This window comes from Fictibacillus nanhaiensis, from assembly GCF_036213205.1.
In the GTDB taxonomy this organism is placed as follows: Bacteria; Bacillota; Bacilli; order Bacillales; family Fictibacillaceae; genus Fictibacillus; species Fictibacillus nanhaiensis_E.
Genome location: NZ_JARMFC010000003.1, coordinates 1 through 44,434, shown reverse-complemented (window position 1 = coordinate 44,434; position 44,434 = coordinate 1). Strand labels below are relative to the sequence as shown.

General features: G+C 39.0%; 48 protein-coding genes and 12 tRNA genes. 54 read left to right on the top strand and 6 right to left on the bottom strand.

What is annotated here, in order from left to right; translation table 11 throughout:
- Window positions 1-40: 40 nt before the first annotated feature.
- Complete coding sequence (locus P4V41_RS03970) at window positions 41-2,413, bottom strand: PBP1A family penicillin-binding protein (protein ID WP_328083518.1); 2,373 nt, start codon at window positions 2,411-2,413, stop codon at window positions 41-43.
- 110 nt (window positions 2,414-2,523) lie between these two features.
- Here P4V41_RS03970 and P4V41_RS03965 point away from each other — a divergent pair, with 110 nt between their 5' ends.
- The 12 genes from P4V41_RS03965 to P4V41_RS03910 all read left to right on the top strand — a co-directional run bounded on the left by P4V41_RS03965 (window position 2,524) and on the right by P4V41_RS03910 (window position 14,570).
- Window positions 2,524-2,823 carry a hypothetical protein gene (locus tag P4V41_RS03965; RefSeq protein WP_328083517.1) on the top strand — a complete coding sequence of 100 codons (300 nt, stop codon included), beginning with the start codon at window positions 2,524-2,526 and terminating at the stop codon, window positions 2,821-2,823.
- 181 nt (window positions 2,824-3,004) lie between these two features.
- Window positions 3,005-3,922, top strand: a complete 918-nt coding sequence (locus P4V41_RS03960; protein ID WP_328083516.1) for a GNAT family N-acetyltransferase — start codon at window positions 3,005-3,007, stop codon at window positions 3,920-3,922.
- Window positions 3,923-3,970: 48 nt separating this feature from the next.
- Window positions 3,971-4,582, top strand: a complete 612-nt coding sequence (locus P4V41_RS03955) for a TetR/AcrR family transcriptional regulator (RefSeq protein ID WP_328083515.1) — start codon at window positions 3,971-3,973, stop codon at window positions 4,580-4,582.
- 407 nt (window positions 4,583-4,989) lie between these two features.
- Window positions 4,990-5,535 (top strand): RNA polymerase sigma factor SigX, encoded by a 546-nt coding sequence (sigX, locus tag P4V41_RS03950; RefSeq protein WP_328083514.1) that lies wholly within the window; start codon window positions 4,990-4,992, stop codon window positions 5,533-5,535.
- On the top strand, window positions 5,522-6,685 hold the full coding sequence (locus tag P4V41_RS03945; protein ID WP_328083513.1) for a hypothetical protein: 1,164 nt from the start codon (window positions 5,522-5,524) through the stop codon (window positions 6,683-6,685). The genes sigX and P4V41_RS03945 overlap by 14 nt, the downstream gene beginning before the upstream one ends.
- A 304-nt stretch (window positions 6,686-6,989) precedes the next feature.
- Window positions 6,990-7,448, top strand: coding sequence for a C40 family peptidase (locus P4V41_RS03940; RefSeq protein ID WP_328083512.1), 459 nt, complete (start codon window positions 6,990-6,992; stop codon window positions 7,446-7,448).
- A 191-nt stretch (window positions 7,449-7,639) separates the two neighbouring features.
- Window positions 7,640-10,669: an efflux RND transporter permease subunit gene (locus P4V41_RS03935; RefSeq protein ID WP_328083511.1), complete on the top strand. Its 3,030-nt coding sequence runs from the start codon at window positions 7,640-7,642 to the stop codon at window positions 10,667-10,669.
- Window positions 10,670-10,802: 133 nt separating this feature from the next.
- A complete protein-coding gene (uvsE, locus tag P4V41_RS03930; RefSeq protein WP_328083510.1) occupies window positions 10,803-11,768 on the top strand; it encodes a UV DNA damage repair endonuclease UvsE in 966 nt (321 codons plus the stop codon).
- Window positions 11,769-11,937: 169 nt separating this feature from the next.
- Window positions 11,938-12,663 (top strand): SDR family oxidoreductase, encoded by a 726-nt coding sequence (locus tag P4V41_RS03925; RefSeq protein WP_328083509.1) that lies wholly within the window; start codon window positions 11,938-11,940, stop codon window positions 12,661-12,663.
- Window positions 12,663-13,688 carry an S-adenosylmethionine:tRNA ribosyltransferase-isomerase gene (locus P4V41_RS03920; RefSeq protein ID WP_328083508.1) on the top strand — a complete coding sequence of 342 codons (1,026 nt, stop codon included), beginning with the start codon at window positions 12,663-12,665 and terminating at the stop codon, window positions 13,686-13,688. Before P4V41_RS03925 ends, P4V41_RS03920 begins: the two co-directional genes overlap by 1 nt.
- A gap of 14 nt (window positions 13,689-13,702) precedes the next feature.
- Window positions 13,703-14,077, top strand: coding sequence for a VOC family protein (locus P4V41_RS03915; RefSeq protein ID WP_328083507.1), 375 nt, complete (start codon window positions 13,703-13,705; stop codon window positions 14,075-14,077).
- A 37-nt stretch (window positions 14,078-14,114) separates the two neighbouring features.
- On the top strand, window positions 14,115-14,570 hold the full coding sequence (locus P4V41_RS03910; protein ID WP_197134328.1) for a VOC family protein: 456 nt from the start codon (window positions 14,115-14,117) through the stop codon (window positions 14,568-14,570).
- Window positions 14,571-14,628: 58 nt separating this feature from the next.
- Here P4V41_RS03910 and P4V41_RS03905 read toward each other — a convergent pair whose 3' ends face one another.
- Window positions 14,629-15,375, bottom strand: coding sequence for a metallophosphoesterase family protein (locus P4V41_RS03905; protein WP_328083506.1), 747 nt, complete (start codon window positions 15,373-15,375; stop codon window positions 14,629-14,631).
- Between the two features lie 783 nt (window positions 15,376-16,158).
- The gene (locus tag P4V41_RS03900; protein WP_328083505.1) at window positions 16,159-17,994 is read right to left on the bottom strand and encodes an LTA synthase family protein; all 1,836 of its coding nucleotides are present in this window, start codon (window positions 17,992-17,994) and stop codon (window positions 16,159-16,161) included.
- Window positions 17,995-18,104: 110 nt separating this feature from the next.
- On the opposite strand from P4V41_RS03900, the gene P4V41_RS03895 reads away from it, so the two are divergent.
- Genes P4V41_RS03895 through P4V41_RS03880 form a run of 4 tightly spaced genes read left to right on the top strand, consistent with a single transcriptional unit; the run spans window position 18,105 to window position 20,007 of the window.
- Window positions 18,105-18,506 (top strand): VOC family protein, encoded by a 402-nt coding sequence (locus P4V41_RS03895; protein ID WP_328083504.1) that lies wholly within the window; start codon window positions 18,105-18,107, stop codon window positions 18,504-18,506.
- 8 nt (window positions 18,507-18,514) lie between these two features.
- Window positions 18,515-19,072, top strand: a complete 558-nt coding sequence (gene lepB / locus P4V41_RS03890) for a signal peptidase I (protein ID WP_197134340.1) — start codon at window positions 18,515-18,517, stop codon at window positions 19,070-19,072.
- 54 nt (window positions 19,073-19,126) lie between these two features.
- A complete protein-coding gene (locus tag P4V41_RS03885; protein WP_328083503.1) occupies window positions 19,127-19,624 on the top strand; it encodes a DNA-3-methyladenine glycosylase I in 498 nt (165 codons plus the stop codon).
- Between the two features lie 44 nt (window positions 19,625-19,668).
- Window positions 19,669-20,007 (top strand): L,D-transpeptidase, encoded by a 339-nt coding sequence (locus P4V41_RS03880; protein ID WP_419181282.1) that lies wholly within the window; start codon window positions 19,669-19,671, stop codon window positions 20,005-20,007.
- 158 nt (window positions 20,008-20,165) lie between these two features.
- Here P4V41_RS03880 and P4V41_RS03875 read toward each other — a convergent pair whose 3' ends face one another.
- Window positions 20,166-21,437, bottom strand: a complete 1,272-nt coding sequence (locus tag P4V41_RS03875) for a helix-turn-helix transcriptional regulator (RefSeq protein ID WP_328083501.1) — start codon at window positions 21,435-21,437, stop codon at window positions 20,166-20,168.
- Between the two features lie 224 nt (window positions 21,438-21,661).
- On the opposite strand from P4V41_RS03875, the gene P4V41_RS03870 reads away from it, so the two are divergent.
- The 11 genes from P4V41_RS03870 to P4V41_RS03820 all read left to right on the top strand — a co-directional run bounded on the left by P4V41_RS03870 (window position 21,662) and on the right by P4V41_RS03820 (window position 29,949).
- The gene (locus tag P4V41_RS03870) at window positions 21,662-22,564 is read left to right on the top strand and encodes a hypothetical protein (protein WP_328083500.1); all 903 of its coding nucleotides are present in this window, start codon (window positions 21,662-21,664) and stop codon (window positions 22,562-22,564) included.
- Window positions 22,565-22,660: 96 nt separating this feature from the next.
- The gene (locus P4V41_RS03865; protein WP_419181281.1) at window positions 22,661-23,065 is read left to right on the top strand and encodes an NUDIX hydrolase; all 405 of its coding nucleotides are present in this window, start codon (window positions 22,661-22,663) and stop codon (window positions 23,063-23,065) included.
- A 52-nt stretch (window positions 23,066-23,117) separates the two neighbouring features.
- The gene (locus P4V41_RS03860; protein WP_328083498.1) at window positions 23,118-23,420 is read left to right on the top strand and encodes a hypothetical protein; all 303 of its coding nucleotides are present in this window, start codon (window positions 23,118-23,120) and stop codon (window positions 23,418-23,420) included.
- 31 nt (window positions 23,421-23,451) lie between these two features.
- Entirely contained in the window at window positions 23,452-24,387 is a 936-nt protein-coding gene (locus tag P4V41_RS03855; RefSeq protein ID WP_328083497.1) for a magnesium transporter CorA family protein, read from the top strand.
- A gap of 186 nt (window positions 24,388-24,573) precedes the next feature.
- The gene (locus tag P4V41_RS03850) at window positions 24,574-25,776 is read left to right on the top strand and encodes a D-alanyl-D-alanine carboxypeptidase family protein (protein WP_328083496.1); all 1,203 of its coding nucleotides are present in this window, start codon (window positions 24,574-24,576) and stop codon (window positions 25,774-25,776) included.
- 145 nt (window positions 25,777-25,921) lie between these two features.
- A complete protein-coding gene (locus tag P4V41_RS03845) occupies window positions 25,922-27,025 on the top strand; it encodes an HD-GYP domain-containing protein (RefSeq protein ID WP_328083495.1) in 1,104 nt (367 codons plus the stop codon).
- 52 nt (window positions 27,026-27,077) lie between these two features.
- Entirely contained in the window at window positions 27,078-27,560 is a 483-nt protein-coding gene (locus tag P4V41_RS03840; protein WP_328083494.1) for a DinB family protein, read from the top strand.
- Between the two features lie 264 nt (window positions 27,561-27,824).
- Window positions 27,825-28,130 (top strand): antibiotic biosynthesis monooxygenase, encoded by a 306-nt coding sequence (locus P4V41_RS03835; protein ID WP_328083493.1) that lies wholly within the window; start codon window positions 27,825-27,827, stop codon window positions 28,128-28,130.
- Window positions 28,127-28,507, top strand: a complete 381-nt coding sequence (locus P4V41_RS03830; protein WP_328083492.1) for a hypothetical protein — start codon at window positions 28,127-28,129, stop codon at window positions 28,505-28,507. The genes P4V41_RS03835 and P4V41_RS03830 overlap by 4 nt, the downstream gene beginning before the upstream one ends.
- 21 nt (window positions 28,508-28,528) lie before the next feature.
- The gene (locus tag P4V41_RS03825; protein ID WP_328083491.1) at window positions 28,529-29,182 is read left to right on the top strand and encodes a cobalamin B12-binding domain-containing protein; all 654 of its coding nucleotides are present in this window, start codon (window positions 28,529-28,531) and stop codon (window positions 29,180-29,182) included.
- Window positions 29,179-29,949 carry a Stressosome protein rsbRB gene (locus tag P4V41_RS03820; RefSeq protein ID WP_328083490.1) on the top strand — a complete coding sequence of 257 codons (771 nt, stop codon included), beginning with the start codon at window positions 29,179-29,181 and terminating at the stop codon, window positions 29,947-29,949. The genes P4V41_RS03825 and P4V41_RS03820 overlap by 4 nt, the downstream gene beginning before the upstream one ends.
- Before the next feature lie 16 nt (window positions 29,950-29,965).
- Here P4V41_RS03820 and P4V41_RS03815 read toward each other — a convergent pair whose 3' ends face one another.
- Window positions 29,966-30,571 (bottom strand): rhomboid family intramembrane serine protease, encoded by a 606-nt coding sequence (locus P4V41_RS03815; RefSeq protein WP_328083489.1) that lies wholly within the window; start codon window positions 30,569-30,571, stop codon window positions 29,966-29,968.
- A 113-nt stretch (window positions 30,572-30,684) separates the two neighbouring features.
- Between P4V41_RS03815 and acpS the strand changes: the two genes are divergently transcribed.
- The 14 genes from acpS (at window position 30,685) to P4V41_RS03745 (ending at window position 42,255) form a co-directional block, all read left to right on the top strand.
- Window positions 30,685-31,044 carry a holo-ACP synthase gene (gene acpS / locus P4V41_RS03810; protein WP_328083488.1) on the top strand — a complete coding sequence of 120 codons (360 nt, stop codon included), beginning with the start codon at window positions 30,685-30,687 and terminating at the stop codon, window positions 31,042-31,044.
- Window positions 31,045-31,170: 126 nt separating this feature from the next.
- A complete protein-coding gene (locus P4V41_RS03805) occupies window positions 31,171-32,178 on the top strand; it encodes an outer membrane lipoprotein carrier protein LolA (RefSeq protein WP_328083487.1) in 1,008 nt (335 codons plus the stop codon).
- 288 nt (window positions 32,179-32,466) lie between these two features.
- Window positions 32,467-33,639, top strand: a complete 1,173-nt coding sequence (gene alr, locus P4V41_RS03800) for an alanine racemase (RefSeq protein WP_328083486.1) — start codon at window positions 32,467-32,469, stop codon at window positions 33,637-33,639.
- 141 nt (window positions 33,640-33,780) lie between these two features.
- Entirely contained in the window at window positions 33,781-34,062 is a 282-nt protein-coding gene (locus P4V41_RS03795) for a CopG family ribbon-helix-helix protein (protein ID WP_066390801.1), read from the top strand.
- 3 nt (window positions 34,063-34,065) lie between these two features.
- A complete protein-coding gene (locus P4V41_RS03790; RefSeq protein WP_066239453.1) occupies window positions 34,066-34,416 on the top strand; it encodes a type II toxin-antitoxin system PemK/MazF family toxin in 351 nt (116 codons plus the stop codon).
- Window positions 34,417-34,808: 392 nt separating this feature from the next.
- Window positions 34,809-35,627 (top strand): STAS domain-containing protein, encoded by an 819-nt coding sequence (locus P4V41_RS03785; protein WP_328083485.1) that lies wholly within the window; start codon window positions 34,809-34,811, stop codon window positions 35,625-35,627.
- 16 nt (window positions 35,628-35,643) lie between these two features.
- A complete protein-coding gene (locus P4V41_RS03780) occupies window positions 35,644-36,000 on the top strand; it encodes an STAS domain-containing protein (RefSeq protein ID WP_066239455.1) in 357 nt (118 codons plus the stop codon).
- 2 nt (window positions 36,001-36,002) lie between these two features.
- On the top strand, window positions 36,003-36,404 hold the full coding sequence (locus P4V41_RS03775) for an anti-sigma regulatory factor (protein WP_066285716.1): 402 nt from the start codon (window positions 36,003-36,005) through the stop codon (window positions 36,402-36,404).
- Window positions 36,405-36,415: 11 nt separating this feature from the next.
- A complete protein-coding gene (locus P4V41_RS03770; RefSeq protein WP_328083484.1) occupies window positions 36,416-37,423 on the top strand; it encodes a PP2C family protein-serine/threonine phosphatase in 1,008 nt (335 codons plus the stop codon).
- A 63-nt stretch (window positions 37,424-37,486) separates the two neighbouring features.
- On the top strand, window positions 37,487-37,819 hold the full coding sequence (locus tag P4V41_RS03765; RefSeq protein ID WP_328083483.1) for an STAS domain-containing protein: 333 nt from the start codon (window positions 37,487-37,489) through the stop codon (window positions 37,817-37,819).
- The gene (gene rsbW, locus P4V41_RS03760; protein ID WP_328083482.1) at window positions 37,816-38,301 is read left to right on the top strand and encodes an anti-sigma B factor RsbW; all 486 of its coding nucleotides are present in this window, start codon (window positions 37,816-37,818) and stop codon (window positions 38,299-38,301) included. The genes P4V41_RS03765 and rsbW overlap by 4 nt, the downstream gene beginning before the upstream one ends.
- Window positions 38,267-39,058: an RNA polymerase sigma factor SigB gene (gene sigB / locus P4V41_RS03755; protein WP_328083481.1), complete on the top strand. Its 792-nt coding sequence runs from the start codon at window positions 38,267-38,269 to the stop codon at window positions 39,056-39,058. Before rsbW ends, sigB begins: the two co-directional genes overlap by 35 nt.
- On the top strand, window positions 39,055-39,666 hold the full coding sequence (locus P4V41_RS03750; RefSeq protein ID WP_328083480.1) for a SpoIIE family protein phosphatase: 612 nt from the start codon (window positions 39,055-39,057) through the stop codon (window positions 39,664-39,666). The genes sigB and P4V41_RS03750 overlap by 4 nt, the downstream gene beginning before the upstream one ends.
- Before the next feature lie 459 nt (window positions 39,667-40,125).
- Complete coding sequence (locus tag P4V41_RS03745) at window positions 40,126-42,255, top strand: Tex family protein (RefSeq protein ID WP_328083519.1); 2,130 nt, start codon at window positions 40,126-40,128, stop codon at window positions 42,253-42,255.
- 36 nt (window positions 42,256-42,291) lie between these two features.
- On the opposite strand, the gene cmpA is transcribed toward P4V41_RS03745, so the two are convergent.
- Window positions 42,292-42,414, bottom strand: a complete 123-nt coding sequence (gene cmpA / locus P4V41_RS03740; protein ID WP_137792088.1) for a cortex morphogenetic protein CmpA — start codon at window positions 42,412-42,414, stop codon at window positions 42,292-42,294.
- A gap of 96 nt (window positions 42,415-42,510) precedes the next feature.
- Here cmpA and P4V41_RS03735 point away from each other — a divergent pair, with 96 nt between their 5' ends.
- The 13 genes from P4V41_RS03735 (at window position 42,511) to P4V41_RS03675 (ending at window position 44,312) form a co-directional block, all read left to right on the top strand.
- A complete protein-coding gene (locus tag P4V41_RS03735; RefSeq protein WP_328083479.1) occupies window positions 42,511-42,969 on the top strand; it encodes a SprT family protein in 459 nt (152 codons plus the stop codon).
- 176 nt (window positions 42,970-43,145) lie between these two features.
- Window positions 43,146-43,220: transfer RNA gene (locus tag P4V41_RS03730), tRNA-Asn, on the top strand.
- Window positions 43,221-43,223: 3 nt separating this feature from the next.
- Window positions 43,224-43,314 (top strand) — tRNA-Ser (locus P4V41_RS03725).
- 3 nt (window positions 43,315-43,317) lie between these two features.
- Window positions 43,318-43,392, top strand: a tRNA-Glu gene (locus P4V41_RS03720).
- Between the two features lie 34 nt (window positions 43,393-43,426).
- A tRNA-Asp gene (locus P4V41_RS03715) sits at window positions 43,427-43,502 on the top strand.
- A 15-nt stretch (window positions 43,503-43,517) separates the two neighbouring features.
- Window positions 43,518-43,592: transfer RNA gene (locus P4V41_RS03710), tRNA-Gln, on the top strand.
- A gap of 43 nt (window positions 43,593-43,635) precedes the next feature.
- Window positions 43,636-43,711: transfer RNA gene (locus P4V41_RS03705), tRNA-Lys, on the top strand.
- Window positions 43,712-43,726: 15 nt separating this feature from the next.
- Window positions 43,727-43,810 (top strand) — tRNA-Leu (locus P4V41_RS03700).
- A gap of 51 nt (window positions 43,811-43,861) precedes the next feature.
- Window positions 43,862-43,947 (top strand) — tRNA-Leu (locus tag P4V41_RS03695).
- Window positions 43,948-43,982: 35 nt separating this feature from the next.
- Window positions 43,983-44,059: transfer RNA gene (locus tag P4V41_RS03690), tRNA-Arg, on the top strand.
- Window positions 44,060-44,066: 7 nt separating this feature from the next.
- Window positions 44,067-44,143, top strand: a tRNA-Pro gene (locus P4V41_RS03685).
- Between the two features lie 7 nt (window positions 44,144-44,150).
- Window positions 44,151-44,224, top strand: a tRNA-Gly gene (locus tag P4V41_RS03680).
- Between the two features lie 11 nt (window positions 44,225-44,235).
- A tRNA-Ile gene (locus tag P4V41_RS03675) sits at window positions 44,236-44,312 on the top strand.
- The last annotated feature ends 122 nt before the right edge of the window (window positions 44,313-44,434 follow it).

The window sequence follows — 44,434 nt, the reverse complement described above, 5'->3', positions numbered from 1 at the left end:
CTTTTAGGGGTCACTTCAATTCAGCGGGTTACTTTTTTTATTACTCAGTTGTTGTCCCATCGCCAGCTCCTGTTCCCGTACCTTCACCATCATCCGCTGGTGGTGGATCAGTTGGTGGCGGATCAGTTGTCGGAGGCGGCTCCGTTGGAGGTGGATCTGGCACTGTCGGTGGATCTTCAGGTTCAGGTTCTGTTCCAGGATCATCCGGGTTGTCATCCTGTGGTGGTGGCGGATCAGCCTCATCCTCTGGCTTTGTAGGAGGAGGCTCTGTTTGTTTCTCCTCTTCTTTCTTTTTCTCGTCTTCCTTAACCTTGTCTGAATCTTTCTTTTCGTTCTTATCTTCATCATTCTTATTACTCTTCGCTCGGTCTTTCTTATCTGCTTTTTTGGTTTTAACCGGCGCAGTCATATCTTTTAGTGATGTACCTTTTACGATGAGTTCTTTTGTGACGTTAGATCCATAACTACTTTTTGTTACATAGCCAGTATCTTTATTAATGTAGACTTCCTCAACTGATTTAGGCTTAGAAAATCCAGCGGTCTTTTTGTCCTTTGACACTTCTGAGACGATAGACTTGAAAATATATTTGGCGATCTTTTGGTCTTCAGGTGTTAGGTAGCTCTCAGCTGTTGTTTTGTCATAGCCCGTCCATACAGCGGCTGTGTAATTTGTTGTATAACCTGCGAACCAAGAGTCACTAGAGCCCTTTTTAATATGATCAAGCCCGTCCGGCATGTTAGTAGTTCCGGTTTTTCCTGCAACCTCTAAACCGGGGATAGCGGCTAGCGTCCCTGTTCCTCGTTTGACAACATCTTTAAGCATATCTGTAATCATATAAGCCGTGTAATCATGCATGACCGCAACAGGCTTAGATTCGTACTTTGTTTCATAACCATCCGGATATTTCACACTACGAAGAGTGGTCGGTTTATGATAGACACCTTGGTTTCCAAATGCCGTATAAGCGCCTGCTAGTTCTAAAGGTGAGGGACCTTTACCAAATCCGCCAATGGCATAGGCTGGATGAGCAGTTTTAATCGGAATACCTAGCTGTTTGGCAAAGCTTACCGCATCCTCTGAACCAACTTCCATAAAGGTTTTGATCGCTGGAATGTTGTATGAATGAACGAGTGCTTCTCTCATGGAAACATCTCCATGAAATTCATCATCCCAGTTTCCCGCTTCCCAACCGTCAATCTCTAGCTCCTCATCTTTAATCTGTTTATACGTAGACCACTTAAACTTTTCTATCGCTGGACCATAATCCAAGATTGGTTTAATGGTCGAGCCAGGCTGACGTGTAATATCGGTCGCATAGTTAAAGCCTTTTTCAATATTTTGGTCACCGCTCGTTCGATTACCACCTATAGCACGGATAACACCGGTCTTTGTATCGAGTAAAGCGACACCAGCCTTAAACTTGTCATTTGGATATTTTACATATTCTTCTGTAGATAACACTTTTTCGGTATGAGCTTGAGCTTTTGGATCAAGAGTTGTATAAATCTTTAATCCGCCCTCATAGATCGCTCGTTCAGAAACTCCTTTTTCTTTCAATTCTTTAATCACTTGTTGAATAAAAGCATCATATTTTAATCGTTTTGCTTTTTCTTTGGAGAGGGAGTCTGTTACAGATGTGTTGACGGCTTCTTCTTTTTGATCTTTTGTGATTGCACCATTTTTATACATGAGCTGCAGTACGGTGTTTCGTCTTTCTTCCGCCACTTTAGGGTGAAGAAAAGGATCATAGCTGCTCGGCCTTTGTGGGAGGCCAGCTAAGAGTGCTGCTTCGGCAGGTGATAGATCTTTCAGTGGCTTATTAAAATATGTCTTTGAAGCTGTCGCTACACCATAAGCACCACTTCCAAAATAGATCTTGTTGAGGTACATCTCTAAGATTTGATCCTTTGAGTACTTTTGTTCTAACTGAATAGCAAGGTACGCTTCTTGCACTTTTCGTTCCAGGGTTTTGTCAGATGATAGAACAGAGTTTTTAATAACTTGCTGTGTGATCGTGCTTGCCCCTTCAGCACCGAATCCGTCTTGTACATTTGCAACAGCTGCTCCGGCTATTCGCTTTATATCGATTCCCATGTGATCTTTAAAACGAACATCTTCAGTAGAAATAAAGGCTTGTTGTACGAGTTCAGGAATGTTATCGATCTTTACATATTCTCTTCGTTCAGAGCCTGTTACATACGTGATGAACTCGTCGTTCATATCATAGATCATTGATGATTGAGGATCTTTTAAGTCGTCCGCTGTAAGCTTTGGAGTGCCGTTCACGTATGCGTAGATCAATGCGCCTCCAAATGTCACGCTGGACAAGAAAAGAATTAACGTAATAATAGCTGTTCGCCGAATCCAGAGCGATCGTTTTCTTTTCTGACGAAGTACAGACCTTTTCGCCACAGCACTCTTCCTTTCTCTAAGTTACTACTCCTGATTTACCCAATACTTGTAAATATAAAACAGTTTATTAAGAGAATGGATGGGGGATGAGTAATATAGGGAGTGATTCTATGAAAACACAGACAAAAGAAAGAGCACAGATTATTTACTCCATGTTGGAAGATATTCATCAAAACAAAAGCTTAAGTGAAGAACAGCTCAATAAACTAACGGAAGTCGCTCAATTGTTAAAAGAAGATGTTGAGATCGGAGAGAAAACATCTGGTGTGTTAGATGATATGAGTGAATTTGGCGAGAAGGCTCTTCAGTTATCAACAGAACAACAACTAAACGATTATTTGAAGCAAGAAAATCAACAAGTAGAAGAATTTTTCGATCATTTTAAGATGCTATTCGAAGAAAAATCATAAAAAATAAAACAAGCTGATATCTTAAATGAACTTTGATATCAGCTTTTTTATTCATTTTACTAAGCTTGAAGAAAATCTACCGTTCTTGTCGAACGATTAAGTTGGCGATCGCTTCCTTTATTTTATAAAATTTAATAAAACGACCAGTCGTTTTTAAAAAGAAAATAGAGGAGTGATTGTGGTGTTAGTCATTAAACAATTTAGTGAGTTAAGCTTTAATGAAGCGGTTTCGTTATGGAACGAATCGTGGAAACATTATTTCTCTGATATGACCATGGACCTTAATCGATTCATACTAAAAATTGCAGGTGAAGGAATTTCTTTAGAAAAGTCGGTCGTGGCTGTTTACGATGGCAAGTTAGCAGGGTTTGTGCTGAACAGCTTTCGAACGATTAACGGCAAACGGTACGTATGGAATGGAGGAACCGCAATCGCTCCACCTTTTAGAGGAATGGGTGTCGGTAAGAAGCTTATTTCAAGCTGCCTAAACATATATGAAGAAGAGAAGGTTGAGATCGCAAGGCTAGAAGCCATCAAAGAAAACGATGCTGCTATAAAACTATATGAAAGTATGGGTTATGTGACGTTCGAAGAGCTGACATATCTTCAGCATGAAGGAGTCATTACGACTTGGAACGATGAAAGTTCAGAAATAAAGGTTAAAGAAGTACCGATGCACCATTTACAACGCCTGTCTTATTTTAAGACTACTACGGCATGGCAAACGCAATTTCAAAGTTTAAAAGATTTTATTTGTGTGATAGGGGAAAAAGACGATATCGCACTCGGATATGCCGTTTATAAAAAGGTCTATAAAGAAGCGGGAGAGCTATCGGCAATTCTACTCTATCAATGTGTAACCGACGAAAAGAATGACTTACAAGAAGACACAGTTAGAGAATTAGTAAAAACGGTATTCCTTCCCGCTGAGGGATCAGTAAAAAGGATGACGATTAATATTCCAAAAAAAGAGGATCACTTAAACCAACTTCTGTTGAAAACTGGATTTTCGACGTATGTGGAACAAGTACACATGGAACGGGAAATCATTCAAACAAACGAGTCTCGAACCGTGAAAACTTTTTCCGAAATAGACTGAAAACTCTGTTATACTTATGAAAGACGTGTCATAAATGGAGGAAGCATCATGCCTAAAGTTTCAGCTGAGTACAAAGAAGAGAAACGCAACCACATTCTTGAGAGCGCCTTAAAATGCTTCAGTGAAAAAGGATATCAAGCTACGATTATTGACGATATAGTAAAAGATTCAAATATTAGTAAAGGTGCCATCTATAATTATTTTGCGAGTAAAGAGGAGATCTATCTACAGCTGTTAAAAAAGAGAACAGATGAATTTTTTGAAGCTATGGAACAAGAGAACGCCTCTCTTAAAAGTGCTAGCAGAAAGCTTGAAAATCTATTCAAGCGTTGGAAAAAGCAAGAGTTAAAAGAAGATGATCAGCAGACAATGCGTGTATATATTGAATTCTGGCTCTATGGATCAAGACAAGATGATTTAAGGTCTATTCTTGCCGCGCGATACAATCGATTTATCGATTATATTGTGAAGATTATTAAAGAGGGTCAGGAATCGGGAGAAATTAAAAGAGAGCTAGATCCGCAAAACATTTCACGTATTTTTTGGGCTCTTCGTGATGGTAACGTGCTTCATTATTCTTTCCTAGGAGAAGAAGAGCAGTATCGAATCGCCTGGGATACAATTGAAGAAATGTTTTTAAGCTATGTGAAAATGAAATAAAGAGAAGGCACCATCTTTTTTGGTGTCTTTTTTTGTTTGAAGGGTGAGGGTATATGTATTTCCAAAAACGTCGAGATAAGTCGACTCACGGATGTGTAAGCCAAACTCGCGGAAATAGCTTCAAAACTTCAGGGATTATCATAAATATTTCACGAAAAAATAATAAAAATACCCGGCTACGTATTGATGCTCTTCCGCTTTATTAACTAAAACAACACCCATCCGGCTCTATACATATTTCTGGCTAGTTTTGTCAAAGGAGTTCCTCTTTTGTTGGGAATTATCGACCAAATGGTCCTATCGAGATGATATAAAAAAGAGTAGACTTAGAAGTAACATGTTTGTAATGTAACTTTTTATTAGAAAAGTCGACTATATAAATACATAGAGATAGGGGGCCATCCGAAGTGAAAGAAACGTTCGACCGATTGTACGATGAGTACCATCCGGCATTATTTCAGTTTATCTTCTATATGGTACGAAATCGGGAATCGGCAGAAGATCTTGTACAAGAAGTTTATATCCGGGTATTAAACGCTTACGAAACTTTCGAAGGTAAAAGTTCAGAGAAAACATGGTTGTATTCCATTGCCAGGCACGTGGCCATTGACTGGCTTAGAAAACAATCAAGACGCAACAAACGGTTCCTATTCTTTGATATAAAAGAAAGTGAGAGTTTATTGCGTGATCAGGACCCCCTTCCAGAAGAGTTAGTTGCAAAAAAAGAGTCTTACCGAGATTTATATACAATGATGAAACGTTGTTCACTCGATCAGCAGCAAGTGCTTGTACTTCGGTACATTCAGTCATTATCGATCTCAGAAACCGCGCAAATACTAAGTTGGACCGAAAGTAAAGTGAAGACCACCCAGCACCGGGCTATAAAAGAATTGCGCAAATGGCTGGATCAGCAACCGGGCCTGGAGGAGGAATTGAAAGATGGAACCAATTAAGTGGAACGAAGAAAAAATTGAACAGCATCTTAAGCATTTGCCCCCGATAAGAGATCGCAGATCAAAGCAGGAGCTCTTCTTAAAGGTTCAGGCAAATATTAAATATAAGGACAATAAGGGGAAGCGGCTTCCTTCATGGAGTCTACCGGCTTTAGCTACAGCTTGTGCACTCGTTATTTTTGGTGTATTTGCCCCAGATCTTATCAAGAACGGCGTACAGATGGAAAACTCCAAAGTTGCTGAAAAATCAGATAAGATGGAAGGGAAATCACTAGATGACTCAGCGGATAAGGATCAAAACTCAGTTGGAATCATGAAAACTGAACCTTCTGTTGCTTATCACGCACCATATTTGAATAAAAATATAAAAGCAATGAACAAAGACTGGGTGACAGTAGGCTATTTGGATGATCAAGCACAGCTTGTCATACCTGTAAGTTTTTTAACTGATCGAGACTATTACGTCAATAAAGTAAATAAAGAACTTAAAGCATTCAATCCGAGCGATGTTGGGCTAACGAATAGTCCGTTAAAAAAGGCTAAAATAACTGAAGAAGAAGAGACGGTCATCGTTGATTTCCCTGAGGATACGATTAACGAAGCAGAAGAACCATTGTTACAAGCACTTATTTCTATGACATTTGCTAACGAAGGACAGAAGGCGAAAGTGGAATTTCGGATGAACGGTGAAAATGGCTATGAATTTCCACGATTCGGTACAGTTTCAGAGTGGAATCTTCAGGTTCCAGGAGCTCCACATTTCCGTTATGATGCACCATCATCAGATTCGTTTATCGTAAGTCTGTTTTCAACAGGGGTAGACGCTGACTCGATGCCAAAGGAGTTTACAGATGCTCTTGAGATGATGGATGATGAGCAAAAGCGCGGGCTAAAGCCATTGTTACCAAAAGATACAGCATTAGGTGTGAAAATTATTAACAAGGATGATGTAGAGATTACATTTCCTGACTCTATAAAATTATCAGCAGATGATACGGAAGACCTAATGATGATTGATGCTATTCTATTAACAGCTGAGAGTTACGGTTTTGAGTCTGTGAAGTTTAATAATACGAAACTTGATTCGATCGGTCCTTATCAGCTTGATGAAGAGATTGAAGGAGTGACCGGTGCAAACTTCTATCAATGATATAAGGCCGTTATCGTATACATTGTCGCTTTACGAAAGTAGTTGATTTCCGCTCCAGGTGCTTCGCTTTCCGCGGGGCAGGCGGTGAGCCACATTCGTACGTTACTCGTATAAGTCTCACCTGCGTCATAGACATAAAAAGAAAGATTGAAAAGCAGCATTTTTTAACAAAGAGCCTAATATAAATATGTATGTCGAAAAAGGCTGCAATTTGCAGTCTTTTTCTTATGGAAAGAAAGTAACTTTAGCAGAGTGATCGTCGACTAATAGAGTGAAAGAGTTCATTATAGAGAGGATGTTAATCATGAAACGTTTACTCGTCGCAGTGGTTTCATTAGGACTCGCAGCTCTGTTGATCTTAAGCGGTGTATCTGCAGCAAAAGCATCTCCATCATACGATCAAGAAGTAACAGAAACAGCTAAACTCTTCAAAGGAACTCCATTTAAATGGGGCGGGACAACACCAAAAGGATTTGATGCATCCGGGTTTACCAAATATATATTCCAATCAACAGTAGTAAACAAAAGTTTGCCAAGAACGTCTGCTGACCAGTATAAAGGCGGCACCCCCGTTGTAAAAGGAAAAGAAAAATTAGGTGATCTCGTATTCTTTAAGACAAACGGCAATAGTGTTTCCTTTGTAGGCATTTATTTGGGAAATAAAGAGTTTATTGCTGCTACTTCCAAAGGTGTACGTATACAATCACTTAACGCTAACTATTGGAGTAATTCGTATGTTGGCGCGAAAAGATATTTACCTTAGAACAAATGAAACAAGAATTGTCCTCCGTAGCGAGGGCATTTTTTTGTAGGAAAACTTCTATTTTTGTTGTTTTGGTAAATTTTTATAAATATTACTTGTTTTCCCTTAATTAGCGTACTACAATAGCCAAGTATTGTAATTATGTGTAAGCCTTTGTTGTGCAAAAGACCTTGAGGGGTGGAGGAAGAGAAATGTTGAAGCTAACTTGGTTTTCTTTGAAAAATCGTTCTGCAATCGTCATCATGTGTTTGCTGATTTCCGCATTAGGGGTGTATGCGGGACAGCGTTTACCGATGGAGTTTTTACCGAGTATTGATAATCCGATGGTTACCGTGACAACGTTAGCCGATGGCATGGATTCTGAAACAATGACTGACACCATTACTGAACCAATGGAGCAAGATCTACGAAACATTAAAGGGGTAGACTCTGTTACTTCTGTTTCGGGACAGGGAATTTCAAAGATTGATCTGACTTTTGATATGGACTCAGATATGAAAGAAGCAGCTGCTGAAGTCGAGCGCAAAACAAACAACTTCCCGCTTCCTGAAGGGATAAACAAGCCATACGTTATTCAATTGAATACATCTATGATTCCTATCATGGACCTGACTTTAAATAAAAACGGAGCGTTTACTACTGAAGATTATAAAAAGATTGAGGAAGAAGTCATCCCGCAGCTTGAGAGTGTGGAAGGGATCTCTGATGTAGCGCTATACGGAAAAGCTACTAGAGAAATAACAATGCAACTTAACGATAAAAAGCTACTTGAGAAAAAAGTTGCTGCACCTCAGATTATGGCTGCGCTTCAAGGAAAAGACATATCACTTCCGGCGGGTGATGTTACGCTTGAGGATAAGACGAACACACTTCGAGTCGTAGGTGAGATGAAAGACTTGAACGAATGGAAAAACATCATGGTTGCTCCAAATGTTTTATTAAAAGATGTGGCAGACCTAAAGGATGAACAACGATTAGAATCTTTTACCCATGTAGATGGAAAAGATGCCATGTATATGTCTGTTACGAAAGAAGCGAGTGCCAACGCTGTACAAATTGGCGATGATGTTCGAGAAAAAATGAAAGAGATCAATAAACAGTATGGTGACATGTTCCAACTAAACGTGTTCTATGCAACTTCAGATTCTGTGTACGATTCTGTAATGAGCATGGCAAAAGAAGTAGCTCTAGGAGCATTGTTTGCATCCGTTGTTATCCTGCTTTTCCTTCGCCATTTCAAATCAACGATAATCGCGGTAATTAGTATTCCATTATCAATATGCTTAACGCTCTTTTTACTGCATCAATCAGGCATTACCTTGAACGTGCTTACACTCGGGGGTCTGGCGGTTGCCGTAGGAAGATTGGTAGATGATAGTATCGTAGTCATTGAAAATATTTTCCGTCGCCTACAAACGGGCGAACGTTCAAAAGAACTAATCGTAGATTCTGTTCGGGAAGTTGCCAAGGCGATAACCTCTTCAACGATTACAACAATTGCTGTTTTTTTACCAGTTGGTCTAGTTGAAGGTGCGCTAGGAGTATTCTTCTTACCGTTTGCTTTAACGATGGTGTATTCCTTATTAGCATCGTTACTTGTGGCTTTAACAGTTGTTCCGTTGATGAGTTACAAAATGCTAAAAAACGTTAAAGAACATACACCAAAACCACCAAGACGCTACCTAAACATCTTAAGCTGGTCCTTGAATCATAAATGGATCGTAAGCGGAATCTGTGTGCTCTTATTTGCAGGTTCTATTGCCTTGTATGTAGTCATGCCTGCAGGATCAATGGCATCTGCGGATGAGAGTATGGTAAACGTAAGTATTGAATATCCTGAAGACACATCGTTAGAAACAGTAAAAGCAGGCACGTATAAACTAGAAGAATATATTAATAATGACGATGATGTGGCGGCAAGCTACTCACAGGTTGGGGTCTCTAGTGAGATGGCACAATGGGGAGCAGCTCAAGGAAACAATGTTGCGACACTTGTTGCCAAGATGAAAAAAGGAACAGATACAGAGAAGTTTGTAGAAGAAATTAAAGAGCTAGAAAAAGAATATGCACCAGCTACCATCTCGGCCGGTATGGCAAGTATGATGGGTGGAAGCTCAGATGCGATCACTTTAAATATTACTTCGGAAAAACAAGCAGATCTCGCACCAATGGCAGAAAAACTTACAACAAAACTGCAGGATGTAAAGGGACTTGAAAACGTCCAATCCAACAATGAAGATTTGAAGAATGAGTGGATTTTACAGGTTGATCAGAGCAAGGCACAGGCCGCTGGACTAACGCCAGCTGAGGTTGCACAGCAAGTAAGAGGGTTGACGGGTAAGAGTCCAGTTGGACAGATTACAATAGACAATATCAAGCTGCCAGTGATGATGAGCTATGATTTAAGCAGTATAAAAGAACGCGACGATTTATTAGAGACGGCGATCTTGTCACCGGAAAAAGGAGCTGTTGCTTTAAAAGATGTAGCCGAATTAGAATTAAAGCCAGCCAAGTCACAGATTTTCCGCAAAGATGGAAAAGAATATCTACAAGTAAAAGGAATAATCACAGATAAGAACGTAAAAAAAGTAAATGCTAATGTGGCTGCTATTATTAAAGATATTGAAAAACCTGCTGGTGTGTCTGTTGCACTTGGTGGTGTAGGAGAAGAAATGAATGAGCAGTTTATGGACCTATTCTTAACAATGGGGGCTGCTATTCTAATTGTTTATTTAATCATGGTAATCACATTCGGTCAGGCACGCGCGCCGTTTGCTATCCTATTTTCGCTCCCATTCGCTGCAGTAGGGGCTGTATTAGCTTTAGTAATCACACGAATTCCAGTAGACATCTCCTCATTGATAGGTGCCCTCATGCTAATTGGAATCGTAGTAACCAATGCGATTGTGTTTATTGATCGAGTCCAACAGCAGCGTGAAAAGGGATTAGATGTTAGAGAATCCATACTTGAAGCAGGCGCTACTCGTCTTCGTCCTATACTAATGACAGCCGTTGCAACAATCTGTGCGATGCTTCCATTAATGTTCGGTGGTGAAAGCGGAAGCCTTGTTTCGAAGAGTTTAGCGATTGTTGTAATAGGCGGGCTCTCGGTCTCGACTTTACTTACATTAGTTGTTGTGCCAGTTATATATGAAATGCTCGCTAATATAGGAAACTTGTTCAAGCGTAAGAAGAAAAAACAGGCTGAGCAAGCCGCTTAACGATAAACTGCCCAAGTGCTGTTAATAAGCACTTGGGCAGTTTTTTGTTTGCATGAGTTTTAACCATTTTTGAAGCGATTAAAAGTGTAAACATCTGGGTCATACTGTTAACGATAAAAATGAGGTGGTACAGATGACCATTATTAAACTCGGATTTGTAGCGATGAGCATGGAACTGAAAAATGCTTCTCCATCCAAAACGATGACTTATAAACAATTTAGCCAGCTGCAGAATAGAGAAGCAGGATTGAGAAAGCTTGAGCGCATATCGCATGCCAATATAACCAATACGCTAAGGGTACTAAAGCATGCGGTGGCTAACGATGTAAGGTTTTATCGAATGACATCCAGAATCATTCCGCTAGCCAACCACAGTGAGCTCTTAGATTGGGATTATATCAGTCCTATAAGTGATGCGCTTCATGAAATGGGGCAATATGCTATACAGCATAATATGAGGATGGACTTTCATCCTGACCATTTTGTTCTGATTAATTCACCGAAAAAAGAGATTCTAAAAAACTCTCTTAAGACGCTACAGCTGCACTACAAATTATTAAAAAAAATGGGAATCGATACAGAGCATAGATGTGTGATGCATGTAGGTGGAAATTATAAAGAAACCGATGTTGCTCTTGAACGATTCGTGCAGAATTGGGGAAGCGTACCATTATCGATCCAAAAGATGATTATGCTTGAGAACGACGATACTTCTTTTACAATGGCGGATGCTCTTTATCTATGTGAAAAGCTACAGATTCCTCTCGTATTCGATTACCACCATCACCTCGCATATCATCATGACGAGAACTGGATTCAGCATTGGCCACGAGTAGTAGATTCTTGGAAAACATCGCCGTTGCCATTGAAGATGCATATCTCAAGTCCTAAGAGTGAGAAGCAATTTAGGAATCATGCTGACTTTGTAGATGTTAATATGTTTTTTGATTTTCTAAACGCAGTAAAAGGTAGTGTGGAGAAAATAGATTGTATGATCGAATCCAAGAAAAAAGATTTAGCCCTTTTTCAGCTTATGAGGGAAATAAAAGAAAGAAAAGATGTTGAAATCATTGATGGAGCCTCTTTTCGCCTAAAGTAAAATCTTTGCTATGGCAGAGATTTTTTTATTTTCTGGGAAATTTGTCGAAAAATTTGTATACTTATTCGTTGACGAATGAAAAGATGTATAACTATAATAAAAATACTTAGTAAACATATATGTATAAAAAGTATAAAAATAAAATTTGAATTCTTAGGAGGTACAAATAATGAAAAAAGTAATCATGATAACAGGAGCATCAAAAGGTTTAGGTAAAGCGCTTTCTCTATATTTTGCAGGGGAAGGTTACGACTTGGCGATATGTGCAAGAAACGGAGACGCGCTACAAAGTGTAAAAAAAGTAGCGATCCAGCTTGGAGCAGACGTTCTCGCTATAGAAGCAGACATGTCAAAATCAAAAGATGTAGAGCGATTCGTAGCGCTGACAGAAGAGCATTTTGGAGCAATAGATGTATTAATTAACAACGCATCTATCATCGGCCCTAGCCCTATTCCTTATTTGCTTGATTATCCAGAACAAGATTTTGAAGACGTCCTTCGCGTAAATACGATCGGACCCTTCTTAGTAACAAGAAGAGTGTTGCCGATCATGCTTCAAAAACAACAAGGAAGCATCATTAATATCACATCAGAGGCGGGTGCAACTGGGTATGCGGGCTGGGGAGCATATGGCATATCAAAATTTGCACTTGAAGGACTAACAGAAACGTGGGCAGACGAAGTAAGTGAATCTGGTGTGCGTGTGAACATGGTTGATCCTGGCGAGATGGATACAGAAATGCATGAACAAGCTGTACCAGATTGTGATTATGAGCTTGCCAAACCTGAGGATCTGACGGCAGTATTTGGATACTTGGCATCAGATGCATCCTCACTCATTACCGGAAAGCGATTTGAGGCACAGAAGTTCCAGCTTGAAGGGAGTGAGTTCTAATGGAAGCAGCGATGAAGTTCGAGGTTCCAGATGAACTAAATGCAAAAGAACCACCAGAACGCAGAGGGTTACGTCGGGATTATGTAAAAATGATGGTGCTCGACAAAAACACAGGGAACACCAATCATACACAATTCTACCAACTGGACCGTTATTTGAAGAAAGGTGATCTGCTCGTACTTAACGCGAGCAGGACTGTTCCAGCGGTATTAAAAAGTTGGAAAGAAGTTGATGGTACAGAGGTAGAGATTCGGCTTGCTCATAGAAAAACTGAATCAATTTGGGAGGCGCTTCCTGTTAGCGGTAACGTAAAAAAAGGCGATATCATTCGTTTTTCGCCGACATTAACGGCTGACATTATTGAACAGTCAGAAGATACACCTTTTGTCTCACTAGCTTTTAATCTGTGCTGCTCTTCACTTTTTAACCAGATCTATAATCTAGGAGAACCCGTCAGGTATGAATACATTCAGAATCCTTGGAATCTAGATTACTATCAAACGGTTTTTGCAACCATTCCGGGATCCGTAGAGATGCCTTCTGCGGGAAGAGCGTTCAGTTGGGAGCTTCTGTTTCGCCTTCAGAAAAAAGGTGTTAAGGTCGCTTACATTACGCTTCATACGGGACTTAGTTATTTGCTTGATGACAAGTGGCATAAAGGACCGGATAAGAACTTTGAAAATTATCAGGTACCACAAGAAACGGCAAACTTCATTTCAGAAACGAAAAATAAAGGAGGCCGTGTGATTGCAGTGGGTACTACGGTTGTAAGGACGTTGGAGACAGTCGCTCAGCAATATGGAGGGATTCAGGCAGCTGGTGGCTGGACGAATCTATATATTACGGAAAATACGAAACTTCAAGTATGTGATGGGTTAATTACAGGGATGCATGAACCGGAGGCGAGTCATCTTCAGCTGCTTTCTGCATTCGTAGATCGAGCTAAATTGTATAACGCTTATAACGATGCGATTCAAAAGCGCTACCTCTGGCACGAGTTTGGCGATATGAATCTAATTCTGTAAGTGAGGAGATCATCATGCTGCATCATATCGGTCTCTACGTAAGTGATATGAAAAGGTCTAGTGAATTCTATGAAAAGATTCTTCCTATTGAAAAGAAAGAAAGTTTCATGTGGAACGATACAGAGCTAGTTTTTTTAATAGGGAAAGGATTTCAGCTTGAATTGATGTCTAATTCTGGAGATTATGCTGCATGCAGTCATATCGCATTTAGTGTGACCTCGGTAACGGAAAAAATAAAAGAACTATCTCAGGAGGAAATCCTTTTAACAGAAGGACCATATGACCTCCCAAACGGTTGGAAAACAGTATTTTACGAAGGTCCAGACGGAGAAGAGATTGAATTTATACAAACTAACAACCCTCTAGTACTTCATCCCAAAGAAAATTAGAAAATAATATATAGAATAAGTTAATAGGAGTAATCAAATGATTAAAGGACTTTACGAAGCACATTTACCGGTAAGTAATCTTAAAACGTCAATAGACTTTTATAAGAAACTAGATTTAGAAATCGCGTATCAACAAGAAAATTTAGTTTTTTTCTGGATTGAGAAAGGAAGAAGTTGGTTAGGGTTATGGGAAACAGACAAGGTTAAAACACCCTATCACCCATCGTTAAGACATATCGCTTTTCAGATTGATAGAGATGATATGTTAAATATAAAGAGGTGGTTAGAAGAAAGGGCTATAGAAGTCTCTACTAATTTTGGATTTTCACCTGAAAAACAACCTTTAGTATTACCTAATAACCCACAAGCTCACGCAGCCATTTATTTTAAAGATCCAGATGGAAATAGCATCGAATTAATGGCTCCTTTAAGATTGGATGTCAAAGAAGAATTTAATATGATGACATTAGATGAATGGAATCTAACCAAATAAATGATTGCTACTACCAAGAAGCACAGTAATAAATGAGTCGCAAAAAAAGAGCTACCTCCTAACCATGAAAAGCTCTAATTAAAAACGGACCATCTGGAACTTCAAGTTCTCTGTAAGTCTTAAACAGATTTGTTTGGTCGTAGGCTACAGATTTAAATTCAATCTTAAGTTCCTTTTCATCTGCGATATAGATGATGGCATAGCGCGCTTCGGCAACCTTATTACATCCTAGTGCACCAGGATTCACTAAATGAGTTTGATTTACCTTAAAGTCGTGAAGGATATGATGATGACCAAATCCTATAAAATCATAGGTAAATAAGCCTTTAAAGAGCTCTTTCATAGCTAAAGAATCAGGTTTACTTATAATCGGCATAAAGGGGTCTTTAGATATTGGAGATTCCTTTTTTCCTTGTTTATAAGGATAGTGTGTGATGAGAAAACGAAAACCTTCTTCCTCAAATATTAGCTCTCGGGGAAGAGTGCTTAAAATATGAGCATAAGTATCCGTTAGCTGATCGGCAATCCATTGATGATGTTGCTTCGCATGCCAGTGACTCTTAGGGTGAGGCAGACCATATTTTAACGCCAAAATCGATTCATCATGATTTCCCGTAACCATCTTAATAGATGGCAAGTTACATAACCGTTCTAGCACCTCGTTTGTAAACGGACCGATTCCAATCATGTCACCGCCACTAATAAAACGACAGATTCCCATACGTGTAGCGTCATCAATAACAGCTTGAAGAGCATCTAAATTACCGTGAATATCTGTAAAATAAGCAAAAAGAGGTTTCAACATATTTCCACCTTCAACAAATTATCTTTTATAATGAAATAAGCTTATTCTTGCAAAAAGATCAGGAGGTTAAGGTATTGAGAAAGAAGTTAGGTTTTATTTTTGAATTACTCTTATTTCTTATTGCCCTATTAAGTATGTTGTACTTTATCTACATAGATGAGTGGAAGAGTATTTATTTCTTAACATTCCTAATCGTAGCTGTTGGTTCTGCTTTGAGGTTATTTAAAAATATTTAAGACGTAGATAGATAGGATTTGTATGAAAGAAAAAATATTGCCCTCACCAATTTTTTATACTAGTTTAAGCTGCTTCTTGCAAAAAGCACTTTATTAATTGTTTGTTGCTTTTAACTCCTTGTCACCTTTGCTATTGATTGGAGTGGAAGGTGCGAGACTCCTACGGGACAGGCGGACAGCTGAGACACTTAAGAGTGAAACGTACGAATGTGGCTTAGCGTCTGCCCCGTGGAAAGCGAGCAGCCTGGAACGGAAATCAACACTTCCAAAAGCAACAAAGTTTTCGAAAACAACCTTATAAAAAGACTTAGGAGGTTAAGAAAATGAGAGTGAAGTTTGCCTTTATTTTAGATTGTATTATTATTCTAGCTGCTTTGTTAAGTGTTTTTTACTTAATCTTCATAGGTGAGTGGAATAGCATATTTTTTATTTCCTGTTTAATCCTAGGCCTAAGCTCCATAATCAGAATATCAAAACAAGTAAAAGAAGGTTTTGAATGAATCATTATAGACACAAAAAAATATAGCCCCTCACAAGGGGGCTATATTTATTTTAAAAATCGCAGCAAGTCTCCATAAATAATGCGATCTGACTGATCAAGTTCCTCTTTTGCCTGCTCAATGTATGACTTACATTTTTCCTCTTCTACAGGTGCACCAAATGGTTTTACATAACATGTCTCATTGGTATAAATATAATCATCTGTTATGAACGAGCCGTTACGAAGTACCGTTAAATCATCATGATCTTTTGAAAAAAGGTCTGTCCCAAAATGAACGTCATCCTTCGACTCAATTCCAAGCAAGTGTAACAGTGTAGGTTTTAGGTCAATCTGTCCCCCAACTGTATCAAGCTGCTTGCCTTTTTTTCCTGGAACGTGAATAAACAAGGGTACTTGCTGCAACTCCACTTGATTGTAGGCAGTAAGCGTTGCTTTGTTCAACACATCTGACATCGCTTCTTGATGCCGTTCTGATATTCCATAATGGTCCCCATATACGACAACGACAGAATTCTCATATAATCCAGAACTCTTCAGCTCTTCAAAAAACTGACGCAGTGCTTCGTCCGCGTAGCGAACGGTTGTAAAATAGCGGCTAACCGTTCCATCATCTACAGGGTAGGGGTCGATCCATTGCTCTTTTTCGTTGATTAAATAAGGGTGATGGTTAGTGAGTGTAATAAATCGGGCGTAAAAAGGTTGAGGCAGCTTCTTTAAATACGGCATGGATTGTTTAAAGAAAGGTATATCTTTAAGTCCATAATTTATCGAGTTATCGTTTGTAACATTATAATATTCTTCACTATAAAATTTGTCATAGCCCATCGTTTTATAGATAACGTCTCGGTTCCAAAAGCTTTTATTATTGCCGTGAAAAACAGCTGAATAATAGCCACTTGATTTTAAAATCTCAGGCATCGCGTTGTATTCATTCAATGAATGTGTTTGGAAAACAGCACCTCTTGGCAGGGGATATAGGGAATTATCGATTAAAAACTCAGAATCAGATGTCTTTCCCTGCCCTGTTTGATGATAGAAGTTATTAAAGTAATAGCTAGATTGAGCTAGTTCATTTAAGAATGGTGTGACTTCTTCACCGTTTATTTTGTAATCCAGTACAAAATTTTGAGTGGATTCTAGAGATACCATGATCAAGTTTTTTCCTCTTGCAATTCCATAGAGCTCGGGGTTGTTAGAAGTCTCTTTTTTTACATCCTTCAGAATTTCCTCTGCATCCATATTGCTCGCTAGTGCTTTTTGCATAGAAGACTTTGATTGAAGCATGATGTCGTACAGATGGTAATTGAACGTACCTAAGCTTTTCACAAGGATTTCTCTGTCGAACGTACGAGTTAAAAGCTGAGGTCGGTTAAGCTCTGCAAGAATTAAATGGACAGATAAAATGGCAACACCGCAAACAAACAATTTTCTTCGGTCTACAGCTTTAAGTGTATAATCCGATTTCCATCTAGTCTGTTTTAATAGATAAGCCAATAGAAAAAGGTCAACAAAAAAGAATATGTCTGTTACATAAACAAGTTCATAGACACTGTTTCCGATATCTCCAACATTCTTTGTTTGAAACAATACCGGGATCGTAAGGAAATCTGTAAAGAATCGATAATAGACAACGTTCGCATACATTATAAAACTATAAATGATGGACAGCCATAGAATAATTGATCTTCTTTTAGCAGGGGGAGCAAGGTTGGCTAAACAAAAATAGAGTACAAGAAAACTGAGCGGATTTAAAAATAATAAAATTTCTTGCAGGAAATGATCGATAGGCAGCGTAAATGAAACTTTATAAACAATATAGGTTTTCAACCAAAGCAAAGAAATAGCCAGGAAGATTGCTGCGTGTTTTGTTTTAGAATTCATAGGTATAACCCTCCTGTAGCGAAACGGAAATCTTTACCATTGTAGGCTATTTCTCAAAAGATTAAAAGTGGTAGAGTACCTTTTTTTAAGTAGAAGGAGAAATAGAGATTATGACACCACAACAAGGCTTGCATCATATCGAAATAAACGTGAGGAATCTGGGGAAAACGAAAGAGTTTTATGAATGGCTGCTGCCAGAGTTAGGTTTTTTTCTATATCAGGAATGGGAAAAAGGCTTTAGCTACAAAATGGAATCATCTTATCTTGTTTTTGTGCAAACAGAAGAATTGTATAACGACATACCCTTTCACCGAAAGCGTTCAGGACTTAATCACCTGGCCTTTTGGGCTAAATCACGTGCGCAAATAGAGCACCTTCGTGTACAATTGAAGAAGAAAAATATTTCCTTTTTGTATGAGGACAAGTTTCCTTTTGCAGGTGGAGAACATCATTACGCTTTATTCTTTGAAGATCCAGATCGATTAAAAATTGAAATCGTTGCGCCGAGGTGAATGAAGATATGATAGAACAAGAAAAAGAAACAAAGCAAAAAAGTGAGTGGGTTAGCTGGTTAAAGGCGATTGGATTTGCGTTAGTCTTTGTTTTTATCACAAAAGCCTATTTCTTTGCTCCATATATGGTAGAAGGTGCATCTATGTCACCTACTCTTCACGATCAAGAAAAGCTTTATGTTAATAAGATTGTTTATGCGTTTTCTGAGCCACAAAAAGGCGATATCGTTATCATTAAAGGCGACGATAAGCGGTATGTAAAACGAGTGATAGGATTAGAAGGTGACGTTATTCAGATGAAGAGTGATAGCCTTTATGTAAACAATAAAAAAGTGAAAGAATCTTATCTCCAAGAAAACAAATCTGAAGCGAAAAGTTTAGGTGTATACCTAACGGAAGATTTCGGTCCATTGAAAGTCCCAAAAGGAAAAGTTTTCGTAATGGGCGACAACCGTCTAAATAGTATGGATTCACGAAACGGACTAGGTTTAATAGAAACAAAAGCAATTGAAGGTCGTTCAGAAGTCGTCATCTATCCATTTTCAGAGATGCGTGCAACTCAATAACTAAAGTGCAGCCATGCTGCGCTTTTTATTTTTTTGGTAAAAGGAGTATGTGAGATGAATCGATGCAAGTGGAGTGAAGAAAGTGAGATGCTGCAGCAGTATCATGATAACGAATGGGGTCAGTATGTAGCTGGAGACAATAGGTTATTCGAGTGCTTAACACTTGAGCTTTTTCAATCTGGATTAAGCTGGAAGACCATTCTTCACAAAAGAGAAAACTTCAGACATGCATTTGCTCAGTTTGAGGTAGGTAAGGTCATGCAGTTTGGTGAGGAAGAGGTTGAAGTCTTATTAAATAATGCTGGGATTGTCAGACATAGAAAAAAGATTGAAGCGACGATTGAAAATGCGAAGAGAGTTCATACGCTTATAAAAGAGTTTGGAAGCTTTGAAGAGTTTCTAAAACAACTGCCTCAAGAAACAGAGGAAAAACAAAAAGTGCTGAAACAGACCTTTAAGCATGTTGGTTTAACAACGGCAGAGAGCTTTCTAGAAGCTACTGGACGTATACAAGCCTCTCATAGTGAGCAATGCTTCATGGTAGCCAAATAGAGTCATTTCATATTTGTCCTGCATAAGCTAAAGCGGGAGGTATGATGATGCCTTATGAGATCTATATTTCAACAACACGAAAAAGACTAGCCCTCGTAAAAGATGGGAAAGTAATCAAACGCTACCCGATCGGAGTAGGGAAAATGCTAACACCTACACCGACCGGAACCTATACGATAATTAACAAAGCACCTAACCCAGGCGGACCATTCGGAGTCATGTGGATGGGGCTCTCACGTCCACACTACGGGATACACGGCACAGATACACCATCATCCATCGGCAAAAACGTATCCAAAGGATGTGTACGGATGCATAATAATCATGTTTTGGAATTATCCCAGCTTGTACCGATCGGGACGAAGGTGGTTATTAGGGCATGAAAAAAGAGCTCAAACTTGAGCTCTTTAATTATTTTGCGAAAGAAATACTCTTTACACTTGGAAGTTGATCATTAGCTTCAACTAATGAAGAGTTAGTAAAAGCAATAGCACCTATAAGAACAAGCCCTAAGATTAATTTTTTCAAACCGTTCACCTCCTTATAATATATGTTTTCTAGCATTATTAGAAATTCTATAATAATGGCTCGCCTTTTTGTATTGTCCCTGATCAAAATAAAGATCTGCTAATAACTCTGCATTAGCTGCTAAGTATTCAGTTGTATTTAATTTGTCAAAATACGGTATCGCTTCTTTTGATAAAAATTCTTCTAGTTCTTTAGATGTATTTTGGTTTGCATATTGAATTTGAAATTCTAAAATCTTCAAGTGGTAAAAGTATTCATTGTTTACAAAGTCATCATTTTTGATAATTTCGTATCCTTTATTTATCCATTCTAAAGACTTAGTGAAATCTCCAATATTAAAATATTCTTTTGCAGCTAAATATATCGTAGTAATTAACTGTATATTTATATCATTTAATTCTTGCTTTAATTTATAACTTTTTAAAATATATTCTATTGCTTTCTTTGATTCTTTTTTACATGAGGATACATAACCTAAGTTGTGAAAAATAATTGCGGTAGTAGATTTATCATTAAATGCCTTTGAATATTTTAATGCATGATTTAAATGATATTCTGCCTGTTCATAATTACGCACACGCCTATTATTAATAGCTAGCAGAATATGACAATCAGCACTCCTGCTATAATTATATTCTTTATCAAAAATAGAAATAGCTTTGTAAGCATAATAATTTACTAGAGTAATTCGGTATAATTGACCATAATAAAGAGCTATTTGGTAATAAAGTACTGCTTCTTCGCTTTCTTTAATATTTACTTTCCTAAACAAGGCTTCACATTTTTTTATACTATCAAGTGCTTCATTATATTTATTTAAGAAAAAGTTATACATTGCCGTAACTTGAAAAAAGTAAAATTCTAATTCAGCAGAAAATTGTTCTTGTATTTGGTTTAAAGAGTTCAATTTACCTTGTGCCTCTTTAAGTTGATCTGTTACTAAGTAGTATCGTGTTAGAAACAAGTCAAATCGAATAAGAATTTCTGGATTAGAAACGTTCTTCATTTTCTCATGAAGAGCAGGATAGTATTCTGTAGCTTCTTCAAACCTACGATTAACCATCATCATATTCCACTCGTTCAACATCTCAAGTATTTCGTTGTTATCGACTTCCTCCGGCGAAATACCTAGACGGTCACAAAGCAGATTAATGACTTCTTCGCTTGATTTGGCGTCCCCTTTCTCAATTTTACTCAAGTATGAGACAGAGCAAATTCCCTGTGCCAGCTCTTCCTGGGTTAGGCCTTTGGTTTTTCTATAGTATCTTATTCGTTGACCGACCATAAAATCCCCCTTTCAGAACTTGGGAAAATTGTCATGCAAGACCCCTAATAAACAAGTATCTATCCTACCATTTTTCCCAATACAGAATAAATGGAATGTCTGATAAGATAAATATAACAGAAAATACAAAGTTTTTGCTAGAAATTGATAATTTTGAAAAGAACGTTTTACATAAATCCTATGTCAGCACGGAGCCGGCGTCAAATTTGAAGGGAGAGAGCACTATGGCTAAAATGTATCAATTATCATCACGAACTGCAGAGAAGAATCAATCGCTGTATGTCTCACGTGATCCTGAAGTAGCCGGAAGTATAGTAAGAAATGAGGAAGGCGCTTTTGCCTACTCCGAAGTATTCATGGACAAACAGAAGAATTACTGGTTCTCCAAAAAGATAGATGATCAATCAAGGGACCACAAGCTCTTCATTTTTGACCATAAAAACGGCTGCTTGAAATCTCAAGTTATTAAGGGACAACCCAACTTTTATGAATTCGAATCAAGTGTTGTAGTCGCTTGTGAGGGTGATGGTTCAAAAGGCTCAGTCTTAATTTTTTCAAAGGATGGCCCAGAGTTAGTAAAAGAATGGAAAGTGAATGGTTTCCTTTGGGAAGTAGAGATGAACCAAGATGTCCTCTACATTTCTTCTTATATTGTTGAAGAAGATCAAGCAGTTCTCTACATCATTCGTAACGGGAAGAAAAAGCGTATAAATCTTGGAAGCAACATGGCACCTACTGATATTTTATGTCATGAAGATCTTGTATACGTTTCGGGTGCGCCCGTTCTAAACGGAGACCCAAAGAAGATTATGGTTTTGAATAACAAAGATAAAGTGGTTACAGAATATAAGCTATCCATCTCTCCCCGAGCACTTTACCAAGTAGATGATCAGCTGTTAGTCTATGAACTAGATCTTGCAACGGGAAAGAGCGAGCGAATCGTATATATTGATATGAAGACAGGTGAACAAAAAGAGCATGAAATTCCTCATTCTAAGATCGTAGAATGTACGGATGATTCTCTGTCACTATTAGAACAAAACAGTAAAACGCTATACACGTGGGATCATTGCAAATGTTGCATCGTGAACACTCAAAAAGTAGCCGAACAAACGAAAGTCATATAGCTGTATTTAAAGTCATATAATTGTAGAAAAGTCCTGGCATTCAAGCGCAGGACTTTTTTTTCATGTCCAGAAAATAGCTGTAAAGGGGGAATGGTTATGCAGTGGGAAGGCGCAAGTTGTATTTGTGTCAACGATGAGAAGTTATTGATGGTTTTACAAGGAACAGCTGATGAGGAGAAAAAGTGGAGTATTCCTTCTGGGGGTAGAGAAGGCGGCGAGAGTCTTGAGGATTGTGGTATTCGTGAAGTGTGGGAAGAAACGGGTTATGTCGTAAAAGTTGTTAAAAAACTACATATTAAAGTAGGGATTTCTCAAAACATACATTTTAGCGTTCACTATTTTTTAACAGAACTAGTGAGTGGTTTTTCGGTCATCCAAGATCCTGATGGTTTAATACACGATATAAGGTGGGTATCCTTGAAAGAGTTAGAAACACTTCCTTTATCCTTTCCGGAAGACCGTAAGCTTTTAGAAAGTTATCTGGCACCAACTGAAAAGTAATCTAGTGTTTGTTTACATTTTTATAAGGGAACTCTAATGGAGGAGGATGGCAGTGAAACCGGTATTCGCTGAAAAGGAAGACCTTAATCGTTTGTTGGAATGGTGTAGTGACTCTCCAGAATATCAGAAGAAACTTTCTCAATATTTAGAGGGTAGTGATGAGACAAGCGTTGTAATAATAGAAGATGAGCATGAAGTATTTGCAATTGCACTATTAAAAGTACAAGAAACCGAAAAGAAAGGTTATATCTGGTTTTATTCAAAGAATAAAGAACTTCAGAATCAACCTGATATTATGCAATTCTTATTAAAATGGTTAAGAAAACAAGGTGCAAAAGAATATGTCTTAATCTGAAACGATCATTATATAAAGGATGGATAATTCTATGGAAGAAACAAGTGTTTATAGTTGGAAGTGGCATCGTCATGAGTGTCACGAAGAAACGATTCATGGCTTGATCGCAGATACGAAAGGCTGCAAGAATTGGCTGAGTAATATTAAAGAAGATAAAGTCAACTATCTAAGGATTGAAAGAGATAGTGACGGTGATCAAATTGTCCGAGGCTCCCTCACGTATAAACAAGATCCAGAGAACCAATCCGACTTTAAAGTGTTTCACTTTTATATACGACCAAAATCTTTAATTACAGTCGGTTTAGACCTGACGAGTATTCAAGGGGATTACCGTGATGCTTGTGACCATATCATTCTGGAAGAAAAGACGCCTGTAGAAGGTTTTTTAATACTTCTTGGTGAATTGATTAATCATTTCTTGGACGGTATTGATGCTTTAGAAGTAAAGTTGAAAGAACTCCAACGTGATGTGCAAAGAAATAATCATACCAACCTATTGAATAGCATCTATGACAGGCGAATTGAGCTGATCAACTGGAGTGATTTAACACTCCCTGTTCATGAAACGCAGATGGCTATTAAGGAAGCTTTTCTCGATGAAATTACGGAAACACGAGCCTATAAACGAATTGAAACAAGAATTGATCGAACGACTGCGCTTCTTTCTCATTACAGACAAGACATTGATACATTGCTGAACCTGGAAGAAGTTCTTTCTTCTCACCGTGGGAATGAAATTATGAAGACGTTAACTGTGTTTACCGTCATTTTTACTCCTGCCATGGGCCTTGGAGCGATCTGGGGTATGAACTTTAAGAACATGCCAGAGCTTGATTGGAAGTTAGGCTATCTGTATGCCATGATTTTAATTATTGCCTCAACGCTAGGAGTATATCTATGGCTAAGAATGAAAGGTTGGACAGGAGATCTATTAAGAGGAAAGAAAAGTAGAAAACATTTTGACTAAAAGAATTGAAAATATGAACGATATATAAAAGGAAACAGGCGGATTTTGTCGAACGGTATCAATTGATAAAACGCTTGTTTTTTTATGGCGAATATTACTAGATTTCATTTGTATTTCAACCATAAAAGAAACGCAACTAACAACGAAGAGATATGAAGATTAAATGACTAACGGGAGCGGAAATAAATGAAAAAACTTAGCCTAATTCTTGTTTTTTCACTAGTTATGCTTGTAAATACGCAGTTTGTACAAGCTACGGGGGAAAATACACCAGAACTTAAAAGCGAAAGCGCCGTAATGATTGATGCGAAAACGGGGGATATTTTATACCAAAAAAATAGCTCAGAACAAATGTATCCAGCAAGTATTACGAAGATCATTACAGGAATTCTGGCTATAGAATCAGGCAAGTTGAATGATTCTGTTGTTGTCAGCAGTGACGCTGTGAGAGCTGAGGGGACACGTGTCTATTTGATGGAAGGTGAGCAAGTACCGTTGAAAAAGCTTGTTCAAGGCCTTTTAATCAACTCCGGTAACGATGCAGCTGTTGCGATTGCAGAATATTTGGCAGGGGATGTTGATTCGTTCGCTGACCAAATGAACGCGTTCGCGAAAAAGGTGGGGGCAGAGAACACTCATTTTGTGAATCCGAACGGACTTTTTGATGAAGAACATTATACAACTGCCGAAGATATGGCTAAAATTACTCAATATGCGATGAAGAATGAAGAATTCCGTGAGATTGTATCAACAAAAGAATTGCCGTGGGTAGGAGAAGGCTGGGAGACAACGTTAAGAAATCACCATCAGCTTTTGTGGGATTATCCGGGAACGATTGGTGTAAAGAACGGATATGTTGATGAATCCAAACACACTTTAGTTACAGCTGTTTCACGTGATAACCTGGATGTGATCATCGTTACACTTAAAGCACCTACGAGTCGAGCGGCCTATTGGGATACGATGGCGCTTGGTGATTACGGATTTGCAAACTTCGAACGAAAAACACTGACTGCTGGTACAGAGATCGAAGCGTTAAACGGAAAGTCTTATCCGCTAAAAGAAGACCTGGCTGTTACCTTACCAAAAGGAGAGGAACCGGTTCAGGATGTAAGTTCAGATGGAGAGCTACAACTAAAAGACGCGAGTGGGAATGTTCTACTCACTCACACCCTTTTTAAAGAGAAGGAAAAAGAAGCTACGGCGACGATCGATAACAAATCAGTAGAACAAGTAGATTCTACGTTTATGCAATCTGTTGTGAAAACGGGAATATTTTTATACAGTGGTTTATTGTTATTGCTCGCATTTTTAGTGATTTTAAGAATGCGAAATCAAAAACACAAACATAAAAAAATGAGACAAGTTGCTCGCAGTTACGTGAAATAAAACCGTCATTTTGGCGGTTTTTTTGTTTGCAAAAAATAGAATGAAAATGCAAACATGTTTTAAATACTAACAAACTATAGGATAAAAAAGTTTTATAGTATATAATTACATTAAATTACAAAATTCGACAATTGGAGTTTCTTTCATGATACGTAATATTAAGCTAGCTCAGCTATTTATTGTAGGGAGTGCCTTCATTCAGGCTCTCCATCATTTTTTTATAGAACCAATGGAAAGCTTCTTCCCGTTTCTTTTCTTATTTCTGATCGGATTTCTCCCAGCATGGGGAGTCAATTCTTTACAAGAAAACTATACAAAATTAGCCTTTGTTTTGTGCAGTATATACATCGTTTCGATTTCCTACTTTTTTGTTACATACCCAATCGTGCAGGCTGCATACTTCTTTCTGCCTGTATCTGCTCTTCTTTTAAATGATAAGAGGCTATATTATGTTTCAAGTATAGGTGGCTTGGCATCCTATCTGTTGTTATCGAACGAACCACTTAAAGACTATCTAGCGTTCTTCTCGATCTATGTGATTTTTTGTTCACTTTTGTTCATGGCTCAACGAATCGTTTATCAGTCCGTTGCAGAAAAAGAAGCGATCCAGCAAGGTGTAAAGGCATTCTCGTTAGCTGTTGAAGCCAAAGACGTTTATACACAAGGGCATTCAAAGAGAGTAGCGCTTTATGCCATGATTCTTGCCAAACATGGTCAATTCAAAAATGTAGAATGTGAAGAGCTTGAATTGACAGCTCTCATTCATGATATCGGAAAGATTTCTACACCTGATGCAGTGCTGTTAAAGAACGGAAAATTAACTCAAGAAGAGTACGAAATTATGAAAAAGCATCCTGTTGACGGGATGATTCTAGCAAAGTCTTTCGGCTATTCGGACCGTGTCTTAACAGGGATTCTTCATCACCATGAAAGATACGATGGTCTAGGCTATCCGCAACGTTTAAAAGGAAAGGATATACCGATCTATTCTCGTATCTTAGCCGTTGCCGATTCTTTTGACGCGATGACGAGTAACCGTGCTTATCGCCAAGGTATGACACCATGGGAAGCAAAGAAAGAGATCGAGAATCAATCAAGTAAAATGTATGATCCATTTATCGTGGAAGTGTTTATGCGTGCTTATTACGATATGCTTTTAATCTGTGAGAACCACTCTGAGAATATTTTGATGAGTAACTCCGTGCAAAATGAGATTGCCTCTGGATTATACGGAGGAAAAGACGCTTGAGACGAAGAAAATAATACAAGTGATTATTATACATAGCAGGAGGAAAAAAGATATGAATGCAACGGCTTCCTTAACAGAGACGTTACTTGAAGAATTGTATGTTGTGGTTCGAACAACCAGTCAATTATTAAAAAAAGCAGATCCTTCTGTTTACGATTTTCGTCCCGTTGAAAACATGCGTACTTTTTTAGAACTAGCTAATCATTTGGTTCAGATTCCTCATATCGATCTAGCGATTTTACAAGAAAAATCAGAGCAAGAAATTCGTCAGCTGGAAAAAAAGTTATCGGCAGAAAATGTTACAGAACTAACTCATGTATTAGAAGAAGGCTATCACTTAACGAAGTCTTATTTCCTATCTCTGTCCGAAGAAGATTTCCTAAAGAAAGAAACGAAGGCATTTTATGCTGAGAAGGGTGCTACTCAGGCAAAATGGCTAGTAGAAATTGTTACGCATAGCTACCATCACCGTGGGCAGTTGTTTACTTATTTAAAACAGACCAATCACGATGTGAATATGTTTGATCTTTACTAAAAAAAAAATTAAAGGATAGAACAAACTCAAAATCGAGGGGGTTCTATCCTTTTTTCTATGTGTAAAAGTTCCTTGATTAATTTTTTTCTCTTGCTGTATTTTCACTTAAATTCGACTTCTATGTTTGTTTCCTGTAATATGAGTGGTTCAATTTAAAAGATGCTGTTAGCGGATTTAGCTAGCAGGAAAAATATAGTCTTTATTGAATCTTTTAATAAGATAAACATTTTGTGTCGTTTAAATACATCCAAGAGGTGATGTTTCATGTATACCGTCTTTTCCACGTTTGATGTTCCAAACGAAAAAGCAGAGGAAGTTATAAATATTTATAAGAATCGTTCTAGATCAGTAGATAACGCCGATGGGTTTGTTGACTTTCTGTTGCTTCAGAACGACAAGCGCGCAGGTGAACTGACCGTTCAACTTATATTTACTTCTAAAGAAGCTTATTTAAATTGGGTAAGAAGTGACGAGTTTAAAAAGATACATGATTTAGAAAAGAAGTATCCTGACCAAGAATTAGCAGCTGTCATACCAACTGTGAAGCAATATAAGGTGGTTGCCAAATGACGGAATTTAACATAGATGTTATGGTAGAAAGAGTAACAGAAAAAATTTACCAAAAAGATCCCACTCTTGTCGAACGATATGGTGACAAGGGTAGAGCAAAATGCATAGAAGATAACCAACATCATTTTAAACACTTAGAGACGGCATATGAACTCAATAATGGTGCGTTCTTTATCGACTATGCGATCTGGTTGGACGGTATACTACAAAAGTTTGGGATGAGTACCGAACTACTGATGGATAATTTTGATTTTATTATAGAAGTTCTGTTAGAAGAGCAGAAAAAAGAAGAGAGAGAAAATACACGCGTTAGTGTTTATGTAGAATATTTACAACAAGCAATTGCTGTTTTACAGACTAAAGTTGCATCACACTAGAACAAAGGAGAGGTCCCATCCATGGCTATTTCAGCAGCTGAAAAACTGGCGCGTTTGTTTTTAGAAGGTAATCATGCTGAGGCATTACGTTTTATAAAACAGCAGCCAGATCAAAATCGAATGGTTTTGTTTAGAGACCTGTTTACTCCTGCAATGTATATGATTGGAGACCTCTGGGAAAATAATGAAATTTCAGTCGCTGATGAACATCTAGCAACGGGAGTTTGTGACTTTGTACTCTCCAGGCTGTTTCAAGTATCATCAGATGAAACAACACGTAATAAAAAGAAAGCCATGTTTTTGTGTTTGCAGGGTGAACAGCATTACCTAGGAATTAAGATGATCAATAGCATATTTGAAGAAAAAGGCTGGGAAACAAAATATTATGGAGCAAGTCTACCATTAGAATATGCACTGAAATCTGCACTGCAATGGAAGCCTGAGGTTATCGGCTTATCCGTTTCCATCGTTTATAATCTACCGGTGCTTAAAAACTATGTTCGCGCATTAGCAGCTCTTCCAAATAAGCCTGACATCTTAGTAGGGGGAAGACTTACAGAAAAATACGACCTTGAACCATACGTGAATAATCAAGGAATTATTATAAGAAATCTCCAACAAGTAGAAAAATGGCTGGATGAATATACCGAAGAGAGGATCAACGCCTACAAATGAGTAGTGTCCTACCCGTACCATACGTAAAGATAGACAAGCATGGAGTGATTCTCGACAGATCCTCAAAAGCTATTGAATTGTTAGATTTGCAGGCTGAAACAATTCGGGATTGTTTTGATGAAGAAAGTCATAACAAGTTAATGAAGTATATGTTGCCTTTTAAGGGAGAAAAGACATTCGAAGCCAATTTAAAAGCAAGAAATCAGCCATTCTTGCTGTGTGATATCTCCATTAGTTGGGAAGGCGAATACGCGCATATTGTTTTTATTCCAATCGGCAAACACGTCCAAGGGCTTGAGGAAAAGCTATTAGAACTTAGACTTCGGTTATCTTCTACAGATTTTGAGTTGTTTGAAAAGAAAGAAGCCTTAGAAGAAGCGATGAAACGTCTTGATGAACTGTCCGGACCGTTCATACCGATCTCTGAGAAAATGGCGTTTGTTCCGCTATTTGGTGATGTGAATGAGAGCAAGATGATCACTGTTACAGGAAATGCTTTGAAAGCCGCGTACGAAGGTCAATTTGAAGAAATTTTCTTTGATCTATCAGCCACAGGAGAAATTGATGAGGGTGGCGTTCAAAAATTAAGTGAGCTTTTCCGCATGCTTCAGTACATGAATGGGAAACCAGTGAAAATTATTGGTGTAAAGCCAAAGCATGCAAGACAGCTTAACGCATTTGATGTGGATTGGCCGGTTTATTTTGAAACTTCATTAAAAGATGTATTAATCGAGCATCTTCAAATAGGAAAAGCACCTCAAGCGTGATGAGGTGCTTTTTGTGTTACCACCTATTTTTCTTACGATGAAGTGAAGCAAAAATGATCGGAGCTAGTGCTGCCCCACCAATCAATCCGAATAGGTGACCCATCACGTTGATTCGTGCATTCATAAACGTGGTCACTAAGCTAATACCTAGGACAACGAGAAGAATCTGTGTGTTTGCTTGGTCAATGTATTGACGGTGGTTATAAAGCATGTAAACATAAATGCCGAACAAACCGAAAATAGCTCCGGATGCACCGATATGAGCGTATGAAAGTGGAAGCAGTAATAACGTAGCAATATTTGCGATCAAGCCAGCACCTACATACCCAATAATAAACCGGGCTTTTCCAAGGATTCCTTCGAGTGCAGGACCAAACAAGACAAGTGAGAACGAGTTGAAGATCAGATGACCTGCAGCTTCGTGTGTAACAATAGGGGTAAATAAACGCCAATATTCTCCAGCTGTAATGTAATAGTTAGAACCAACCATAAAATGATACAAAGAGGTAGAAAAAGGGGTAAAATTAATAAGAAGAAACACGATAATATGTGCAGCTACTAAAAAAGTAACAATAGGATAGCGCCTGATAAAGGTCTGAAAGCTTTCATCTCTTATAAACATGGAAATAGTATCACCCTTTTTATTTAAAGTTTAGAACATACTCATTTCTTCCTTAAGTTTACCATGTGACGGTAGATAGGGCGAAAGATATAGCTGCAAAGGAGCTTTTATTAATGATTGTAGGAACAGGCATCGATATGATCGAGCTAAAACGAATCAAAAAGGTGGTTTACCATCAGCCTCGTTTTCCAGAGCGGGTGTTAACTCCGTTTGAACAAAAGAGGTTTCATTCTTTAGACGGCAACAGAAGATTTGAATACCTTGCAGGACGTTTTGCTGCAAAAGAAGCAATGGCTAAAGCGCTCGGTGTTGGAATTGGTGCTGAACTTTCGTGGCAGGACATGGAAATTAAATCAGATGAAAAAGGCAAGCCATTCCTTACTTCCCCTTATCCATATTTATGTCATCTCTCTATTTCTCATACGAAGGAATACGCGATCGCACAAGTGGTTTTAGAAAGCTCGTCAAGCTAGTTTGCATAATGTCCAGGGTTGTCTCATATATTGTAATGCGGTAGAAGGGGTAGTCCTTTGCAAGATGCAGAGAGTTGGTCCCCCTTCAATGTCGAAATTACTTTGGGACAAAGGGGATGGCAAAAAATGAAGAAAACACTGTCAATGATGTTGACGGCGTTCATGTTCGTATTGCTTCTGTCGGCATGTGGTGCACAAAGCCAGAACGATGTTTTGGATTCCTTAGAGGAAAGAATGGAATCCATGACGGGCTACAAAGCGGAAGCCAAGATGACATTGAGCACAGGAGAGAAACCACTAACTTACGATTTAGAGATTTGGCATAAGAAGCCTGATTTTTACCGAGTGAGTTTAAAGAATGCTGAAAAAGATCAAAGTCAGATGATACTGCGTAACAAAGATGGAGTTTTCGTTCTTACGCCTGCTCTGAATAAAAGTTTCCGATTCCAAAGCGACTGGCCAGAGAACAACAGCCAAGTCTATTTGTTCCAATCACTCATTTCGGATATTTTAAATGATACAGATCGAGGGTTTAAATCAAAAGAGAAAAGCTATGTTTTCCATACTAAAACAAATTATCAAAACAAAAATCTATATCAGCAAGAGATTACATTAAATAAAGATCTAGATCCACAACAAGTACGAATTATGGATCAAGACCAAAAAGAGCTTGTTAGACTGGATTTCTCAAAAGTTAAGTTCAACGCGAAATTTGATAAGAACTCTTTTGATATGGAGTCGAACATGAGCAGTGCTCAATTTGAAGTACCTACGTTTTCTGGTGCTGGAGAAGAGTTTGAGGTGCTGTATCCGACTTATACAGCGAACTTAAATATCGTTAACGAAAGAGAAGTCGCTCAAGGTGAAGATGATTCCAAAGTGGTATTAAACTATGCTGATGAAGATAAATCTTTTACTCTAATGCAACAGAAAAACACAGCTGTTGAAACAGCTTCCCGCCTAACGATGTCAAGTGGAGAACCGGTTGATCTAGGCTTTACAGTAGGTGCTATGACAGATCAATCGATCACATGGAACTTTAACGGAGTGGATTACTTGCTTGTCTCTAATAACCTCGGTCAAGAAGAGTTGATGGCGATTGCCCGTTCTGTGAACGGTAAGGCGATTAAATAATATCTACATTATATATACTGATAGGAAACAGGCTGGCGATGATGCTAGCCTGTTTTTATTTGAGTGTAAGGTATTAGAGGTTAGAGATAGTGTTTAAATTGTCGAGGATTGTAGACTCGTGGATAAAGTGGCAAAACTTTTGGATTAAGAACAAAAACTCGTGGATAAACACTCAAAACTTTTGGATTGCACATACATATTTGTGGATTGAAGCGTTAGGATGCTTACATAAATCACGCTAAGAGGGTAAAATAGAAGGCAGCAATCTAAACCAGGGAGGTAAACATCATGGATAAACATCATTATTATCGAGACACGTGGGCGGAAATTGACTTAGGCAAGATCAGTCAAAATGTAAAATCATTTAAGAAACATCTCCCTGATCAAAAGATTATGGCTGTCGTAAAAGCAAATGGTTATGGCCACGGAGCATTTCAAATTGCAGAAGAAGCCTTGAAGTCAGGAGCAGAGTGGCTTGCTGTAGCGATGCTTGATGAAGGATTAGCTTTACGTAAGCAAGGAATTTCTGCACCGATTTTAGTTATGAATCGGGTAAATCCCGAATATGCTAATCTTGCGGCAGAAAATGAATTAAGCCTAACCGTATTTCAAAAAGAATGGCTCAATGATGCAGAACCACATGTTAAAGACACAAATCATCGTGTAAAAGTCCATCTAAAGATCGATACTGGTATGGGGCGAGTAGGGTTTAGAGAAGAAAGTGAGTTGCAAAAAGCAGCGCACTTCATTAAATGTTCATCTGCGTTTGAAGCAGAAGGTGTATTTACCCATTTTGCAACTGCAGACGAATGGGAATCAGAACTTTTTGAGAAACAAAGAAAGAGTTTTATTAAATATATAGACTTGCTCAAATCATGGGGGATGAAACCAGCTCTCATTCACAGTGCTAACAGCGCTGCGGCTATAAGACAAGTGGAAGGGCCTTTCAATCTTGTTCGACTTGGTATCAGTATGTACGGATTGGCGCCATCGAACGAATTAAAACAGAACTTGCCTTTTTCGCTAGAAGAAGCCTTCAGCCTTCATTCTAGGCTCATTCATGTTAAAAAACTTATGCCTGGGGATACTGTAAGCTATGGAGCTACTTATACAGCTACAGAAGAGGAGTGGGTAGGGACTCTTCCAATCGGCTATGCGGACGGTTGGCAAAGACGGTTTTCCCCTGGAGCTTCGGTGCTCATAAGGGGAGAAAGGATGCCGATCATCGGCAGAATCTGTATGGACCAATGCATGGTGAGACTTCCAAAGAGATTAGATGTTGGAGAAGTTGCCACTTTAATAGGAAGTCAGCAGGATAAAAGAATTGAAATGGATGAGATCGCGAGTATTGCAAATACGATAAATTATGAAATTCCGTGCCTCATTTCTGCTCGAGTGCCGAGAGTTTATACAAAAAAAGGTCGAATTTTAGAAAATATGAATGTAATTCTAAATTTTTAGCAGAATATTAGAAGGACTATTGAAAATTTTGTAGAATAAATACTTTGAAATCGCTTTGCAAATGGATAATTGAAGTGATAAGATTAAATGTGGTTAAAAGGAATTTGATCGTAGTATAGCTTTGCGCTGGAGGTGTATGTTGTGTCCGAATTGAACACAAAACGAATAGTGATTAGTCTTCCTCAGAAATTACTAAGTGAGGTAGATCGCGTCATAAAAAAAGAGAATTTGGACCGCAGCGAATTCATCCATCAAGCTACTGAGATGTTTCTTCGTGAGCGGAAGAATAAGCGTCAGTTTCGTGATGAGATGAAACAAGGTTACATGGAAATGGCTAAGATCAATCTAACGATTGCTTCAGAAGCATTTATGTTAGAGGAGGAAGCCGATCATACCTTGGACCGCTTAGTTAGCGGGGTGTAGTCCTTGATAGTCAAACGCGGAGACGTTTACTTTGCAGATCTTTCACCGGTAGTTGGATCGGAACAAGGCGGAATTCGTCCTGTACTGATCATACAAAATGATATCGGGAACCGTTTTAGCCCTACTGTTATCGTAGCAGCAATCACAGCTCAAATTCAGAAAGCTAAACTTCCAACACACGTTGAAATAGATTCGAAAAAATACGGCTTTGAACGGGATTCAGTTATTTTGCTTGAACAGATCAGGACGATTGACAAGCAAAGATTAACAGATAAAATAACACAACTGGATGAAGACATGATGCGCAGGGTAGACGACGCATTGCAGATCAGTACTGGTCTGGTTGATTTTTAACTTTATAACATCATTTAGGAAACTGTCTGACGGGGATGTCTGGCGGTTTTTTATTTTTTTGTAAAGGATCGTTGGAACGCCAGGTACAATTTTCCTATTACGTTGAAAGAATTCTTTAGGTGTTAAGAGCTGTATCAGGTTTTTATGGAGAGAAAAGAAGTTTTAAGTTTTAAGGTTCATATTACTCATTACACGACTCAGCAAGTAATGAACCCCATTTAATAAGAAGAAGTGTACGAATACTATTTAAATATTTTTGTAAAAAAATACATGTTTAGCTTTTAGGAACTTGGGTTATATAACCAAAGCTAGTAAAAGAGTAAACATTGCACAATATATTCAGAAGTGAAATAATAGAATGAAGACTACATGTAGTGGGGGTGCAAGAAAAATTGGACAACTTGATTGTACAGATGATCAATGAAAATCAAGAAACCCTAAAAGATAATTGGCTTACAGAAGTTAAGATTTTTAAAGAAAAAGAACTCGTTGGAACAACTTTAAAGTTTAGTGAGGAAACGGACCAACAGTTTTTTGCTATGTTAATTAAGCACATAAATTTTCACGATATTTCTAAAGACGGAACACTTGACGATTTTTTTGATCAAGTTCTTCATACAGGCTTACCATTAAGTTATTTAACACAAGGACTACAAGCGGCACGCCGTGTCATTTTAAACCTTTTAGTGGAAACGGAAAACGACAAAGGGAAAGTAGCGGCTGTTTATCGTGAGATCGATCGCTGGTTAGACCCAATCTTAAATCGAGTAGTTGAAAACTCCTCACAGATTTGGGAGAGAACGGTTTCTGTTCAAAAGACGGCATTATTAGAACTATCTGCACCATTGATTCCAGTTTTCAAAAATATTAGTGTTATGCCTCTTATCGGATCAATTGATACAGAGCGCGCGAAGCTGATTATGGAAAACCTTTTGAACGGAGTGATTAAATATCGTTCAGAAGTAGTACTCATTGATATCACGGGTGTACCGGTCGTTGATACGATGGTAGCTCATCATATTATTCAAGCAGCAGATGCCGTGCGTTTATTAGGATCTACCTGTATTTTAGTAGGAATACGTCCTGAAATTGCACAAACAATTGTAAGCTTAGGAATTGATCTAAGTCTGTTTCCTACAAAAAGCACACTTCAAAAGGGTATGGAAAACGCTCTTGAAATTACAAACCAGCAGTTAGTTAGCAATAAATAGGGAGTGAGAGTAAAAAATGAGAATTCCTATTTTAAAATTGCACGAATATTTATTGATCACCATTCAAGTTGAAATGGATGATCAGACAGCTCTTCAATTTCAAGAAGACTTGCTAAATAAAATTCACGATACAGGTGCGAAAGGAGTTGTTATTGACCTAACGTCAGTAGACATGATCGACTCCTTTATTGCAAAAGTTCTTGGAGATGTAGTGAGAATGTCAAAATTAATGGGAGCTCAAGTTGTATTAACAGGAATACAACCAGCAGTTGCTATTACTTTAATTGACCTTGGAATTTCAATGAGGGAAGTTTCGACAGCACTTGACTTAGAACAGGGGCTTGATAAATTGCGTCTGGAACTGGAGGGATGACAATGGACATCCAATCCTGTGTGGAAGTACGCAACGAGTGGGACATCGTAAGTGCCCGTCAACTCGGAAGAAACATGGCTAAAGAGCTAGGTTTCGGAAACGTTGATCAAGCAAGAATAACAACAGCGATATCTGAACTCGCCCGAAATATTTATTTATACGCAGGACGAGGAAAGATTTGCATTGAACCTATTGATCAATTAGGAAGAAAAGGACTACGAATCGTAGCCTTAGATAATGGCCCTGGAATTCGAGAAATCCGAAAAGTCATGGAAGATGGATATACCACTTCTGGCGGATTAGGTGCTGGATTACCAGGCGTGAAGCGTTTAATGGATGAGTTCTCAATCGAATCCACGGTTGATGTGGGAACGGAGATATCAGCTACTAAATGGCTTCGTTAGGAGGAGAGCTCTTGACCGCAAAAGACGCACTAACGGAACGTTATCAAGATTTATTATCAGTCTATCTTAAAGTTAAAACAGAGACGACCCTCTATAAAGGGCAACAATTCAGCAGAAAGTTATTAGAACAGCAAATCTCACCAGAAGATCTCGTCAGCTTACACATCCAAGTGATGGATCAGCTGTTTCCGGATATGTCTGAAGAAATGAGAGATTCTTTTGACTTTCTGCTCGAAGCGATGATCGGCTACGGATTTGCTTATCGTGAGCATCAAAGTTTACGTGATAAGCAACAACAGCTTGAATCAGAGATTGAGGTTGCCGCAAGTATGCAGCAAACGTTACTGGTCAGTGATGTCCCGGGATTTGACCAGTTGGACATAGGAGTTGTCAGTGTTCCTGCAAAAAAAATGAACGGTGACTATTATAATTTTGTTAAGAGCGGCAACAGTTTAAGTGTCGCCGTAGCAGATATCATTGGTAAAGGCATACCTGCTGCACTGTGTATGTCTATGATTAAATATGCGATGGACAGTTTGCCAGAAGAACAGATGAAGCCTCATCTGCTTTTAGAAAACTTAAATCGTGTAGTTGAACAAAACGTTCATAGCAATATGTTTATCACTATGTTTCACGGGGTGTATGAACCAGAAAGTCATAAATTCCACTATGCAGGTGCAGGTCATGAACCTGGCTTTTTCTATAATGCGAAGGAAGACGAGTTTCATGACTTGATTGCAAAAGGTCTTGTTCTTGGTGTATCCAGAACAACCACCTACCATCCTTACGAAAAGTTGATAGAAGTGGGAGATATGATTATCCTTCTCTCAGACGGAGTGACCGAGTGCAGAACGAGCAAAGGATTCATTGAAAGAGAAGAAGTTGTTTCTCTTATTCGTAAAAATATGGATCTGCCCTCTCAAAAGATTGTTGAGAATGTATTTCAGGAGCTTGATCGTCTTCAAGGCTTTGAGCTCAGAGATGATTTTACTTTAATTATTTTAAAACGACTGGTTTAAGCGGTATTTGATTAGGGTAAAGGTACCTTATATGGTTCCATACAAAGCTTGGGGGGAAATAAAATGAACTTGCAAATAAATCAAGATCAAATAAATGAAACATACGAGTTAAAACTTACAGGAGAAGTTGATGCTTACACGGCTCCTAAGTTAAAAGAAGTGATGCTTCCTTTAACAGATAAAGAAGGAAACATCGTAATAGTAGATCTTTCTGGAATTGAATATATGGATAGCACGGGGCTAGGTATTTTCGTGGGAGCTTTAAAATCTTCCAAAGCAAACAATAGCTCCTTAAAATTAAGAGGCATGACAGAACGCGTGAAACGAATCTTTGAAATTACTGGATTAACGGAAGTAATGGATATTGAGAGTGGAGTAAAGGGGGAGGCGCTATGAGAACAGCGTCCGACTATATTGAAATGAAGGTCCCTGCAAAACCGGATTATGTAGGTGTCGTCAGGCTAACGATTTCAGGCCTGGCTAACCGCATGGGTTTTGCTTTTGACGAAATTGAGGATATCAAGATTGCCGTATCAGAAGCAGTAACTAACGTTGTTAACCATGCCTATACCGATACTGAAGAAAAAGGCCAAGTACGTATTGGCTGTAATATATATGACGATCGCATGGAAATTACGGTTGTCGATCAAGGAAAAAGCTTTGACGTCGAATCTATCTCAAAAAATCTTGGCCCTGTAGATGGTAAATCAGTTGATCAACTGCATGAGGGAGGTTTAGGCCTCTTTCTGATAGACACACTAATGGACAAGGTAGAAATAAGCAGTGAAGCCGGTGTCGTTGTAATGATGACTAAGTATCTTCACAGAGATGAGGTGGAGGAACATGTCGACAGAATCTCACCAGCGCCTTCACAGTAAAGAACAAGTCTATGCTTGGATTGACGAGCTGCAGCAAGATCCTAAGAATGAAGAAATTCAAACGAGCCTTGTATTGCAGTATCAAGACTTAGTTCATTCACTTGCTCGAAAGTTCTCTAAAGGAAAAAGCATTCATGACGATTTGGTACAAGTCGGTATGATTGGACTGCTTGCTGCTTTTAGAAGATACGACAAAACATTTGGAAGATCATTTGAATCTTTCGCTGTTCCAACAATCGTAGGGGAGATCAAACGCTTTATTCGGGATAAAACATGGAGTGTTCACGTGCCTCGACGAATTAAGGAGCTTGGTCCAAGAATCAAAAAAGCCGTGGAAGAACTAACTACTCGTTTACAAAGATCTCCAAAGATTTTTGAAATTGCAGAGTACCTAGAAGTTTCTGAGGAAGAAGTTCTAGAGACGATGGAGATGGGTAAAAGCTATCAGGCGCTTTCTGTGGATAGTTCTATTGAAGCCGATCAAGAAGGAAGTACAGTCACATTACTTGATCTAGTCGGTTCTAACGATATTGGTTTTGATCAGATTGATAAAAGAATGCTCTTAGAAAAAGCCTTTGCCGTACTTTCTGAACGTGAACGTGAAATTCTTCAATGTACTTATTTTGAGAATCTAAGCCAAAAAGAAACAGGAGAACGTTTAGATATCTCTCAAATGCATGTTTCCCGACTTCAACGACGAGCACTTGAAAAACTTAAAGAAGCTTTGCGAGTATCACCTTCGGAGGCTCTTAAATGATCGAACACTTTCAGTTTAGCAGGGCATCTGTTTCCTCTTACCAGAAACCAAAAATGGGAAATGATCTTTGCGGAGATAGTTTTTATGTGAAAGAAACGGAAGATTATTTGATTTGTGCAGTAGTGGATGGTTTAGGAAGCGGTAAGATGGCTAAAGAAGCTTCTGGAACCGCTACTGATATTATCGATCAAAATCATCATGAACCTGTCGAGCGTTTAATGCAACTCTGTAATGAGGGACTAAAAAATACTCGCGGGGCAGTAATTGCTATTGTTAAAGTCGATTATCATAATCATACTGCTACTTATTCAGGAGTCGGCAACATCCGTTTTATGATCTCTGCTGAAAGACAAAGAGCCATTCATCCTATGCCTAAGGTTGGTTTTCTTGCAGGAAAGCCCGAAAAATTTAAAGTACAAGACTTTAAGTTTGTTAAAGAGTTAACACTGATGCTTTATTCAGATGGTATGGACATTCATACGCAGAGTCGTTCGTTATTAACGAAAATGATATCACCAAAAGAGTCAGTCCTCTATATTAGTGGATTACCTCAAGACATCAATGACGATGCAACATGTCTCGTCGGACAAATAAATTTGATTTCGTAAAACATCACCTTCATCAGTTTGTAGGGTGGTGTTTTTTGTTTTAGATGGATTTTCACTAGAGTATTGCATGGATTTAACTCTTCTATGCAGGTTGATTGAAGTGGAAGATGCGAGACTCCTACGGGACGAGCGGTAAATTCGAAAAGTGGAAGTGGCTCGTCCAGCCCCGACCAGCAAAAGTTAAATGGGCTAGGAAGGCGCACTTTGCCTTCTTGAACGTTTAACTTTTGACCTCGAGGGGCTAGCCACCGCATCTAGACAGGTTGAGACTCCTAATGGCGCAAAGCGGCAGGAGGCTCACCGTTCGCCCCGTGGAAAGCGAGCATCTGAAACGTAAATCAACTACTCACTTGAGTGTAATTTTTACGCCACCACTTCCTTAGTTTATAATAGTACTAATTGATTGAAAAAGGAGTGTTCTTATTGGGACAACCTATTAGTGAACAAGCGTTGAAAACAATGGAAACAGAATTGAACGTAAAAGGAAAACAAATCAACCAAGTTATTGCTCTTTTAGAAGAAGGAAATACGGTCCCGTTTATCGCGCGTTATCGAAAAGAATTAACGGGTGGTTTAGATGAAGTACAGATCAAAGACATTATGGACCGATGGACATATCTGCAAAACTTAGCTTCACGTAAAGAAGAGATCCTTCGTTTAATAGAAGAACAAGGAAAACTGACTGAAGAATTAACAGCAGCAATTGCAAAAGCCCAAAAGCTTCAAGATCTGGAAGATATCTATCGTCCATATAAACAAAAGAGAAGAACAAAGGCGACTGTAGCAAAAGAAAAAGGTCTTGAACCGTTAGCTGCCTGGTTGTTAGAGCAAAGAAATGATGACCCACTAACTGAAGCCGCGGCATACATAAATGAAGAAAAAGAAGTGCATTCTGCTGAAGATGCACTGACTGGTGCTAAAGATATCATCGCTGAAATGCTGTCTGACGATGCGGATATGCGAAAATGGATTCGGGAAGACACGTTTTCAAAGGGCGAGATCAAAACAGATGGTAAGAACACGGAATTGGATGAGAAGAGAGTGTTCGAAATGTACTACGAATATCAAGAACCCATCCGTAAGATTGTTCCCCATCGTGTTTTGGCCGCTAATCGTGGGGAGAAAGAAAATATTTTAAGAGTAGGTATCGCTGCTCCTTCCGAACTGATCGTTTCAAAGATGGAGAGAAAAGTAGTGAAACGCTCGAGCTCACCAGCTGTACCTTTTATTATAGAAGCGATTGAAGATGCGTATAAACGATTGATTGCACCTTCCATCGAACGAGAAATTCGCGCGGCTCTAACCGAACAAGCGGAAGAGCGTGCGATTCATATTTTCTCTGAAAATGTAAGAAGTCTTCTATTACAAGCACCTCTAAAAGGAAAAGTTGTTCTAGGTGTTGACCCCGCTTACCGAACGGGTTGCAAACTAGGTGTAGTAGATGAAACCGGGAAAGTGCTTCATATCCAGACGATCTATCCAACACCACCACGATCAGAGGTAGAAAAATCGGCAGCGGTTGTGAAGAAACTAATCGATCAATATGATATCGAGATCGCTGCGATCGGAAACGGTACGGCATCACGCGAAACAGAACAGTTTATCGCAGAGACGTTAAAGGACTTAGAGAGATCGGTAGCATATGTGATCGTTAACGAAGCGGGAGCGAGTGTATATTCCGCATCCACGGTCGCTCGAGAGGAATTCCCTGACCTTCAAGTTGAGGAAAGAAGTGCGGTATCCATTGCCCGAAGACTTCAAGATCCGTTAGCGGAGCTTGTAAAAATCGATCCGAAGTCTATTGGTGTCGGTCAGTATCAGCATGATGTTTCTCAAAAAAGACTAGGTGAAGAAATTTCCTTTGTTGTTGAAACCGCGGTTAACCAAGTTGGTGTTAATGTAAATACGGCGTCATCATCTCTTCTACAATACGTATCAGGGTTGTCCAAAACCGTTGCGCAAAATATTATCGTCAAACGAAACGAGGTAGGGAAGTTCAAAAACCGAACAGAACTTAAGAAAATTCCTCGTCTTGGTGCAAAAACGTATGAGCAATGTATTGGATTCTTACGTGTAGTTGACGGTGATCAACCACTTGATCAAACGGGTATACACCCAGAGAGCTATCCGGCAACAAAAGCTCTATTAAAAGAACTTGGATTCAAACCTGCTGATATTGGCTCAGATGCTCTTGCAGAAAAGTTAAAATCACTTTCACTTGAAGCGACATCTGAAAAATTAGATATTGGCGTTCCTACTTTAAAAGACATAATTGAAGGACTTATGAAACCGGGACGAGATCCACGTGATGCTTTCTCAGGGCCAGTCCTCAAAACAGATGTTCTTAAGATGGAGGACTTGTCACAAGGAATGGAGCTACAAGGGACCGTTCGAAACGTTGTAGATTTTGGCGCTTTTGTAGATATAGGCGTCAAACAGGATGGGCTTGTTCATATTTCTAAACTTACTGATCGGTTTGTGAAAAATCCGATGGACGTAGTAAGTGTAGGGCAAGTCGTAACGGTGTGGGTAGACTCTGTAGATGTAGCGAAACAGAGAATTGCTCTAACGATGATTGCACCTAAATAAAGCTATCAATTAAAGATGAAGCACTTCTCCAGCGAATTACTCTTCACTGGAGGAGTGTTTTTTGTTATAAAAGAACCAGCATTGATTAAGTAAGCGGATTTGGTAACGGTCTTTTTGATAATAAGCACGGCGGAGCTGTCTTTTAAACCATGTTGGCATATAGAGAACCTCCTTGAACTTCCCAATCCGTTATTTGTGTATTAGTCTATGTATAGGAGCTTGTTAACGTGAACTTGAAATGTAAGGAGCTTGACCATGACGAATGAAGAATTGCAGAAGTTAACGGAAGAAATCTCGATTCAGTTCTTCGATAAAACGTTTAGCCACCAAGCGAGATTCAATAGAAGGCTGCGAACAACAGGTGGACGTTATCTATTACGATCACATGATATTGAAATGAACCCTCATCTTTACGAGGCGTTTGGTATAGAAGAATTAATTGGAGTTATTAAACATGAGCTTGTGCACTATCATATGCATATCGAGGGTAAAGGTTATAAACACGGTGACGATGACTTCAAATTTTGGCTTCATAAAGTAGGTGGATCTCGGTTCTGTCAATCCATCCCGGAAAAACGAAGAACAGAGAGTTATAAATACGCCTATGTGTGCACAAACTGTATGCAGCCTTATAAAAGAAAGAGGCAAATTGATACGAAAAGATATGTGTGCGGAAAGTGCAGAGGGAAATTAAAACAGGTTTCTTTAAAATAGGGTGTTGACTTCGAATATAGGTATGTGGTAATTTAATAAAGTCGCTGTTAGACATACCTATTACATAGCTTTTAAAAGCAGGTATCGTAAAGCGAATGCGGATCAGAAAAAACTTATAAAACTAGTTGACATCTGAGACGAAAACGATTATGATATTAATTGTCCTTAAAAGACATTCCACAGTAGCTCAGTGGTAGAGCTATCGGCTGTTAACCGATCGGTCGTAGGTTCGAGTCCTACCTGTGGAGCCATACAGAGAAGTACCCAAGTGGCTCAAGGGGCGCCCCTGCTAAGGGTGTAGATCGCTAACGCGGTGCGAGGGTTCGAATCCCTTCTTCTCTGCCATGTGGCCCGTTGGTCAAGCGGTTAAGACACCGCCCTTTCACGGCGGTAACACGGGTTCGAATCCCGTACGGGTCACCATTTACTTTTATTCAAGTAATACCTATAGATTGATGGACTCGTGGTGTAGTGGTTAACATGCCTGCCTGTCACGCAGGAGATCGCCGGTTCGACCCCGGTCGGGTCCGCCATTATTTCTAAGGTGTTGGGCTATAGCCAAGCGGTAAGGCATCGCACTTTGACTGCGACATGCGTTGGTTCGAATCCAGCTAGCCCAGCCATTTTTTCTTTTTAAGATAAGTGTTTAAAAGACACTTCGAGTGAGAGCCATTAGCTCAGTTGGTAGAGCATCTGACTTTTAATCAGAGGGTCGAAGGTTCGAATCCTTCATGGCTCACCATTTTCAAATTAATATGCGGGTGTGGCGGAATTGGCAGACGCGCTAGACTTAGGATCTAGTGTCTTTGACGTGGGGGTTCGAGTCCCTTCACCCGCACCATATTAATTTTCTCAGTAAGTTGCAGTGCTCATGCGCTGGCATCCTAGCCGCGCGGTCGTGGCGGAATGGCAGACGCGCTAGCTTGAGGGGCTAGTGGGGGTATCCCCGTGGAGGTTCGAGTCCTCTCGACCGCACCAACTTTTACTTATAACATAGAATACATTTAAAATACGCGCCCTTAGCTCAGCTGGATAGAGTGTTTGACTACGAATCAAAAGGTCGGGAGTTCGAATCTCTCAGGGCGCGCCATGTTTTACGGGAAGTGGCTCAGCTTGGTAGAGCACCTGGTTTGGGACCAGGGGGTCGCAGGTTCAAATCCTGTCTTCCCGACCATACTTATGCGGGTGTAGTTTAGTGGTAAAACAAGAGCCTTCCAAGCTCTGGTCGTGAGTTCGATTCTCATCACCCGCTCCATTATTTTTTAGGGGCCTATAGCTCAGCTGGTTAGAGCGCACGCCTGATAAGCGTGAGGTCGATGGTTCGAGTCCATTTAGGCCCACCATATGATCGTAAAAATGATCAAAAAAGAATTTTAAAAAAGTGCTTGACTTTATAACTTCCATTCGGTAAGATAATAAAGCTGTCTCGGAAAAAGACAAGCCAAACAGTTCTTTGAAAACTGAA

What these genes read in the sequence shown, in the direction of transcription:
- P4V41_RS03935 (WP_328083511.1), top strand. Translation starts at nt 7,640, where the DNA reads ATGTTGAAGCTAACTTGGTTTTCTTTGAAAAATCGTTCTGCAATCGTC.
- P4V41_RS03885 (WP_328083503.1), top strand. Translation starts at nt 19,127, where the DNA reads ATGAATCGATGCAAGTGGAGTGAAGAAAGTGAGATGCTGCAGCAGTAT.
- P4V41_RS03775 (WP_066285716.1), top strand. Translation starts at nt 36,003, where the DNA reads ATGGACATCCAATCCTGTGTGGAAGTACGCAACGAGTGGGACATCGTA.
- P4V41_RS03815 (WP_328083489.1), bottom strand. Translation starts at nt 30,571, where the DNA reads ATGTTTATAAGAGATGAAAGCTTTCAGACCTTTATCAGGCGCTATCCT.
- P4V41_RS03750 (WP_328083480.1), top strand. Translation starts at nt 39,055, where the DNA reads ATGATCGAACACTTTCAGTTTAGCAGGGCATCTGTTTCCTCTTACCAG.
- P4V41_RS03845 (WP_328083495.1), top strand. Translation starts at nt 25,922, where the DNA reads ATGATACGTAATATTAAGCTAGCTCAGCTATTTATTGTAGGGAGTGCC.
- P4V41_RS03875 (WP_328083501.1), bottom strand. Translation starts at nt 21,437, where the DNA reads ATGGTCGGTCAACGAATAAGATACTATAGAAAAACCAAAGGCCTAACC.
- P4V41_RS03870 (WP_328083500.1), top strand. Translation starts at nt 21,662, where the DNA reads ATGGCTAAAATGTATCAATTATCATCACGAACTGCAGAGAAGAATCAA.
- uvsE (WP_328083510.1), top strand. Translation starts at nt 10,803, where the DNA reads ATGACCATTATTAAACTCGGATTTGTAGCGATGAGCATGGAACTGAAA.
- P4V41_RS03855 (WP_328083497.1), top strand. Translation starts at nt 23,452, where the DNA reads ATGGAAGAAACAAGTGTTTATAGTTGGAAGTGGCATCGTCATGAGTGT.
- P4V41_RS03745 (WP_328083519.1), top strand. Translation starts at nt 40,126, where the DNA reads ATGGAAACAGAATTGAACGTAAAAGGAAAACAAATCAACCAAGTTATT.
- P4V41_RS03915 (WP_328083507.1), top strand. Translation starts at nt 13,703, where the DNA reads ATGCTGCATCATATCGGTCTCTACGTAAGTGATATGAAAAGGTCTAGT.
- P4V41_RS03835 (WP_328083493.1), top strand. Translation starts at nt 27,825, where the DNA reads ATGTATACCGTCTTTTCCACGTTTGATGTTCCAAACGAAAAAGCAGAG.
- P4V41_RS03850 (WP_328083496.1), top strand. Translation starts at nt 24,574, where the DNA reads ATGAAAAAACTTAGCCTAATTCTTGTTTTTTCACTAGTTATGCTTGTA.
- P4V41_RS03765 (WP_328083483.1), top strand. Translation starts at nt 37,487, where the DNA reads ATGAACTTGCAAATAAATCAAGATCAAATAAATGAAACATACGAGTTA.
- P4V41_RS03825 (WP_328083491.1), top strand. Translation starts at nt 28,529, where the DNA reads ATGGCTATTTCAGCAGCTGAAAAACTGGCGCGTTTGTTTTTAGAAGGT.
- sigB (WP_328083481.1), top strand. Translation starts at nt 38,267, where the DNA reads ATGTCGACAGAATCTCACCAGCGCCTTCACAGTAAAGAACAAGTCTAT.
- acpS (WP_328083488.1), top strand. Translation starts at nt 30,685, where the DNA reads ATGATTGTAGGAACAGGCATCGATATGATCGAGCTAAAACGAATCAAA.
- P4V41_RS03830 (WP_328083492.1), top strand. Translation starts at nt 28,127, where the DNA reads ATGACGGAATTTAACATAGATGTTATGGTAGAAAGAGTAACAGAAAAA.
- rsbW (WP_328083482.1), top strand. Translation starts at nt 37,816, where the DNA reads ATGAGAACAGCGTCCGACTATATTGAAATGAAGGTCCCTGCAAAACCG.
- P4V41_RS03820 (WP_328083490.1), top strand. Translation starts at nt 29,179, where the DNA reads ATGAGTAGTGTCCTACCCGTACCATACGTAAAGATAGACAAGCATGGA.
- P4V41_RS03735 (WP_328083479.1), top strand. Translation starts at nt 42,511, where the DNA reads ATGACGAATGAAGAATTGCAGAAGTTAACGGAAGAAATCTCGATTCAG.
- P4V41_RS03945 (WP_328083513.1), top strand. Translation starts at nt 5,522, where the DNA reads ATGGAACCAATTAAGTGGAACGAAGAAAAAATTGAACAGCATCTTAAG.
- P4V41_RS03955 (WP_328083515.1), top strand. Translation starts at nt 3,971, where the DNA reads ATGCCTAAAGTTTCAGCTGAGTACAAAGAAGAGAAACGCAACCACATT.
- P4V41_RS03865 (WP_419181281.1), top strand. Translation starts at nt 22,661, where the DNA reads ATGCAGTGGGAAGGCGCAAGTTGTATTTGTGTCAACGATGAGAAGTTA.
- P4V41_RS03900 (WP_328083505.1), bottom strand. Translation starts at nt 17,994, where the DNA reads ATGAATTCTAAAACAAAACACGCAGCAATCTTCCTGGCTATTTCTTTG.
- P4V41_RS03780 (WP_066239455.1), top strand. Translation starts at nt 35,644, where the DNA reads ATGAGAATTCCTATTTTAAAATTGCACGAATATTTATTGATCACCATT.
- P4V41_RS03940 (WP_328083512.1), top strand. Translation starts at nt 6,990, where the DNA reads ATGAAACGTTTACTCGTCGCAGTGGTTTCATTAGGACTCGCAGCTCTG.
- P4V41_RS03840 (WP_328083494.1), top strand. Translation starts at nt 27,078, where the DNA reads ATGAATGCAACGGCTTCCTTAACAGAGACGTTACTTGAAGAATTGTAT.
- P4V41_RS03965 (WP_328083517.1), top strand. Translation starts at nt 2,524, where the DNA reads ATGAAAACACAGACAAAAGAAAGAGCACAGATTATTTACTCCATGTTG.
- P4V41_RS03805 (WP_328083487.1), top strand. Translation starts at nt 31,171, where the DNA reads ATGAAGAAAACACTGTCAATGATGTTGACGGCGTTCATGTTCGTATTG.
- P4V41_RS03895 (WP_328083504.1), top strand. Translation starts at nt 18,105, where the DNA reads ATGACACCACAACAAGGCTTGCATCATATCGAAATAAACGTGAGGAAT.
- P4V41_RS03920 (WP_328083508.1), top strand. Translation starts at nt 12,663, where the DNA reads ATGGAAGCAGCGATGAAGTTCGAGGTTCCAGATGAACTAAATGCAAAA.
- P4V41_RS03905 (WP_328083506.1), bottom strand. Translation starts at nt 15,375, where the DNA reads ATGTTGAAACCTCTTTTTGCTTATTTTACAGATATTCACGGTAATTTA.
- P4V41_RS03925 (WP_328083509.1), top strand. Translation starts at nt 11,938, where the DNA reads ATGAAAAAAGTAATCATGATAACAGGAGCATCAAAAGGTTTAGGTAAA.
- alr (WP_328083486.1), top strand. Translation starts at nt 32,467, where the DNA reads ATGGATAAACATCATTATTATCGAGACACGTGGGCGGAAATTGACTTA.
- P4V41_RS03880 (WP_419181282.1), top strand. Translation starts at nt 19,669, where the DNA reads ATGATGCCTTATGAGATCTATATTTCAACAACACGAAAAAGACTAGCC.
- lepB (WP_197134340.1), top strand. Translation starts at nt 18,515, where the DNA reads ATGATAGAACAAGAAAAAGAAACAAAGCAAAAAAGTGAGTGGGTTAGC.
- P4V41_RS03910 (WP_197134328.1), top strand. Translation starts at nt 14,115, where the DNA reads ATGATTAAAGGACTTTACGAAGCACATTTACCGGTAAGTAATCTTAAA.
- cmpA (WP_137792088.1), bottom strand. Translation starts at nt 42,414, where the DNA reads ATGCCAACATGGTTTAAAAGACAGCTCCGCCGTGCTTATTATCAAAAA.